This window comes from Leptolyngbya sp. FACHB-321 (genome assembly GCF_014695975.1).
Lineage (GTDB): Bacteria > Cyanobacteriota > Cyanobacteriia > Leptolyngbyales > Leptolyngbyaceae > Stenomitos.
The window spans coordinates 230686-288356 of sequence record NZ_JACJPI010000064.1 but is presented as its reverse complement, the minus strand read 5'-3'; the positions used below and the strand labels follow the sequence as shown (position 1 = coordinate 288356).

The following is a 57671-nucleotide window of genomic DNA, read 5'->3' as shown; positions in this document are numbered from 1 at the left end:
TGGCTGCGGATCAAGATCGGCGATCGCGGCTTGGAGATCAGGTAATAAGTCTGTGTCGCAAAGCGCCACAATTGCGGGGTGGAATTGGCGGATTTGCTGGGCTAGTAAGGCAACGTTGCGTCCTGCCGCTAACCCAACAATGCGGAACTGATCGGGATGCTGGGCAACAATATCGAGTGTTTGAGTACCAATGGAGCCAGTGGAGCCAAGAAGGGAAATTGCTTTCACGATCGCCGAAGTCCAGTCACGCCTCCCTTATCTTACGGTTTAGTATGACCGAACGCTGAAGGAATCTTGTCTGGGTATCATTTGATCAGCACTCGCGGCAGCACAGCCCACATAAACGGTAGGGGCAAAACGGCAAAGGGTACGGCAATGCCGTACCCTTTACTGCTATTTCGTTGTTGCGGTCGAATATTAAACTGTGCCGCCTGCTGCCTGAAGCCTTGCTCGCGCACGTTTGAAGGCTTGTGTCGCCTGGATCCGCGCTGAGCGATCGTCACTTTGTAGCGACTGGTTATACTTTGTTTCAGCGTCCGCATAGGCAGTCCGCGCTTTTTCTTTGTCGATCGTGTCGCCACGTTCCGCTGCATTCACCAGCACAGTGACTTCGTTATTATCAACTTCGGCAAAGCCACCCAATAACGCGATCGGAGTCCAGGTTTTGCCGGAGCGAACGCGCAACACGCCTGTATCTAACGCTGTTAACAAAGGTGCATGACCTGCCAAGATGCCTAGTTGCCCGGTAGTGCTGGGCAAAATTACTTCTTCTGCTTCTGCATCCCAGACGGTTTTATCGGGTGCAACAATACGAACGGTCAATGGCATAAAATTTCTCCTAAAGTCAAACCGATTAATCAAGAGAGTTGTTAGCAGTTAGTAGTTGGTGGTTAGCATTTTTTCTAACAACCAACTACCAACTACTAACGACCTTTTACTTGCTGTCTGACTTCAACTTCTCGCCTTTAGCGATCGCCTCGTCAATGTCACCCACCAGATAAAACGCCTGCTCAGGCAGATCATCCAGTTCGCCTGCCAAAATACGCTTGAAGCCATTGATTGTTTTCTCAAGGCTGACATATTTACCAGGAGAGCCGGTGAACACTTCAGCCACAAAGAACGGCTGTGACAGGAAGCGCTCAACCTTCCGCGCACGAGCAACGGTCAGGCGATCGTCTTCCGACAGCTCATCCAGACCCAGGATCGCGATGATATCCTGAAGTTCCTTGTAGCGCTGTAGGGTAGATTGCACTGCCCGCGCCGTGTCGTAGTGGTCACTACCAACGATCGCAGGCTGCAACATGGTCGAGGTCGAATCCAGTGGATCAACCGCTGGATAAATGCCCTTCGATGCTAGACCCCGTGACAGCACAGTTGTGCCATCCAAGTGAGCAAACGTCGTTGCAGGTGCAGGGTCGGTCAAGTCATCCGCAGGGACGTAAACCGCTTGCACAGAGGTAATGGAACCTTCAGTTGTAGAGGTAATCCGCTCTTGCAGATCGCCCACATCTGTACCGAGGGTGGGCTGGTAGCCTACCGCAGACGGCATCCGACCTAGTAGCGCTGACACTTCCGAACCCGCTTGCACAAACCGGAAGATGTTGTCGATAAACAACAGCACATCCTGCTTGTTCACGTCGCGGAAGTATTCAGCCATGGTGAGAGCAGACAGACCCACCCGCATTCTGGCTCCGGGTGGCTCGTTCATCTGACCGTAGACTAGGGAAATCTTCGACTCACTCAGGTTGTCTTTGTTGATCACACCTGATTCGATCATTTCGTTGTAAAGGTCATTACCTTCACGGGTGCGCTCGCCCACGCCGCCAAAGACCGACACACCACCATGATTGGTTGCAATGTTGTTGATCAATTCCATCATGATGACGGTTTTGCCCACACCAGCACCACCAAACAGACCAATTTTGCCACCCCGACGGTAGGGGGTCAGCAAGTCAATCACCTTAATACCTGTCTCAAAGACAGATGGCGTTGTTTCTAGATCGGTAAACTTTGGTGCAGAGCGATGAATGGGTGATGTTTCGCTGGTATCAACGGGACCCTTGTTATCAACTGGTTCACCAAGGACGTTGAAGATGCGCCCTAAGGTCGCCGGACCAACCGGGACATTAATCGGTGCACCTGTATCTGTTACTTCCATACCGCGTACTAAGCCGTCGGTAGTGCTCATAGCAACTGCCCGCACTTGGCTGTCGCCGAGTAACTGTTGCACTTCGCCAGTAACGGATACTTCTTGTCCGGCTGCGTTGGTGCCTCTAATCGTCAAAGCGTTGTAGATAGCTGGCAGCTTGCCGCTTGGAAATTTAACATCCAGAACGGGACCAATGACCTGCGTGATATAGCCGATGTGAGTTTTTTCTGTGGTGGTGACCATGCTCGCGCCTTATGCTGTGGTGTAGCCTCAGTAACTTAAGATGTTGTGATTCAGCGATCGCACGCCGGGAACGATTTTCTGCCGGAATGCGGTCTTGAACTTAAATTATCACTATTAAATTGCCACGATCAGCTTATCACTGAATGGTTACGGTTAATGAAGGAGAGTCTAAAGTTGGTGAAGAAGTGAAAGAGAAGAAAGGGTGAAGGGGTATCGCTTCTTCTTGGAACGGGTAGGGGGGTGAAGGAGTAAAATGAACTCTGACCTTAATGACCAATGATCATTCTTCTAAAAATTGACCATTGCCGCTGCATCTTACCTTCTTGGGTTGCCGCTCTTAACAAGTGACCACCAGCGACGAGGCTAACTAACTTAAGGGCGGAGAATAATCAGGACTGAACAACTTTAATTAGAAGACTGTAACTATGCAGGTGTTTGTTTTACTGTTTAATGCGGGAAGGGAGAATGAGGGCATCCACACCATTCGCATTGGCGATCGCAACCTCGTGCTGATTTTTGAGCAGGAAGACGATGCCACCCGCTACGCACTGTTGCTAGAGGCACAGGATTTTCCGGTGCCTACCGTTGAAGCGATGGAACAGGCTGATATTGAAGAGTTCTGTGAGAGCACTGGTTACGAAGGTCAGCTTGTACCGGCTGGCTTTGTTCCTCAGACAGATGCCGAGCGCCTACTACTGGCGCCGCCTGAGAGCAATTTGGTTGAAACCGATTGGCAAAAAGACAAACAGCCAGAGACACCACAGCCAGAATTAGAGCCGGAATCCGAAGCCGATGCGATCGCGGCAGCAGAGCTAGAGCGCATTCGTCGTCAACTGGAGGGACTGCTGTAGAAGGTAAAAGGCAGAGGGCAGAAGGCCAAGGGCAGAAGGATAAAGATATCTAAATTTAGATGCCTTTTATCCTTTATCCTTTATCCTTTATCCCTTCTTTTCATTCCCATGCCGAATCTAGACGAGCGCGGACACCTACTGACTGAGCAGGCAAACCCGAAGAGCCAGCACTTAGATCAGTTAACGACGCTGGAGTTGGTAGATCTGTTTAACCAGGAGGATACACGAACGATCGAGGCGATCGCGCAGGCACGCGAGCCACTGGCAACGGCGATCGATCTCACAGCGAAGGCACTACGGCAGGGCGGACGACTGTTTTATATCGGGGCAGGTACGAGCGGGCGCTTAGGCGTGCTGGATGCAGCAGAATGTCCACCTACGTTTTGTTCTCATCCAGAACAGGTGCAAGGCATTCTTGCTGGCGGAACCGAGGCGTTAGTCCGTAGTTCCGAAGGGCTGGAAGACCGGGCAGATGACGGTGCAGCGGCGATCGACAATCGACAGATTACGATGTTGGATGTCGTGGTTGGTATTACCGCAGGCGGCACCACGCCCTACGTCCACGGTGCCTTGCAAGCGGCACGGCAACAAAGAGCCACAACGATTTTTATTGCCTGTGTACCTGCCGATCAGGTGAGTGCTCAAGTTGATGTAGACATTCGCTTGCTAGTGGGTCCCGAAGTGCTGGCAGGATCGACGCGTCTTAAGGCAGGCACCGTAACAAAGCTAGCGCTTAATATCCTCTCTACAGGCGTAATGGTGCAGCTAGGCAAAGTGTACGGCAACCGCATGGTAGATGTTGCGGTTACAAACAAAAAGCTGCACGATCGCGCCCTTCGCATTTTGCAAGATCTGACAGATTTGAGCCGTGAGGAAGCAGGGCATCTGCTAGAACAAAGCGATCGCAGCGTTAAACTAGCACTCTTAATGCACTGGACAGGACTGGGGAAAGAAGCGGGCGATCAACTTTTGGCAGACCACCAAGGAAATTTGAGAAAAGCCGTTTCAGCAGTGAACAAGTAACGTTTCTTGCTATGACCGCTCTGGCATATGGAGATCAACTTTCATAAAGCTAGCCCAACCTACGCAATCAGCGATCGTACGTTTCAGGCTACGGCTTTACATTGCTTCAGACTTCAAAAGTTCTTTATTGCCCTATCTTTTGGTTTCGCTTCAATCACCCCCACTGAGGCTCTTGTCACTGCCTAAACAAGGGCATCCATGCCAGTCGGCTTCATGAATCGTCGCGATATGGAACTATATGACCTAAAGCTTGAAGGGATAAGAGTCACTTCACCTCCTACCCAATCCCAACTCCTTTAGGTGCCAACTCTTCTGAAGGCAACTTCACTTGATCAACAGCCATAAAATCTAGTGCCATTTGCAAGCTAGACAAATCAATCTTGAACGGATCACGAATTGGTGATTTAAGCGTATTACGGGGGCGCGTGTCAAAGTCTAGATACCGCAACACTTCAGGGGTAATCTGACCACGGACACCACACCATTTTCCGTTTAAAATAGTGCCGAATTGTCTATAGGTATGAATTGTAAAACTTGGAGAAAGCAACTCAATAAGGCACAATCCGCTTCCTTTTTCTGCCTGAGGTGCTAATCCTAAACGATTAAAAATAAAGTTTCCTGTTCCAGCACCATGAACCGAAACAACTATTTTAGCGTTGCGAGCAATTGACCACTTTTCACTTGCAGTCAGATCCTCAAAGTAATAGGTTGTAAAGCCTCTCTCCTTAAGAAAATTGACAACTTCATTATTATTGATTAATTGACGGCTACCACGGCGAGGAATAAAGACTCGTTCGGGAGTAGTTGGATTGTAGTCTTTAAGCTCTACATTAAACAGCTCTGCCTGAATGCCATACAGTCGGTAGTTATAGTTATGAACAACTTCGACGACATCTCCATAAACTTCAAAATTAGTGCAAATAATTGGAATACCTAAGGAGTTAAACAACTCACGTGCAAAAGCAGGTACATTTTTCTTCAAAATCACACTGACTTCAACTGCCCGCCCAAGGTGCTCTGAGAGCAGCTTCTTTGCCAGCAACGCATAGGTACAACTATTTTCAAGAAGGTGTGCAACATTTTTATCAGCTTCGTTACGAGCATCGAAGATAAAATGCCCTGTATAATTGAGCGCTTTTTTATGTCCACTAAGCTTGACTGATTTTTCAATAAACTTCCATTTCCAACTAGTTAGTTGTACTGCCCAAGTGTATTTTGTAGTGACTTTAACCTCAACTGGAAGTTCTGGCACATCTTCTTTACCAGGCAAATAGATTTGTTCAACCCTGGGTGTATAGACATCCGCTGCACACGTAGGATAACTAAACATCATTGTAGGTTCCACACTAATTGGTGGAACCACAGTTTTTAGAGAGAGATCCATCTTAAACTCCCTAGCTTTATTTAAGTTTTCTATTTAATTGGTGAATCCTGAATGAGTGCCACTGGCAATTAATCAATCTCTCTGCATATTAAATTAGAGCCTTTATTTCCACGACCCTATTTACTTATACTTTAATCAAATGACTTTTTCTGCAAAGATATAATAAATCGCGAATACTTTTTCTTTGTAAACTATAAGTAGCAGAGGATTAAGTAGCAATAGATACTAATAGTAAAGCTGCTAGAGGTAGTTTGCCTAGGTGCGCGTAGCGAAGCAAGCCAACTGTGCTTGAGCATGGGGAAACCCTATCACCATGCCACCGTTTGCTTAAGATTGATCACAGCACTAGTTAGCATGTGCTATGTACGGTTTTGGTCAGATTGATTTAGCGCAATCGGTTTCATGCGCGTCTAGAAAGACATCTTTCAGCTATTGTCAGATTATCTTTCTAATGGATACTTGAGAACATAGATTCAAGCGTTGGGTGGAGTTGACTCTTCCTTAGATCGCTGGAGCAGTAGTTGGGTGCCCAGGGCAAAAAGCCCAAATGCTGCTAAGGCAAAGATGCCCGTTCCTAGTGAGCTTAACCCAATGATTAGCGTACGAACGGCGGCAGAAATGCGTTGCGTAGTGAAATTATCGGTTTGGAGCGGTTTGGAGGCGAAGGCAATCGCGATCGAGCTAGTCAGCCGATAAAGGACAACCGCAATGGCACCGGCGACGATCGACCCACCAATACAGCGTAATGGGCTTGGTGCAGGTGCACCTTCTTTAGAAACCTGAACAACCGGAGCAGAGTTAGTTGGTTCGCTCATAGCAATAAGAATGTAGTGGGTTTGTGGATTGGTGCAGTGAACAGCTTAAAGGTTGTAAACGCACACACTTTAGGCTGCAATCTAAAAGCCCTTAAGTCTCTACTCTACTATCCGAATGCCAAACGGGTTAAAGGTAGCGATCCAAAATTCTAGGTCTGGGTTGGCGATCGCCGCTTTTACCCGTGCCTGTATGTCTTCCGCCTGTGTCTGCGATTCTGCTAACGCAAAGACGGTGGGACCAGAGCCAGACATCATCGTGCCGAGTGGGTTGGTCTGCTGAAACGCTTCCCGTAACTGCACGACTTGAGGATGCGCTGGTAAGACGACTTTTTCCAAATCATTTCGCAGCAGTTGCCCCATCTTGGTGCCGTCTCGTTGAGCGATCGCAGCCATCATTGCACCTGAATGAATTTGCTGTTGGCGTTGCTCCAGGTCACTACCTCGACGTAAATACGATGCACCAAACTGTTGTCGATAGGTTTGGTATGCCCATGCTGTTGACACTGATAGGCTGCGATACTTTGCCAGCACCACATAGCGATCGGTCAAGGCAGGCAACGCATCAAGCTGTTCGCCGCGCCCGGTTGCAAGGGCAGTGCCTCCCGCAATGCAAAATGGTACATCAGAGCCAAGTACCGCACCGAGATCCTGTAATTCATCTCGTGTTAGCCCCAGTTCCCACAACAGATCTAGCCCCACTAGCACAGCCGCCGCATTGCTCGACCCACCTGCTAACCCTGCCCCTACTGGAATCTGTTTGTGAATCGTGATATCGACCCCACCGTAGCGGGCAAACTTGTCTGGAAACTGCTTGCTCATGAGCGCTGCCGCTCGATACGCCAGATTGCTAGCGTCACTGGGCACTTGAGGATGTGAGCAGTAAACCCGAATCAGATCGGTGCCACTGGCTCGTACATCAACGCGATCGGTCAAACTAATGCTCTGAAGCACCATGACCATTTCGTGAAAGCCAGACGGTCGAGAATCTTCGCCACCCGTTACGTGGTCGCCCAGAATTTCGAGATAGAGATTGATCTTGGCAGGAGCGAGAAGGGAGTAAGAACGCATGGGGTGGGGAGTAGGGAGTAGGGAGTGGGGGGAAGTTTTGAGTTTTGAGTAGCGCTTTGCGCCGCTTCGTTAGAGAGCTTTGAGTACAGCTTTTTGCCTTTTGCCTTCTGCCTTCTGCCTTCTAATAACTAACAACCTTCTTGTAGTTCATTGCTCAACGAAATCCACTGCTCAACGCTCAGGTCTTCAGCGCGCACTTGGGGATTAACGTTTAATTGCTCTAGTAGGTGGGTGAGTCGGTCGCCATCGACTAAGCTTTTTAGATTATTGCGTAGCATTTTGCGCTTACTGGCAAAACCGGCTTTGACGATCGTTTCCAGGTGCCGAGGGTTATGGGCAGGCGTAACCACAGGACGAGGACACAGGCGAATTACGGCAGAGTCAACTTTGGGCGGAGGCTGAAACGCTTTGGCGGAGACATCACAAATAAACTGGCACTCGGCAAGATATTGCACTCGCACAGACAGCGCTCCAAAATGGGTGGAACCAGGCTTGCTGCAAAGACGCAGGGCGACTTCTTTTTGCACCAGAAGAACGATCGCATCAAACGGTTGAGGATTGGGAGCGGCGATCGTGCCCAGTAGTTTCTCGATAATCGGTCCTGTGATGTTGTAAGGGATATTGGCAACAACCTTGTTCGGATTTTGAAACTCTGGCGATAGTGCCAGTAAGCGATCGAGATCGGTAGCGAGAAAGTCGTCTTGTAGCAGCAAAAAATGCTCGACTTTGCCAAACTTTTTGACTAATAGCTCACATAAATCTCGATCGATTTCTACGGCAACGACTGCCTGGGCAAGCGCCAACAATTGTCGGGTGAGGATGCCTGTACCAGGACCAATTTCGAGGACACGATCGCGCTCTGTTAACGCGGCTGCATTCACAATACTATTGAGTGCTTTTTCGCTACGAAGCCAGTGTTGGGCAAATTTTTTACGGGGTTGGGGCACAGGGTTACTCCGGTAGACCCACAACGCCACTGCCAGAAACCACCTCGCCGATCGCGTAAGCGGCTAGATTCTGGTCTGCAAAATACTGCATGGTAGTGGCGACAGCCTCTGCTGGTACTAGCACAACAAACCCAATCCCCATATTAAACGTGTGGAACATTGCCGTTGGGGAGACATCGCCTTCAGCCGCTAACCAATCAAAGATGGGCAGCACCGTCCACGCAGTTGGATCGACCTTGACTGCCTGCCCCACACCGAGACAGCGCGGCAGGTTTTCTGGCAACCCACCACCTGTAATGTGCGCCATGCCGTGAATCGGCAATTCTTGCTTGAGCGCTCCCAGAATGGGCTGCACATAGATTTGCGTGGGTGTCAGCAGTACGTCGCCCAGACTTTTGCCGTCAAAGGCATCTGGACGATCGCTCCAGTTGTAGCCGCGATCGTCCACAATCTTGCGTACCAGACTAAAGCCGTTGCTGTGAACTCCCTGACTGGCAAGACCGATCGCCACATCGCCAAGCTGCACCTGCGACCCATCGAGAATCTTACTCTTCTCTACAATGCCGACGCAGAAGCCCGCCAAGTCGTATTCTCCTACCTGATAAAACCCTGGCATCTCTGCCGTTTCGCCGCCTAGCAGCGCACAGCCTGACTGCCGACAACCTGTCGTGATGCCCGACACGACATTTGCCAGTTGCTCTGAGTTCAGCGTTCCCGTTGCCAAATAGTCGAGAAAAAACAGCGGTTCTGCGCCACAGGTCAGCACATCGTTCACGCACATAGCGACCAGATCAATGCCAACGGTTTCATGGCGATCGAGGTTCTGCGCCAGCTTGAGCTTCGTCCCCACGCCATCGGTGCCAGACACCAACACAGGCTCACGGTAACCAACCGGCAGTTGAAACAGCCCACTAAACCCACCAAAGTTGCCCAAAACCTCTGGTCGTGTTGTGCTGTCTACCATGCTGCGGATACGCTGCACAAACGCCCGCCCCGCCTCAACGTCTACACCCGCCTCTCGATAATCCATGTCAGTTGCCTTTGGGCGATCGTCGCAGGTTGTATTTTACTTGGCTTGGGGGTGAAAAGCGAGAGCGGAGAAGATGGGGAAGCGGGGGAAGTAAGAGTAGCAGAGGAAGCAAGGGAAACTTTGAGCAGCACTTTGCGCCCCCGCGCTAGAGGTGCTGAGCTTTAAATCCTAAATGCTACCCTCTACCTCCTGCCCTCTGCCTTCTGCCGTTCTTCCGCCTTCTCCCTCTACTCCCCGATCGCTGTCTCCAAGACCTCTCGATGAATCAACGCCCGATCGACCTGAAACTGGATTTGATCGGTGGAAAGGGCTTCACCGTTGGCGTAGAGTTCGAGCCAGGTTTGACTAATGGCGTTTGGATCATCGGGAATCTCTGCGAGAGACCAGCCTGGTAGATCGAGTGCCTGCATCAAGTTGCTGACCTTGGGGTCATAGCTGAGGGCAAAGCAACGACAGCCTTCGGCAGCTGCCATGATGAGACCGTGAAAGCGCATGGCGATCGCCATCTCTACGCCACGAAACACCCCTTTTAACTGCTGTGGATCTTCTAATTGCAGAATGTGGCTGACATCGGGCAATTGGGGCTGAATGGTTTCGGCGATCGCCAGGTCTTGAGCGGCTTGAAAGGGCAGCAGCAAAAGGCAAGTCTGAGTTGCTTTCTGAAAGGTGATCAATGCCTGCGTTAACGTCTCTAGCCGCGCTGGAGATAGCTGCGGGTGAGAGCGTAGGTTAACGGCAACACGAGGCGCAGGCAAATCCCACAAACCCTCGACTGGCGTTGATTCGAGTGCCCAAACTGGATCGGGAGCCAGCGTAAAAGGAATGCCCCAGTTAGACAGCATGGCAGCCGAGCCATGATCACGCACGCTAACCGCATCACAGCCTGCAAACGTTTGGTGTGCCATCCATTGTGTGAACGATCGCTGAAGTGGACCAACGCCCTGTGCCCAGGCGATCGTTTTCAAACCCATTTTTTGTGCCAGCGCCATCAAGCCTGCATAGTAGAGAGGGCTAACCGCACTCGTCGCGTCTTGAAGCAGACTGCCACCGCCCCAAATGAAGACCTGGGCACTGCGTAAGGCTTGCTGGATCGCATAGGGATTTTTGCGATCAATCGCCTCCACATGGTAGCGATCGTGGGTTTGCGCAGGATTACCCGATAGCACGATCGGCGTTACCGACGCTGGCAGCATTTGCAGCAGCGATGCCAGCAGCGCCTCATCGCCACCATTGCCCTGCCCATAATATCCACACAAAACTGCTCGGGTGCCCATCTTTGCTTTCAGCGTTTGGCTGGTGCTGTCATATCGCGTTGCTATCCAATCATCCTCGATTTTGACCCTTGGCTTGGTCGATAGTGTAAAAAGATAGGACTGACGCAGCAGAAGTTTCTACTTTCATCAAAAAAGGGACTTTTGGCATTTCCCCTTTTAAGGGAGCAATATTTCAAGCGTCAAGTGTGTAAGCCCTAAGAGAATTGAGCTTTTAGGACATGATCTACCGTAGGAGTGACTCACCAGCACTCCGTTTCTCATTGAATAGAGGTAGAAGCAATTTGCCGTTATTGGAAGCGCTTTTATACAGTTTGCTGTTACTCAGACTTCTGAATGCTGAAGCCTGATGACGCTAAGTATCAACGCTCTACCTGGCAACAGGCTTTGTGGAAATACGTTCTCAATCGCCACCGGGACGATCGCTTTGCCGCGTTTAACTAGAGTGAGAGAGCAGACTTGTATGAACCGCTCGATTTAACACCAGTTGTAGCTACCCAATTTTTTATTACGTGTGGAGATGTGTCCGTGAAATTTAACCGTTCGATCGATCGTCTGTGTCTGTCGTTTAGTCTTGCTGTTTCTGCGATCGCCTGTGGTCAGTTAGCGGTTCAAGCCGAAACAACCAATCCGGTTTCCGAAGCCCCAATGCTACAGATGGCTGATACGATTCGTTTAACCAGCAATCTGATATTGCCAGAGGCAGCGTCTTTCAGCAATGCTGCTGTGGCTCCCCAGGAGACAACAGCTGTTTTGTCTGCGGCGTTAGAGCCAACCGCGTCGGTAGCGAATCAGCCAGCGAATTTGTCAGCTCAATCGGTAAACGTGCCTCAGGTAGAGACGGCTGTTAGCTCGACTGCTGCAACCACGCTAGCCGTTCCTGCCCCCGGCACAGTACCAACGTCGGCAGCAGCACTTGACCTTGAAGCGTCAACATCTGCTTTTGCCGAGCAGCAGGATTTTGCACAGACGACTGCACCCGTGCTTGCCCAAATTGAGCCGATCGAACCAGGTCGGGCAACCCGCTCTGGCTCCAGCTATGTCGGTGTCGGTGCAAACATTGGCGCGATCGGCAGCACGCCTCTCGGCGATTTGAGCGGCGCGATCTTGAGCAAGATTGGCTTGACCAGCAACATCTCAGTACGACCAACAATTTTGATCAATGGTGATGTCAGCTTCCTGTTCCCCGTTACGCTCGACTTTCCAATTCAAAGCGCTGGACGAGTGAGCTTTGCGCCTTATGTGGGCGTTGGTGCGTCGTTTTCTACAGGCGATCGCAAAAACGCCGACCTGATTGTTTCTGGTGGCGTCGACGTTCCACTCTCACCCCAACTCACGCTTACCGCTGCCGCCAACGCAGGCTTGATTGATGGTATTGAACTGGGCGTTTTAATCGGAATTGGCTACAACTTTGCAGGCTTTTAGGTAGTTCTAACGCACTGTCTTCAGCCACGCTCACGAGAAAGAAGAAGTTAGGAGCCAGACGTTAGAAAGTTCGTGCTTTCTAACGTCTGACTTCTAGTTTCACTCCCTACTCCCTACTCCCTACTCCCTACTTGGTTGCAGGACTCACCTTACTAACCGTCTTTAGCGTGCCGTCTGCTGCCACTTGCCACACGTCATAGACACCAGAGACATCACCGTTCTTGTCAATATCGACGTTGCCGCTAGCTCCCTGGTAGTTGATGGTTTCTCCCTGGCTCAATAGCTTCAGCCCTTCACACACGTCGCTTACGTCCTTACCAGGACCATTTGCCACGTCAAGAATCTTGCTCTTAATTGCATCACCGGTATTTGCTTTAGCAGCTTGAGCAGCGAGTACCAGCAAGGCAGCAGCATCCCATGATTGGGGTGCATACGCAGCAGGGGCTTGCTTAAATTTTGCCTGCCAGAGTTTGGTCAATGCATCAAGCGCTTTGCCGTCAGCACCGGGAATGGTCCCCACCGCGTCTTGCAGAATAAATTTGCCATCGCTTGTCTTGCCTACTTGAGTAGCAAATTGATCAGACTTGGAACCATCAGTCAGTAGAATTTGCACCCCTTTACTTAGCCCTTGCTCGTAAGCAGTTTTCAGCAACAGCGCACCTGTTTCGGCATAGGCAACCGCAGCCACTCCTTCCGGCTTATTGCCAAAGGCAGCTTGAGCTTCGGTTGCAAACGTGGTGGCTTTGGGGTCATAGCGAGCAGGCTTTGCTTCATTGGTGATGGTGCCGCCGAGCGTTTTGAACGCCTGCACAAATTCTTTCTCAAACCCTCTGCCGTAATCGTTGTTGATGACCACCGTGGCTGCTCGTCGAATGCCTCTTTCATAGGCAAGCTTTGCCAGTGCCCGCGCCTGGTAAGTATCTGGTGGAGCTGTGCGCGCCCAGTAGCCCTGAAACTCGCCTTTTTGACCTCGTTCTGTAAAGACTGGGCTGGTGCTGCCTGGGGAGACGAGCATTACCTTGTTACGAATAGCGATCGGAATTGCCGCCGCCGAAACGCTGCTAGCGAATGACCCGACCACGCCTGCTACTTTATCCACTTCTGCGAGCTTGGTCATACCGTCTGCACCCGCCGTTGGGTCAGTTTGGTCATCGGTGTTGGCTAAGAGCGTTACTGGAGCGCCATTCACTCCACCGCACTGGTTAACGGTTTCGACCAGTAGTGGGACTGCCGCTAGCATTGGCTGACCGACAGAAGCCAGGTCGCCCGTTGCAGGGAGCAGGGTGCCAATTTTTAGGCTTTTGGCATCACCAGCAGAAGGTGTCCCAGGTGACGGTGAACCAGCAGAAGTACTGGCTGGCGGTGCAGCGGCTTCTTGACAGGCAGCAGAGAGAAAACCGATCGCTAGCACTGCGATCGCTAGGCTCACAGCTTTAGCAGGTTTAACACGATTAGCTGAAGCGAGGGGTTTCATCGGTATTAGACTCATCAACATTTCTAATAGTTTAGGGTATGGGCGATCGACACTAAACCAGGTGCTGAGAATCACAGCAAGGCTTCCAAGTCAGTGGGGTATATTCCCTCTAACGGTTCGCTGTTGGAACGGTATACCTGCGCTCTACAACTAACTTCATAAGCTAAACCTAATCTTGATCAAAGGTAGCCAGGCTTAATCCTCTGGCGGTTGAAGCGGCTCAAAGACGGGACAAAAACCTTCTGGTGCAACCTTAAACTCAAACAAGGGCGAAAGCTGATTCCAGCAGCGTTGTCCACGATAATGGCGACAATTGCCACAGCAGCTACGCAGCGGCGAATTACCGTCTACCCAGTCCAGCAGGCGATCGCTAGGCCGCAGGAGTTCCCGTTGTGGCAGACCCCGCAAGACCAGTTCATCACCCTGCCAGCGAGCCTCTACTAGTCCTGTATCGGCTAATTGCCGCCAGCGCGGATCGGCTGTAATTGCATCCGGTAAAGTAATACTGACAATCGTGTTGAGTTCGGTCAATTCACCTTCATAACTAGCTTCAGGCGCAGCAGTATGTAAAAACGTCTCGCCGATCGGCAGTTCCACCAGGCTATTTGCAGACGGTGTGTGCAGGTGATAGCGGTTGTGCAGTTCTTCTAAGCCTGCGAGATCTGCCAAATAAGTGGGCGAACCATGAATGAAAACTACGTGCTGTGGGCGCAAGTTATGAATGAGCTGCGCTGTACCAGGACCATCGCCATGCTGCGCCAGCAGGTAGGTTTCGGTGAGAGGGGTGAGGGGTGAGGGGTAAGAATCATTTCGCCTCTTTGCTACGCCTGCTTCCCCTGCCTCCCTTTCATCTTTCTCTTCTCCCCTCTCTCCTCGCTCCTCTCCCGCCAAGTGAGGTTGCTGTGGCTGCAAGATTAACCAGGCATCAGGGTTGGTGCCATAGTATTGGCTCAGATCAGCAGCTTCATCAGCCAGCACGATCGCAGGATGCGTCTCCAAATGGAACTGCTGGTCTGGGGTTAGCGCACGCACCCGTGGACGCACGCGCTCATCCCAAAAAAGGGATTGATGCCGAGCAAAGTTTTGCACCGCAGTCGGCAGATGAGGCAAGATCTCCATATAGGCATCACAGCCTGCGGCAACCGTGCTATCTACCCAGATATCTAGATCACGCCCAGTGAAATAATGATGGCTCCGCAATAGCATCAAGAGTTCTTGCCCTAACCCTAGCGCTGGCGTTGGTAGCAAGATCGATTGCTGGTTGACGATCGCTCGGTCAATGCGTTCTGCCAGTTGATTTTCTTGCTGACGACGGTGGGGATGTCGTGCCGTGCCGTAGCTACCCTCCACAATCAAGACATCCGGGGCAATGCCTCGCAGTTCTTCCAGGGGCAGCCCTTCGACCAGTCGCGCATTCGAAAGAAAAAAGTCGCCTGTATAAAAAATGGTGTAGGCACGAGCTGGGTGATCGTCCTCTGGCAACGGTGCATAGGTGAGCAAAAATGCCGCTGCACCAGGCAAATGCCCTGCTGGATACAGCTCAACGCTGAGACCATCACAAAACTCGATCGGCGTGCGCCAGGGTAAGGCATGACAAAGGGGTGATGGCTCGATCACCCTTACATTGCGATCGGCATCATGGTTCACGTTAGACCAGTTCAGCGGCAGCAGTTGTGTCGTCACCTCACTTGCATAAATGGGTAGCTGAGGAAACGCTTGATGCAGTGCCAACAATCCCCTCGCGTGATCGGCATGAGCATGACTGCACAACACTAAATCGGCTGGAGGAACCGTCGTTTCTGCCAGCAGCGTAGAGAGATCTGCCAGCCCACAGTCCAATAAAACACGATAGCGCCCAAGCTTCAGCAGAAGGCAGATGCCCTCATCTGCTCCCACACCATACGCTACACATTCCAGTTCACTCACGTTCGCGTCGTCCTACTCTGGCGTTCACGTCGGTTATCTTGCAGGACGGCGCTTTCGTTAGCGAAATCAAGGATTCAGGCTTAGTTGTCCAGCAGCCTAGTGCAGAGGGCAAACATTCCTGCACTTCTGCACCAGATACACCGATGAAGCAATGTTGCCGACTCATCAACGTAGGGTTAAACCAACCAGCCATGCACTCCAACTCACTGAATCGACATGAATGTATCAACATGAATACAACCATGTCGTATGCGGTTAGAAAGCGTTGAAGTCTCTGCATCTCTTGGTCTTACAGCAGTAGCCATATTAGTTGAAACAAGGTGCAGGGGTTGCATTCTGGTTAGGGGCAAGCCCATACACTCCCTTTCCAAGGTTCTAAGCTCTATGGCGACGGCAATAAGAGGCTACCTTACAAGCGCGTTGCTCCTGCCGGTAAGGTGTTGAGCACTCTCAGCAATCAGATTGCACAGGTCTTACGAGTGCCTCAATGAGCAGAACCATTGCCGTGGTAGTCGTCAGTATCGTAAAAGCCGTTTTTGGTGCCGAAAAACAAGCACGCTACTGTAAAGACAGCCGTGAGTACAACCAGTGCTAATTTAACATCCATCTTTTTATGCCTCTCTAAATGAAGGTTTGACTTTAAGTTAAAAGAGCGGCCTACGATCGCAGTACGCTCTTAAACGTTTGAAGATTGTAAAACGGTCTTTCCGTAATCCTACCAATTCACAGAATCTCGCAACAAGTTTGGTCATTTCACCGTCCTGGCTTTCCCGCCCTTCTACAGCCGTTGCACCTGACCTCATCGGCTGTACCCTTGTGCGACTGTTACCTGATGGCACGACCTGGCGTGGGCAGATTGTCGAGACTGAGGCATATACCCCAGGCGATCCTGCCTGTCATGCCTACCGCCGCCGCACCGATCGCAACAGCGTAATGTTTGGTCCCGCTGGCATGACCTATGTCTATCTCATCTATGGGATGTATTACTGCCTGAATGTTGTCACTGACTTGGATGGAGTGCCCAGCGCTGTATTAATCCGGGCACTCCAGCTTGAAACGATTCCACCCTGGATCGATCGACAAAAAGAGCCAAAACCTCACCGCATTGCTGCCGGACCTGGCAAACTCTGTCGCGCCCTCAAGATTGACCTGAGCTTTACTGCCCAACCGCTGCAACTGGAACAACCGCTGTGGCTCGAACACCGCGATGCCACGTTTCAACAGCAGCTAGATGACGGCACACATTCATTGACCCAAACAACCCGCATTGGCTTAACTCAGGGCACTGACTTCCCCTGGCGCTGGTATCTGGCAAACTGCCCAGCCGTGTCGAAAGTGGAAAGTATAAAGATAAGAACTAAAGGATAAAACCAGCCCTTTTAGCCTTCAGCTTTCAGCCTTTAGCCTTCAGCCTTTCTTACAAAACAATCTCCTGCCCTTTCTCCGTAAACTGTACGGATTGAATCTTCCATTGGGAGTTGTTGAGCAACGTTTTGCGGATGCCGCCAAAGAGGGCAAGTTGTTCGCAACTTGAGAGGGAGTAGAAACTGCGTTTAGCATTAGCAGGAAGGCGGAGATCGACGATCGCCCGCGCCCCTTCTTGGCTGACTCGGTAGCCCGCAATGCTGAAGTCACCGCTATCGGTTTCGGCTAGCACTTGCGCGATCGCTGCCTCCAAGGATTTCGAGGCTGTCACCGTCACCTTTTCTGGTGCCAAATTCGCGCATTGCGTATCGACTTTATAGATATTGATTGTTGTCGTCGGACTGGGTGTGCCCGTCGGTGGTGTCAGGCGAGCGGCAACACTAGGAGAGGGTGATGGCTGTGTCGCGCTCGGTGAAGGCGTAGGCACCGGACTGCGATCGCCAGGAGGAGCATCAGCCACAGGCGGAGCGCTGCAACTGCCCAACGTTAAAGCGATGAGGCTCATCAGGCAAACCGTCAAGCGGGCAACAGTAGTAGTCATAACAGCATCAAAAAGACAGCTTGTACACAAATCATTTCTGGTAAGAGGTGCTGGTAGAGCAAGCATCATAGCCATTCAAGTCCAGCAGCCGTCACTAACACTTGCCCTTAAATGCACTTCAGCGCTTGCATGACTACACTAGTCTTATCAGTTAAATGTTAGCTCTAGCACTCTTAACCTCTCCTTGGTTTGTTCTATGAACTGCAACCGTTTCAGCACAATTTTCAGCACAGTAATGCTGTCGGCGATCGCCACGCTCATGCTACCTCTAGCGGCGAGCGCGGCTTTGCCAAATAACCCACCTCGCACGATCGCACAGACATCAGGCGATCAAGCACAGGCTGAACCAACTGCTAGACAGGTACTTGAAGCCTGTGTACAGAATCGAGCCGAAACATTGCCCAACCCATTTGTCGATGTGCCTGCCAATCATTGGGCGTTTAAGGCAGTCCTCACAATGCATTACTGTGGAGCCTATCGTCAAGCTACTCCTCCTAGCCTCATCGAGCGACTGCTAAACCAACAGCCTGCATCAGTAGACCAGTAGAAAAGCTGGACTTCCGCCACCGGAGCCGATCCGCGAAAGCGTATCGCTTACTAAGAAGATTGCTAGCAAACAAAATACCCGTAGGGTCAGGTTTGATACCAACGTGAGCGGCTATGAGTAAAATTCTGACAAAACCTGCCCCCTACAAGCGGTACATTCTTTCTCAGAAATCTCCTAATGTCCTACCACTGAGGCATAGCCTCAAAAGTTAGCATGGTTCTCATTTGCCGCTTTCAGCCGCTCTAGCACTTCTGCCACCGGAATTGCGCCTAATTCGCCAGCGGCACGGGTACGGATGCTAAGAGAATTGGCTTCCACCTCTTTAGCACCAACCACTGCCATCACGGGAATTTTGTCCTTTTCGGCGTTACGGATCAGCTTGCCGAGACGATCGCCGCTGGTATCCACTTCTGCCCGAATACCGATCGCCAGCAGTTGGCTCACCACCTGTTTGGCAAAGGGTAGCTGATCTTCGCTAACCGCCAGCAGGCGTACCTGAATCGGCGCTAACCAGACCGGAAAATCGCCTGCATACTCTTCAATCAAAATGCCGATCAGTCGTTCTAGAGAACCAAACGGCGCACGGTGAATCATCACAGGTCGCTTGCGAGTGCCGTCTTCGGCAACGTATTCCAAGTCAAAGCGTTCGGGGAGGTTGTAATCTACCTGAACTGTGCCAAGCTGCCATTCGCGATCGAGCACATCTTGAAAAATAAAGTCTAGTTTGGGACCATAAAATGCCGCTTCCCCAATGCCTTCAAAGTGATCCATGCCCAGTGTTTCTACCGCACGACGAATCGCTCCTTGAGCCTTATCCCATGCTTCATCCGAGCCAATGTACTTATCAGAATCAGGATCGCGGAAGCTCAAACGCGCTTTGAAGTTCTTCAATTGCAGGCTCTTGAACACGGACAGAATCAAATCCACCACGCTCAAAAACTCAGCATCCAACTGTTCAGGCGTGACAAATAAATGCGAGTCATCAACCGTAAAGCCGCGCACTCTGGTTAAACCGCCGAGTTCACCCGATTGCTCATAACGGTAGACCGTGCCAAATTCTGCTAGCCGCAGTGGTAGCTCACGGTAAGAACGTAGTTCGTTTTTGTAGATTTGAATGTGAAAGGGGCAGTTCATTGGCTTCATGACAAAGCCCTGCTCCAGTGCCGCTGCTGCCTCATCCTCTGCCATCAGCGGAAACATATCTTCTTTATACTTTTGCCAGTGCCCAGAGGTTTTAAACAAATCCACTCTGGCAATGTGGGGGGTGACGACAGGCAGGTAGCCCCGTTTTAGTTGTTCCTGCTTAAGAAAGTCTTCGAGGATCGATCGCAGTACCGTTCCCTTTGGTGTCCACAGTGGCAAACCAGGACCAACCGAATCCGAAAAAATAAAGAGACCCAGCTCTTTGCCCAGCTTACGGTGGTCGCGCTTCAGAGCTTCTTCTTTACGCCGCTTGTATTCCGCCAACTGTGCCGGAGTTTCCCAAGCAGTGCCATAGATGCGCTGAAGTTGAGCTTTAGTTTCATCGCCACGCCAGTAGGCACCAGCGACGCTTTCCAAATCAAAGGCATCAGGGTTAAGCTCAGACGTACTCTCAACGTGCGGACCCGCGCACAGATCCCACCACTGGTCGCCCAGATGATAGAGCGTAATTGGTTCTTGCAAGCCTTCTAAAATTTCTAGCTTGTAGGGTTCGTTAATTGCCTGAATACGCTGCCGAGCCTCTTCCCGGCTCACCTCTTCCCGGATCACTGGCAGTTTGCGGTTGATGATCTTCGTCATCTCCTTCTTGATTGCCTTCAGATCCTTCTCAGTAAATGGCTCTGGGCTATCAAAGTCGTAATAGAAGCCAGTTTCGATCGAAGGTCCGATCGTGACTTGCACTTTCGGAAACAGCTTTTGCACCGCCATCGCCATCACATGAGACGTGGTGTGGCGAATCCTCTGCAACGGTTCCGATTCGCTGGTGCGAGGCAGATGGATTTTCTCTGGTTGATCGTCTTCGGGGGAGGCGGAAACAGGCATAGGAGATGGCATCGATACAACAGACAATAGAGGGCAAACAGAGGAGAGCGCACGATCGCAGCGAGTTATCATCAAACCCTGACATCAGATCAATCTAAATGCCAGATGATTCCAATCTAAAGTTTGACGCAGCGCATTCCACCTACGGTTAAAGCATTTACCGCAAAGACCGTAGTCTCTATCTTACTGAATCTTCTTGACCCCCTTAGCGCAAACGACTTTGCGTTACTTAAATCTATGTAAAGAAGGTTTACGAACCTGAGAAAGCGCTAAAATGAAAATATGGACATAACCAGTCAGCTTTACTAATGTTTGATTCCCCTTCACCGAATGCAGACCTGCTTCGCTCCATCTTGGAGCCACTCCTTGAAGATTTTCAGTATTGGTTCCAGCGATCGCGGCTTTTGTTAGAAACGGAAGCACTTCCCTTTTTAGGTACTGAGCAACGAGACTCTTTGCTAAAGCGGATTGTAGTGGCGCAGCAGGAGGTCTCTACGGCGCAGATGCTCTTTAGGGCAACAGGTGGTCAGGTGGGGATTGAGCTGTCAGTCATGAAACCCTGGCATGATCTAGTAGCAGAATGCTGGCAAGTCGCAGTGCGCCGACGGATGCAGGAAGCAGGTGCACAACAATCAGACGAAAAAGACTGTAACGGACTGTAGCATTTGAATAAAATTAGGGTAGTCGCGTAGCATGATTGAGGAGTGATAATCATCACTTTCTAATTTTGTTGATGACTCGATTTAGTCCAATCACTTCAAGCGACTTTGAAACACCTATCTTTGTAAGCATTCATAAAAACACACTATTGCGGCTCCAACTGAGACTGCGGCTTTTGAGGAAAAACCTATGCTATTACATTTGCTCTATGTCATTGCCTTTACTACGCTTGCCTTTTTTGCGGTTGGCAATCTGATTCGGAACATGATGACGCTGGGTATGGAATCTCAGCGTCCCCCAGCGCCAAAAGGTTGGACGATGGGTGAACCTCAAGTAGCAGGACGATCGCGTCTACAAGCAGTCCCTCATCCAGAGTTTTTAGACGACGCTGGCAAAGTGATTAACGAGCCACTGCTGGTCATGCGGTCGATGAGCATGGAAGATGCACGTGAGCAGTTGGACGCAATTTATGAATCGTCTCCGGGTGCTAGTTCGTTTGGCTCAAGTGATCTGCGTGATGATGCTTAACTGAGCCTAGAGCGCCAATCCTGATTACTATAGAAGTGCAGTCGCTCAATACTAGGTAGCCCATGTCTGAACTACCTGAAGTGCAGCCTTCAGACGTAACCGAAAAGCCGAACTCTGAATTACCTGAAGTGCAACCTTCAGATGTAACCAAAAAGCCGAAGGATGCCGCTATCGTTTCTACCTCAGTAGTGGAGACATCAGCGGCTCTTTGGTATGACATTCTAAGCTCCCTAAAAGGATGGAAGCGCCTTGTACCTGTACAGTGGGTTACAGACACTTTAATGTCCTGGTTTAGTGTTAGTGAAGCCGAGATTGCCGAGATTTTGGAGCAGGTGCGGGGACAGTTGCCTACCACTGAGGCACTGCTAGTAGGCAAGCCACAGGCAGGCAAAAGCTCGCTTGTGCGAGGGTTAACTGGAGTTTCTGCCGCTATTGTTGGGCAAGGCTTTCGACCGCATACCCAGAACACGCAGCGCTATAGCTACCCTACAAGCGATCTACCATTGCTCATTTTTACCGATACGGTTGGTTTGGGCGATGTTTCTCGGGAGACAGGAGCGATCGCGCAGGAGCTTATCAGCGAACTTCAGCCTAACGAAAACCGTCGTGCCAGAGTCCTGATTCTTACCGTCAAAATCAATGATTTTGCGACTGATACGCTACATCAGATTGCTAGCACGATCCGTAAGCAGCATCCAGATGTGCCTTGCTTACTAGCTGTTACGTCCCTTCACGAACTCTACCCAGCCGATCGCACTGATCATCCCGCTTATCCCCCCGATGTAGAGGCGGTGAACCGAGCATTTGCGGCTGTACAAGAATCGTTCAAGGGGTTGTTTGATAGCGCAGTCATGATTGACTTTACATTGGAGGAAGACGAGTTTACGCCAACGTTTTATGGTGTGGAGGCATTGGTCAATGCTTTAGCCGATTTATTGCCAGAGGCAGAAGCTCGCGCCATCCATCAGCTTCTAGACGATACAGCCGGACAGCAGCTTGGCAACCTTTACAGAGACGCAGGTCGCCGCTACATTCTGCCCTTTGCGATTATGGCGGCAACCCTTGCCGCTGTGCCGTTACCCTTTGCAACGATGCCCGTTTTGACTGCGTTACAGGGTTCGTTAGTAGGGTTGTTAGGACAACTGTATGGGCAAACACTGTCGCCATCGCAGGCAGGCGGAGTCGTCAGCGCGATCGGCGGTGGTTTTTTGGCACAGGCGATCGGGCGCGAACTAATCAAATTCATCCCTGGCTTCGGCAGCGTGATTGCAGCATCGTGGGCAGCCGCTTATACCTGGGCACTGGGTGAAGCTGCCTGCGTTTACTTTGGCGACTTAATGGGCGGCAAAAAACCTGACCCCAAACGAATTCAACAGGTAATGAACGCATCCTTTGCTACGGCAAAAGAGCGCTTCAAGCAGACAAGCTGATAGCGATCGGCTGACAGCCGATCGCTATCAGCTTGTCTGTGGAGTAGCCAGTGCCTGCCCTACGCGTTGCAGTTTATGCCTGAACGCTGTCTTTGCATGGTGAGAAGTCTCCTTATACCAACTAGCAGACCAAAGCTGACCGCTAAATACCTAAACGTTGATAGATAGGATCAAGGTGCTTTAAGTGGTGCTGCGGATCGAAACACGCTTCGACCTCTTCGGCAGAAAGGTGCTTGGCAACACGAGCATCCTGGCTAATCAGATGGCGAAAATCGCCATCGGGTTTATTCCAGGCTTGATGAGCGCAGGCTTGTACTACAACATACGCATCTTCTCGGCTCATGCCTTTCTCGACCAGCGTCAGCAGCACCCGTTGACTAAAGACAACGCCACCATAAAGGTTCAGGTTACGCGTCATGTTTTCGGGGTAGACCAGCAGGTTTTTGACCAAATCGGTCGCCTCAACAAGCATAAAGTGAGTCAAAATGCAGGCATCCGGTAGAATTACCCGCTCCGCTGCACTATGGGAAATATCGCGTTCATGCCAAAGCGCCACGTTTTCTAGGGCAGTCCCTGCGTGGTTGCGAACGACTCGCGCCATCCCTGTTAGGCGTTCAGAGCGGATAGGATTTCGCTTATGGGGCATTGCAGAGGAGCCTTTCTGCCCTTTGGCAAAATACTCTTCAACCTCCAGTACATCGGTGCGCTGAAGGTTACGGATTTCGACAGCAAAGCGCTCGATCGACGCTGCTAAGAGCGCCAGTGTTTGCACAAACTCAGCATGTCGATCGCGTGAAATTACCTGCGTTGAAGCCGTATCAGGCTCTAACCCAAGATGCTGACAGGCGATCGCCTCTACTTGCGGGTCAATGTTAGCATAGGTTCCCACTGCACCAGAAATTTTGCCAACCGCAATGCTGCGCTGTTGACGGCAAAGGCGATCGCGATGACGTAAAACTTCCGCTAACCAGCCAGCAAGCTTAAAGCCAAAGGTGATCGGTTCTGCATGAATGCCGTGCGATCGACCAATCATTACGGTATGGCGGTGCTGCTGAGCCTGATAGCGAATTGCCTGAACGAGCGATTCTAGCTGTGCCATCAAGACATCTAGACTAGCGACAAGCTGGAGCGCTAAAGCTGTATCCAGCACATCAGAACTGGTTAAGCCAAGGTGAATATAACGTCCCGCATCGCCCACGTACTCGTTGACATTCGTGAGGAAAGCGATCATGTCGTGGCGTACTTCCGCCTCAATTTCCAGTACTCGCTTTGGGTCAAAGTTTGCCTTTGCCTTAATATCTGCCACCGCATCCGTTGGAATATAACCAAGTTCTGCCTGCGCTTCGCACACGGCAATTTCGACTTGCAGCCAGGTCTTCAGCTTGTAGGTATCTGTCCACAAGTTGCCCATTTCGGGCAGAGTATAACGCTCAATCAAGGTTCGTGTCGCACAGCACAACGGCTCTATTGTACAACTGTCCTTTGATGGATGAGTGGAGATGAAGAATTGCTGAATTCCAGCACGTTATGGACTCTCGCTCGGGAACTTGATTAAATATTTATGAATGGTCATCTATCTTAGTGTAGAGATTGGCACAGAAAGAGGCATATTGTAGACGTATGCTGCTTCTCATCAGCCCGTTTCCTTTAGATGAACGGTTGCAGCACTTCAATCTGGAGCAATGTACGATGTATCGTCAAGCTAAGTTCAGTGCGTTAACAAAACAAGCTAGACAGATCGCGACGATCGCTTGTTGTACAGGCTTGCTATCAAGTTGGTCGATCGCCGCCTTACCTTTAAGTGCAAGCAGCAACCAGATAGGTATTCATAATCCGATGCTGCACGCAGCCCGCTTAAACGCAAAGGTTACGCACCTCGAAATTCACCTTAATCAACGTCAGGCTGTGCTTTATCAGGGCAACACCCCAATCAAACGCTATCCGATCGGGACAGGACGGGAAGGGTGGAAAACACCGCTAGGCAACTTTCGCGTGATGCAAAAGAAGCGCAACCCTACCTGGATCAATCCCTTCACTGATGAGCGCATCACTGCTAATGACCCTAGAAACCCACTGCGCGGTTATTGGATTGGCTTCTGGACAAATGGCAAGAACTGGATTGGCTTTCACGGCACTTTAGATGCTAGCAGTGTAGGCAAAGCTGCCTCCCACGGCTGTATTCATATGTACGACAGCGACTTGAGAGACCTCTTTTCACACGTTAGTTTAGGCACTCCAGTTAAAGTGCTACCGTAAGCCCCGTTGGCGCAGTATATGTCTGATTTCCTCCAAAAGGCAGTTAACAGGTGCTTCATGGTGTGAAAGCTTGCAATTTTGACTGAACTTCTCTTGAATTCTCGTTACAAATGTCTATAGCTAGAAGGAGGCTATACGCTCCGTTCTTTTCTTCAATAGATGCAAGACCATAGATTCAGTTCATCTGGTTCCTCCAATGCAAGAAACTCCTGTTACTCATCGACCTACAGAACGGCAGATTACCCGAAAAAATCTGTTTTCCAGTCTGATCATTGGGCTGGTGCTGGGTACGATTGCCGGTACACCTATCGGTTGGTTTACCCATCGTATTTATGCTCAGCAACGCACTGCCCAAGTTTTGCTCTGCCGACAGCAAAGCTTTGGGTTACCTGAAGCAGATTTACAGGCACGCTGCGGCGCGCCCTATTAAGCAATCAAAAAGTTTTAGGGCGCAAGCTTGACTTTAAAACTTGCAACTATTTCGAAACATCTTTGCAACCAGCTATTAGCAAAGAAATCTAATGCGTCTAGAGGTAGAAGGCGTAGTACTCAGCAAACCCCTAAGATGCACTTGAGATTTTTTCGATCTCAGCAAAGTAAAACTTAACAAAAGATACGGGAGAGCTTATCATGCAACGCATCATTTCCTTTTTAGGCAAGAATTTATTAGTTATTGGTTTAGTAAGTTTAATCAGTTTGTCAGGCGCATTTTTCGTTGCCGTGCAACCTAGCTATGCAACAGTAGCTCAAGAACGCATGAGCAACAGTAGCAAGAAAGATCAAACGCCAGAACAGGCTTATGAGCAAGTCGTAAAAGAGGCTAAAGATGCCGTTAACAATCCGCAGGCTCTTGATGAAGCGTACGACCAAGATCAAAAAGCTCATAAGCAAGAACAAGGAGGCTTACTAGAAGGTGCTAAGAAAGCACTTGAGAAGGTAACCAATGCTGATTAATAAGCGCTAAAGCAGTCAAAAAAGTTAAAAACTGATGCTTTACCCCGGTTTAACGATCGGGGTTTTGTTTAACTATGTTTATCTGCCTAACTGTATGGGCACGCTAAGCTAAGCCAGCAGCATTCGCCATTGATGAACTCCTGAGTAAGGTTTACAACGCCCGGTCGCTGGCACCGGGCTTTCTCACTTTAAAGAGGCTTCTTGTCATACTGTATCTATAACCCTCAAACACTTAGCGCTGTGGTCTGGTGAGGGCAAACTGAAGCCGCTAGTGGCAAAACTAACTGCAACAGTTTCTTTCGTCTCATTGCCTTCTCTCGTCTCACCACCAGAGTTTGACCCCACTCTTATGACAGATTTAAGACGGACTTAAGTACGATCGCTCATCCAAGACACGCCTCATTCACTCAAGCGTGACGATCGCTCCCTACCCCTAACATCCTTTCAATTACCCAAACAAAAATAAGGGCAGGGGGCGAGCTGTCCTTTCAAGCTAGCGTCTAGTTTTAAACGGTAACTGCACGACTGGCTAAAGCGTTGGTTGAAAGAGAACTTGAACGCGATTGTTACCTGTATCGCCTGCATTCACGTTATCCAAAAGCTCTCTGTCGTCTTTTACAGGGCTTATAACCAAAAATGTATCGTTGTTTAGTCGCTCATAAACAACTTGGTTGTCAGAGGAACCAGAAACGCCGATCGTGCTCTTTTCGTAAGGGTTTAGCAAGGGCGCTTGTGCAGGAGTAGCACTGATCTGAATCGCCTGACTTTGCAGACCGCTAAGTGCAGCAGCACCATTGACGGGACGAGATTGTGCGTTTGCAGCAGAACTTAAGCCACCAACTACAACAACGGCACTGAGGACAGCAATTACTCTATTCATGACTCTAGCCTCTGGTAATGCTCTTCAACTTCAATGATGCCGTATATGCTTCTCTAGACCCTCTATCTTGAGCGAGTACGTCAGTAGTGTAGCCCTTTGCTAGAGCTATACCCTTAGCTAGACTTTCCCTTCTGGTGTCTGATAACGATCGTTTGACGACGAGCGCTGTCCATAGGCTGCAATCTTCTGGCGACATCCAGACTGATTTAAAGACAGCGTGGAACAACTTGATCGTCCTGACACTACGATTTAACATAAACTCTGTGTCAGGTTTATGCCAATAAAATTATTCTTAGAAGCTGAACGCCTCTTACAAACAGAGCCCGTGACGAGGATTGAACTCGTGACCTCACCCTTACCAAGGGTGTGCTCTACCACTGAGCCACACGGGCAAACATTGTTATAAACTTTGAGCTTTAGCTTTAAGTAAAGAATCCAGTTAGATTAACTCGAAGCTTAAAACTCACTGCTTACAACATTATCGTGGATGGGCCGAGCTGGATTTGAACCAGCGTAGGCGTAGCCAGCGGATTTACAGTCCGCCCCCATTAACCACTCGGGCATCGACCCATTTCAGTCCACGAAAATAGATACTAGCACAACGAGATGCACCAAAATCATCGTTAGTAGATTTTGATCCTAAATTAAAAAGTAGTGCTGCAAGTCACGATCGCCCTTTACGTTAAAAGCCATCGTGTGTTTCGATCGCACAACTGCTGCAAGAATCTGTGCGAATGTCTCAACCTTCACTATAATCAACGCCATCTGCACTTCTCTGGGTCACTGCTTGTCTGCAAGCTGAATCGGCTGTCTGCAAGCCAAACCTGTCGTCACTCCTTGTCACCGCATGACTTTTATCTCTATCGCCTACGGACTGTTTCTGTTAAGCGTAATCGGCATTTACTGGTCGGTTCAGCAGCAATGGCTTCGTATGTGGGCGCTGCTGGCAGCTAGCATTGTCTTCTATTCATCTTTTCAAGTGCAGTATCTGCCGTTGCTAGTGGCGGGTACATGGGTGACGTTTCAGCTAGGGCAGGCGATCGACCTTCCCCCTGACTGGCGTAACAATGACTGGCAGTTTGCCCAACAAGATTGGAATCGGAGACGACTGAGGCTCTTGTGGCTGGGGATTGGGGTCAATGTCTTGCTGCTGGTCGGGTTTAAGTACATACCCTTTTTGCTTTCAACGATTGGGGCTGTGCTGGGCAACCCAGACCTACAAAACAGCGCGAACTGGACGCGATCGAACCTGATTGTGCCATTGGGACTAAGCTTTTTTTGTTTCGAGTGCATTGCTTATCTGGTAGATGTTTATCGTGGGGCACCAGCAGCGCAACAATTTCTCAAGTTTTCTGCCTACAAACTTTTTTTTGCCAAGCTGATTAGTGGTCCCATTACTCGCTATCATTCGCTGGCAGCGCAAGTCGAAACGCAGACGTTTCCAACGGTCGATCGCCTGGTTGAAGGCGTATGGCTAATTGCCTGCGGCGCAGTAAAAAAAGGGTTATTAGCAGATAATCTTGGTGTTTTAGTTGATCTCAGTTTTCAAAACCTGCAACGGGCGGGCAGCGGCGATCTGTGGTTAGCAACTGTTACGTATGGACTACAGCTTTATCTAGACTTTAGCGGCTATGTTGATATGGCACGAGGAAGTGCTGTGCTGTTGGGGTTTGACCTGCCACAAAATTTTGACTTTCCCTATTTCAGCACTAGCATTGCAGACTTCTGGCGACGCTGGCACATGACATTGGGCGACTGGTTACGCAATTACCTTTACTTTCCGCTCGGCGGCTCACGGCAAGGCTTGTTGCGTACCTGCTTGAATTTGGTCATTGTTATGGCGATCGCGGGTATCTGGCACGGAGCCACCTGGGGCTTTGTTGTCTGGGGTTTGCTGCATGGGGTCGCGCTTGTCGTTCATCGGCTGACTGAAGCGTTGTCACAGCGGCAGCCCTGGCTTAAAAGCGCTTGGCAAAGCTTACCAGGCGTTGTGCTGGCGTGGTTCCTGACGCAAAGTATGGTGTTTAGCACCTGGATTTTCTTTCGGTTGCCAGACTTGAAAGAGTCCTGGTTGGTGGTGCAGCGTCTGTGGGGACATACTGCTGACGCGCAGTTTGCCCAAAAAGTGTACCTGGAAGCGCTCGGTCTCGCACCGTTTCAAATCGTGCTGCTGCTTTGGGGCTTGGGCATTGCAATGGGGGCTGCGTATCTGTGCGATCGCGCGTTTAAACTACAGCTAAACTGGCATATCAAGCTGATGCTCGTGCCGCTCTGCTTGTTTGCGGTCTGGGTTTTAGCGCCCAAAGATTCCTTACCTTACATTTACTTCGATTTCTAAAATCAGTAGCTCTTGCAATGACAGGAGGAGGATGGGGCAGACCGAAAAACATCCTTAGTTGAGCCATGCTTGACAACTTAGCACGTTTGCTGAATGGGGATTTCAATGATGAAAGAGGCACCCTGTCCGGGCAACGAACGGCATTTCAAACTGCCTTTATGGCGTTCGGTAATAACCTGATAGCTGATAGACATACCCATGCCCGTACCTTTGCCTACAGCTTTGGTAGTAAAGAAGGGATCGAATAGGCGTTTCTGAACCGCTTTGGGAATGCCAGGTCCGTTATCAGTCATTTGAATCACCACAGTTTTGCCAGTTACCTTTGTCTGGATAGTAATGGTGCTGGGATGCTCTGCGAATGCTGCCAGGGAGCGGTGCTGATTCTGCTCATCCAACGCATCGATCGCATTACTCAAAATATTCATAAACACCTGATTGAGTTGTCCTGCATAACACTCAATCTTCGGCAACGTGCCATACTCCTTCACGATCTCAATGGCGGGACAGTCTGACTTAGACTTCAGCCGATTGTGGAGAATCATGAGCGTGCTGTCGATGCCTTCGTGAATATCAACATCTTTCACTTCAGCTTCATCCAACCGCGAGAACGATCGCAATGATGCAACAATCTTTTGAATGCGATCGGCACCCACTTTCATGGAAACTAGGAGTTTGGGAAGATCTGCCATCAAAAACTCCAGGTCGATCGCCTCGACCGCAGCTTTAATTGCGTCTACTGGATTAGGGTAATGCTCCTCGTAGAGTGAGAGCAGTCTAAGCAAATCCTGGGTATAGTCATTCGCATGAGTTAAGTTGCCGTAAATGAAGTTAACGGGGTTATTAATTTCGTGTGCCACCCCAGCGACCAGTTGCCCCAAACTCGACATCTTCTCGTTCTGCACCATTTGCGTCTGCGTTCGGCAGAGTTCTTGCATAGCGTGCTCTAAGTCCGTTGCTTGTTGCTTAAGCTGTGTTTCTGCCTGTTTACGATCAGTAATGTTAAAACTGGTGCCAACAAGACGATGAACATGCCCTTCCTGATTAAATAATGGGTTAAAGGTAGTCATCAGCCAGGTATATTTGCCATCAAACGTCAAATTTTCTTCTGTCGTCAGGGCTGTCTTGGTAGCAACGCAGTGGTCTAGAAATTGACAGATCGCTGCACCTTCTGTTGCACCAAACACCTCGGCTGGCGTTTTGCCCTCCACCTCGGCACTTAAACGACCCATGAGCTTTGCTTCCACATGGTTGTGGCTGGCGTATCGATATTCACCATTTTCCAGTCGATCGACGACAAAAATAGAGCAGTTTACGCCGTCATAAATGCTACGTAGAAATTGCTCTTGTTCTTGCAGTTTTGCCTCAACATGTTTGCGCTCGTTCAAGGCAGCATGACGTTCCGAGATTTCTTGCTGCAATTGCTCAATGGTCTGCTCTAGTTCAGCATTGCGGGCTGTGATTTTAGCCTCTAGTTGGACATTGGCTTCTTGTAACGCTAAAGCGTGTTGCTTTTGCTCTGTAATCAACTCAGCAAAAATGATAATGCCACCGATCGTGCCCATAGAGCCATACCAGGGGCGGACTTCCCACTTGAGCCAGATGGTATTGCCATCAACGTCGGTTACGGCTTCTTCCTCAGAGCGTTCGATCGCACCCGCTAGGCACCGCTGATGAATACCTTTCCAATGCGGTGGCAGGTCGGGAGAAAGGTCGTAGTGAGATTGCCCAATAACGTCGCGATCGCCAAAGCCGTAGTCTTCACACCAACGACGACTTGCTAACAGGTAGTGCATCGTGCGATCGAACATGGCGATCGCGATCGGGCTATGCTCGGCAAACGATCGCAGTAGTGTGGCTTGATCAGTTTCCTCATTGTTTGAATCCAAGCTCAGTTCGGTGGACTGCATGCGCGTCAAACACTCCCTATGAGGACAAAAGCGGCTTTAACTACCGTCTTCATCATGCCCTGAACAAAGGATGTGTTAACGCAGCATGGTAAGCTCGCGCTGTTTGGATGGTTGCGACTCTAGACCAGCAAGCCTGTATTACCTGTAGGTGTCTGCCGAATTGGAATTTCAATGACAAAGGTTGCGCCTTGCCCAGGCTGAGAACTGCACTGAAGCGTACCCTTATGCCGTTCGGTAATCACTTGATGGCTGATGGACATCCCCATGCCCGTGCCTTGACCAACGGCTTTAGTGGTGAAGAAGGGGTCAAAGAGCCGCTTTTGCACTTGCTCGGACATCCCCGGACCATTGTCAGCAATCTGAATGACGACACGATCGCCCCGTTGCTTGGTACGAATCGTAATGGTGCTCGGCTCCGCAACACAATCAGCAGGTGAACGTTGCTGGTTATAGTCATCCATCGCGTCGATCGCGTTGCTCAAGATATTCATAAATACCTGGTTGAGCTGCCCCGCGTAGCATTCGATCTTGGGCAGGTTGCCATACTCTTTCACTATCTGAATAGCAGGATGATCAGCTCTTGACTTCAGCCGACTGTGGAGAATCATCAGCGTACTATCAATGCCATCATGAACGTCCACATCTTTCACTTCGGCTTCGTCTAGCCGTGAGAACGATCGCAGCGATTGCACAATTTCGCGAATGCGGTCTGCCCCTACTTTCATAGAGACGAGCAGCTTGGGCAAATCGCTCCGCAGAAAGTCCAGGTCAATGTCTTCAATGGTTGTTTCAATGGCTGCGGTAGGCGCTGGATCATGCTCTTGATAAAGCTCCAACAAGTCGAGTAAATCTTGTGTGTACTGACTTGCATGATGGATATTGCCGTGAATGAAGTTGACTGGATTGTTAATTTCATGCGCTACACCCGCTACAAGCTGACCCAGGCTAGACATCTTCTCGCTTTGCACCAGTTGCGTTTGGGCTTGACGCAGTTCTTGAAGCGTTTGTTCGAGCGCCTGGGACTTCTGCCGTTCGCCTGCTTCGCTCTCCCGCAATTCTGCTTCAACCTGCTCGCGTTGAGCAATCTCAGACTTGAGCTGGTTATGGGTAGCTAATTCTCGAATTACTGTGTCAAAGGTCATGGCTAGAAACCGGATTTCGCTAGCAAGCGTGATGCGGGGCATTGTAAAAGCGCCCGATTGTTTGCTGTCCCTGACGGCATCGTTCAGTACCCTCAGTGGAAGTAAGACCGTTCGATGAATGAGAACACCAATGAGACACAGAATGCCGATCGTGCCGACTAGCAAAACCAGAGTAGAGGAGTAGAAGAAACGTTTTGAGTCGGCTTGCATCTCTTGCAGGTCAACGATCGCGATCGCCAGCCCACGCTGCCCTGAAGTACCAAAGAGTACGCTGTTAAAAGGCAAGACCTGCACCAGCACAGGTTTGCCATGTAGAGTCATTGCTTGACTAACTTCCGTACCTTTCAGTGCCGCTTGCTCAATAGAGGGAGCTAGCTCTGGGTGCTCGATGGTGTAAAAGCTGTCTGCGACTCCATGAGAGGAGTGCTCTGAGTCCTGAGAACTATGTGCCAAAATCTTGCCACTTGGGTTCACAATGACAATCTCAATGACGGCAGGCAGGGTGGCGTAATTTTGCACGACCTGCCGCAGAATATGGCGATTTTCGATCGCCAGCAACCCCTCAGTGGAAAACTCTAGCGATTGCGTAATTGTTTGAGCGCGTTGTTTTACCTGTTGAGCTAAGTCTTCCTGGATGAGACGGTAGTTTACCCACAGGGTTGCAAAGCCGACTGTTAGGAGGGAAAGCCCAAAGCCAAGCAAGAGTTGCTTTGAAAGACTTTGCTTCCGTAATTGCAAGAGTTGGTTCAAGCTTTCCAAGCCTCAATTGCAGCAGTGATTGGTCTGGAGTTGATTTCAATGTCTTTACGGGGCGCGTGACCAGCGCGTGGATCGTCTTGCAACAGTTGAGCCAGTTGGGCGATCGACTGTTTTAGCCTGCCCTGCGACTGAATGCCAACCTTCAGCGATTGCAATTTTGGCTGCCCGACGGCACAAGCGTTGAGACCAAGACTAATGATCAGGGCGATGAAGCTTAAGCCACTGAACGATCGCCAACCGTATAGGCTGGAGCTGACTCGTCTGGTTAGAGAGCCTAGCCAGCGAGTCTTGACCTGCTTCATAGCCTTTTTCCTGAGACTTCGTGGATGCAATTCCTTCTTCAAAGTGCCCATCCACTGGTCAAAGATCACAGCACGCCACACTGCCCTTGCTGGCGTAGGAGGTGATCACATAGTACGAGCGCCATCATTGCTTCAACCATCGGCACAGCACGGGGCAATACACAGGGATCGTGGCGACCTTTGGCTGCTAATGTCACTTCTTCGCCTGCATTCGTTACGGTGCGTTGCTCTTTGCGAATGGTAGCAGTGGGCTTGAAAGCAACGCGAATGAGAATATTTTCGCCGTTGGAGATGCCCCCTTGTACACCGCCCGATCGATTTGTAACAGTGCGAATGGTGCCGCGATCGTCTGTGTAAAATGCGTCGTTATGCTCACTGCCTGTTAGCAATGTGCCTGCAAAGCCAGAGCCAATTTCAAAGCCTTTAGTCGCTGGGAGAGACATGATGCCCTTTGCTAGATCAGCTTCGAGCTTGTCGAAAACGGGCATTCCCAGACTTTTGGGGACATGACGGGCAACACATTCCACGACACCACCGATCGAATCCCCTTCTTTCCGCATCTGTTCAATCAAATCAATCATGCGATCGGCAGCGTCTTGATCAGGACAACGGACGATGTTGCTCTCCACCTGCTCCAAAGTCACGGTTTCGGCATCAACGGCACCTTCCAGATCTTTGATTCGCTTGACGTAACCGATGATTTCTACCCCTCCCACTTGCTGAAGAATCTTTTTAGCGATCGCGCCAGCTGCGACTCGCCCAATGGTCTCCCGTGCAGATGAGCGACCCCCACCCTGCCAGTTACGAATGCCATACTTCTCGTCATAGGTTGCATCGGCATGAGAGGGACGGTACTTGACCGCCATTTCGTCATAGTCTTGTGATCGCTGGTCTTTGTTACGAACGAGGATGGCGATCGGGGTGCCCGTCGTTTTACCATCAACCATGCCAGAGAGAATTTCGCAGGTATCCGCTTCATTGCGCGGCGTTGTAATCTTGCTTTGCCCCGGTCTACGGCGGTTCAACTCTGCCTGGATTTCCTCAACCGAGATTTCTAGCCTAGGCGGACAACCATCAATGACGACACCAACGCCACCGCCATGCGATTCGCCGAAGGTGGTAATGCGAAAGAGATGACCGAAGGTGTTGCCCATAGTGAATGTTGGAGAGATTGTAAGATCGCGATCGTAGCGGAAAACGCAGCAAATTATTGCTTAAAAAGCAGCGCTCCACCATCACTTCAAGTCTCTTAGATGGTCTTGAAGCAACTCAATCACGCTTAGTAAATTCTTAGTTAGAGTATTCACATTGCTTAAGCTTTTTCTGGAGATTTCATGGGTGAGGCACTTCGTCGGTTGAAAGACTGTAAACAAGCACGAGCTAAGATTAATTCACTGATGGACAGTGCTGAGACAACTTTGGTTATCCATTACTCCTGCGAGAGTTTTTATGAAAGGACTGATGGTCGAACACCCCGAATCACATCTATTGCTGTAAGAAATTTAGCTTCTGGACAAACAGAGTCATTTTCTATTCATAAAATCGCCGAACAAAAGAACGTTCCTTTTAATCAAATTGATGCTAACTATGATGAGCTTGAGAAAGAAACGTTAGATGAGTTTTTTGATTTCGTACGCTCACACCAACAATCCTCATGGGTGCATTGGAATATGCGTGATATCAATTATGGTTTTGCTGCAATTGAGCATCGCTATAGCGTTCTTAACGGCAACCCTTTTTCGATCTTTGAAAGTAAGAAATTTGATTTAGCTCGTGCTCTAGTTGCTATATACGGTCGTGAATATATCGGACATCCAAGATTAGAAGCTTTAGTAGATAAAAATAGCATTAATAAAAGAGATTCTCTAACTGGTAAGGAAGAAGCCGAAGCTTTCAGTAACAGAGCTTATATTAAATTGCATCAATCTACCCTAAGAAAGGTTGATATAATTGCAAATGTCTTTAGTTGCGCCTGCTATCAAACATTGCAAACAGATGCTACTTGGTTCAGCCAATATGGTTCAACACCACGAGTCGCAGTTGAGTTAATAAAGGAAAACTGGTTGTGGTCAGCAGTTGGTATCACTTTGACTGCAAAAACCTTCATAGCACGTCTTTCTGGATGGTTTTCATAAAAGTTTCAATTACTAAAAAAGCGCTCTCCTAATGTTAGGGAAGCGCTTTTTTTGAGCAAGAGACTGGTGTAATTAGCCGTCGATCGCAGGAGCCTGCATTGAAACGAGAATTGCGTCGCCTGCTGCCAGGTCAAGCGGGAAGTTGTGAGCATTGCGTTCGTGCATCACTTCCATACCCAGGTTGGCGCGGTTCAAGATGTCCGCCCAGGTATTAACCACACGACCTTGAGAATCCAACACTGATTGGTTGAAGTTGAATCCATTCAGGTTAAACGCCATTGTGCTAATGCCCAGAGCCGTCAACCAAATACCAACTACGGGCCACGCACCCAAGAAGAAGTGCAGTGAGCGTGAGTTGTTAAAGCTGGCGTATTGAAAGATCAAACGACCGAAGTAGCCATGTGCTGCCACGATGTTGTAGGTTTCTTCTTCTTGACCAAACTTGTAGCCGCTATTTGCTGACTCGTTTTCGCTGGTTTCTCGCACCAAAGAGGACGTAACCAGCGAACCGTGCATAGCGGAGAACAAGCTACCACCGAAAACACCTGCCACACCCAACATATGGAAGGGGTGCATCAGAATGTTGTGCTCTGCCTGGAACACGAACATGAAGTTAAAGGTGCCAGAAATGCCGAGGGGCATCCCGTCAGAGAAGGAGCCTTGACCGATCGGATAGATAAGCAGTACGGACGTAGCTGCCGCTAGAGGTGCAGAGTAAGCGACGCAGATCCAGGGACGCATACCGAGGCGGTAGGAGAGTTCCCACTGGCGACCCATGTAAGCGAAGATGCCGATCAAAAAGTGGAAAACAATGAGCTGATAAGGACCACCGTTGTAGAGCCACTCATCTAGAGAAGCGGCTTCCCAAATGGGGTACATATGAAGACCGATCGCATTGGAGGAAGGCACAACCGCGCCGGAGATAATGTTGTTGCCATACAGCAAAGAGCCAGCCACAGGCTCACGAATGCCGTCAATATCTACAGGGGGAGCAGCAATGAAAGCAATGATAAAGCAGATAGTTGCTGACAGCAGGGTAGGGATCATCAACACTCCAAACCAGCCTACATACAGACGGTTATCAGTGCTAGTGACCCAGTTACAAAACCGATCCCATGCGCTTTCGCTTTCGCGCCTTTGAATGGTTGTTGTCATAGTAGTAATAAGTGCTAGAAACTACAGGAAATCCGTAGCCAAAAAATAAGTGTTTGGCAATCTTTACCAAATGCTGGTATTGCTTACCTACTCTCATAGTATTGAGATCCGTTTTTATTATTCCAGCGTTGCCTGTGAAGATTTATCAACTCGATTGCAATCTCTTCCTATCGCTCAAAGCCCTTTAATAGACTAGTTTAAGAGCTTGATTCGTTGCTATTCAGCGAAGTCTACGAAGATTGATTTTTAAGTTTTACGAAGCGATCGCAGACGCAAGCAATTGACCTTCAAAGTCACAATCACGATGAAATAAGCATCCAAGAAAAAGTGCTACCTTTTGTCACAATTACTTTGGCAACGGGCTTTTTAACGTAATTGCAACTATTAGTGATTTTTCTTCACTTTAAACTGACAAAAGTGTTCAAAGACTCAATAGAGAACGGGGCAACTGTTGGATTCTAGGCAAAGACCATCATCAAAAACCGTCATGCCGTGAGAATTGTTCCCCGACTTGGAGACACCATACGGTTCAGTGGAGTTGGCTTCTTGGACTACAAGAAGATCGTTCAGCTAGTCCAACTCGATTAGTCCAACTTCAACGCATTGGCAGGCACTTCGTCCCACGAATTGACGGTACGTAGGCGGGCAATCCAGCCTGCTGCCACTTGTTCAGCGGTCAAATTGTTTTGAAACGATTGGTGGCAGTCCTGCGCGTGGTCTTCATCGCAACACGCAATGCACGAGTAGAGGATACCGGATGGATCAATCTGTTCGTTTACCCAAATAGACACGATCGCACGCTCCTGAAGTGTTTAGAGGGTTTTGGTTAGAGACGGAGACAAAGCGATTAGTGTCGATCGCTCTTCGTCTCCGTTCTCAATTACTCTTACTTCCCAGTCTACAAGCTTCACCGCTATCGTCTCACGATGTTTTACCCGCCATCAGCGTCAATGCATCTCCTGTAACGCGACAGATGCGCCAATCAGGTAAAACAGTAGCGCCCATCTGCTCGTAAAAGGCGATCGCGGGTGCATTCCAATCGAGCACACTCCATTCCAGCCGCCCACAGCCTTCTGCGATCGCCCGTTGCGCTAAATATATCAGCAATGCCTTGCCGATGCCCCGTTGCCGATACTCTGGCAAAACAAACAAATCCTCCAGATAAAGCCCTGGTTTTGTTAAAAACGTCGAATAGTTGTAAAAAAAGAGCGCCAGTCCAGCAACGTTACCTGCGGTTTCAGCCAAAACCACTTCAGCATAGGGACGTGAACCAAACAAATGCTCCTTTAATGCTTCCGGCGTGCCTGTAACTGCATGAGAAAGTTTTTCATACTCTGCCAATGCCTGAATTAAAGCAAAGATAGTCGGCACATCGCTAGCAGTTGCCGCGCGGAGCTGGATTGGTTCAGGCATAGGGGCTAACGGTAGGTATCAGTAGAACAGAGCTGTAGGGATATTGCAATAACATTCCTACAAAAAACAATAGCTTTGAAAGATACCAACCGTCAGAAAAGCTTGCTAGAACCTTAGCTAGCCAGCGCGAGCGGGATGGATTCAGCTTGGTGTGGCGCGCGATCGGGATTAAGGCGATCGCTCAAGTAGCTATACATACCGTCACACGCATCGAAATAAATGGTGACTCCCTCTCTGCCCTGCTCGGCGAAAATAATCTGTGCACCGTAGTGGGGAGAGGTCAAGAAATTTAGCCATCGAGCGACCTGAACATAGGGCACAGCAAGCTTACCCAGTTTTTCGCCATCAACCATTTCGAGCGAGAATTTAAGCGCTGGTTGCATAGAGAGTTCCTCAACGTTCTGCTGAGAGTATTCTACACGTAGAACAGTATATTTGTACTACTTAATTCCAACTGTTCTGATCTTTTATTGAGGTAAGGGAGGGGAGCAGAGAAGCAGGGGGAGCAGAAGCAGTCTTTTAAGTTCCAACTTCTGACTTCTGACTCCTAGCGCCTGATAGCTAAGCCCCTTGCCTCATCACTCCTTACTCATGCTGAAACTCATCCAAAAGCGCCTGAAGCGAGGCTTTCATCTCGGTTGGCGTTGTGGGTGTGGTGCCAAACTGCCGGACGACAATGCTGGCTGCCAGGTTGCCTAAAACGGTTGCTTCCCATGAGGTTGCTCCTGCGATCAGCCCCAGCGTGAAGGCAGCGACAACGGTATCGCCTGCGCCTGTTACATCAAAAACATCCGTACGATTAAAGGCAGGAATATGGTGCTGAGTGCCGTCGCGATCAAATAAGCTCATTCCCTCTTCGCCACGAGTGATGAGCATTTGCTTTGCCTGAGTCAGCTGCAAGAGGGCGTGTCCACCTTGCTGAAGTTGCGTTAGGTCAGCCGGATTACCTGATGAACTAACGAGCGAATAACCAACAGCTTGCTCGGCTTCAGGCAGATTGGGTGTGAAAACCGTTGCGCCTGTGTAGCGATCGAGTCCGATCTGAGCGTCAACAACACTGAGCGAATGGGTCAGCGCTGCTTGAATGACCGGTGGCGTTAAGGTGCCATCGCCATAATCGGAGCAGACAACCGCATCAACGGTGCCAACGTGCTGCTGGATGTAGTCGGCAAGCTGAAGCTGGAGCAATTCATCGGGCAAATCATCCGACTTACGATCGACCCGCACAATCTGCTGCGTTACTGACTGGCGAGCATGACCCGAAATCCGCGTTTTGGTCACAGTGGGGCGATCGCTGTCCAGCAGAACTCCTTGCGTATCAATACCTGCGCCTTCAAAAATGCTGCGTAGTGCTTTCCCCTGGTCATCAACACCTAGCAGCCCCACAGCTTTTACATGTGCGCCTAGTTTCGCAAAGTTATAGACCGCATTTGCGCCACCACCCGGCACCTGTCGGGTCGTTTCATGGCGAATGATAAGCACAGGCGCTTCGCGAGACAGCCGCTCCACCTGCCCCGTAAGAAACTCATCCAACGTCAAATCGCCGACGACTAAAATCTTCGCTGTCTGAAAGCGATCGATCAAGTAAAACAGCCGTTCAGCAGACGCTGCAAGCTGGGCTGCAAAAGACGCATCAAGAACCATAGACGATCGCACGTGACCCACAAGTCCGCAAAGAGTACGCAAACAACTTTATCTCAGTCAGAGTAGCGCATTCGGGTAATCACACACGCAACTCTAATAAACAATGTGTTTTGTACAAATTGCTGCGAACCAAACGCTTAAGCAGGATCAGCAGACTTAGGACAAACCGTTTTGGGGTCAAAGGTGTAGTCGAAGCGAATGAGCTGGAACTTATCACCATCACTAAATTTTTTATTTTTCGTGGTGGTGGTAATGTCTTCGATCGCAGCCGTATCTAAGCCTTTGTAGCCTGATGTAAGCAGCACAACGGGCGGTTCTGCGAGGGTGCCATCGGGTTTCACAATCGCGCTAAAGGAAGCATTACGCACCCCTCTCACCGACGGACAGGCATCCTTTGGAAAGAGATCAGTCACCCTCTCAGGCGTTTTGTAAAAGCGGCTGTCATCAACATTGCCAGCCGTTACCTTCGCCGCCCTGTCTATGAAAGCAGTCACATTATCGTTAAAGACTCCTGCCGCTTTTTCTTCGGTTTCTGGACCATTGAAGGTGTATGAAGGATCGGACTGACGCGATCGGGCTGCATCTGCCTGAAGTGCAGCAATTTGTTCTGGCGAAAGCTTCTCTGCACGGGTTGGCGCACTTGGAGTAGCAGTCGGCTGGTCAGAATCTTTAGCATCTGCATCCGCTGGCTTGGATTCAGCAGGGGGCTTTGATGCCAGAGGCGGCGCTAAGTCAGGAGGCGGTTTGGGAGCAAGCGGCTGAGGAGTCGAGGGGCTTAGCGGCTTCTTTGCTGACGAAGCAGGAATATCAAAAATAGAAGGCGGCACCGGGAAAGAGAAGGTTGGTGGCGGATAAGGCGGGAGGGTGTAAAGCGATGGCTCGTTATACACCTTAGGATCAGGCAGCTTTGGTGCTGGCTGGTTTGGCTGCAAGGGTTTAGCAGGCAGAAGTGATGGGGGAAGTGGCGTAGCAGCATCGAGCGTCGGCAGCTGCCTTTGCTCAGCAGGGGACAGTTCCAAAACCTGCACTCTTCGCTGTGTATCTAGCTCCTCCGGCTGGCTAGCCAACAGACTTGGTAACGATGCCCCTAGCACGCCATGTGCCACAAGAGAGGCTAAGACAGACAGCGAAGCTGGTTGGCGCAATTTCTCTAGCACCCGCTCCAGGGTTTCCTGGTTAATCTGGGGTCGCCTTTTGGGTGATAAGGAATTAGACATAGCAGATACGCTCGGTCATGGGGCAATGGAAGCACGCGATCGAGAAGAAACGCCCTGCTTCAAATCTTAGCGCTCGCGGTTGGACTAATCGCGTTTTGTTGCCAGTTTGGAAACTGTATAAGGAGATAAGGACTAAGGAGTTATAGCGTTTTTTGTCTGAAAGGAAGTACACCCAATACCCGCCATCCTAACTTTACAAGCCGTACTGGGCTGATCTGGAAAAAGCGATCGCCCTCGTTGCTAATTCCTATTGTCAGCAAAAACGCTTTAAATTTTAGGAAAGCTGCCAATCTTTACTCTTCTTGCCCATGCCTCTACCGATCGTTATTTTGCCAGGCTATCTTGCGGGCGCGTTGGAATACCGTGTTTTAGAAAAGACGCTCCAAACGTTAGGCTTTCCAGCGGTTACAGTGCCCTTGCGCTGGCAAGACTGGGTGCCCACGATCGGCGGTCGGTCAGTATCTCCCATTCTGCGGGTGCTGGATACCACGGTGAAACAGGTGCTTCAGCAGTATGACGTGCCTAAAGTGACGCTGGTGGGGCATTCAGCTGGTGGGTGGTTGTCACGCATCTATTTGGGCGAAAAACCATACTGTGTTCATCCTAATGATGTGGATGATTGTGCCTGGTCTGCCCGTGATCGGGTAGCAACACTCGTTACACTCGGTACGCCGCACACTAGTTTGGAACGCTGGACGCGCAAAAATCTCGATTTTGTTAACCTGAGCTACCCTGGCGCGTTTTACTCAGATGTACGCTACGTCTGCGTTGCGGGAAAAGCGATCTACGGGGATCGCTGGCGAAGCTGGTTGGCTTTTAGCAGCTATAAATTGACGTGCGGACAGGGCAACACATGGGGCGATGGCATCACACCGATCGAGGCTGCCCACTTAAATGGTGCCGAAAATCTGATTCTTGACGGCGCGATGCATTCTCCTAGAGGCAATCGGGTTTGGTATGGATCGCCGGGTTTGTTGGAGCGCTGGACACCGTACTTGGCGTAGAAAAAGGCAGAAGGCAGAAGGCAAAAGCAACTAAAAATACCCTGGCGTTTGCAGAGGGTGTTTAGAGACTCAAGGTCAATCCTCCAACGAACATTGCCGCTTAAGTGCCTGCTTCAGCAAGGTGTTATATTGCCTGCTGCCGATAATATAGGCACCAAACCGTTCCAGATGGGGGTTCATCATTTGGGCATCAAAGAGAACGAACTGTCGCTCGCGCAATCTTTCTACCAGCTTCACCATTGCGACCTTTGAGCCATCAGGAATGCGAAAAAACATCGACTCGCCAATGAAAGCACCGCCGATCGCCAACCCTAGAATGCCGCCTGCCAGTTCATCGCCCTGCCAGGTTTCGAAACTGTGTGCCCATCCTGCTGCGTGCAGCGATCGGTAAATGTCTTTCAGTTCTGCCGAAATCCAGGTCGTTTCGCGATCGGCGCATCCCTCAATCACCGCCTCAAAGTCTCGGTTCACTGCTACGGTGAAACGCTCTTGATTAAGGACTCGCTGGAGCGATCGGGGATAGCGAAACCGCTCATCTAGGGGAATCAACGTCCGTTCTCGACTGGAATACCAGCCCAGCGAATCCCCTGTATTATCCGCCATGAGGAAATAGCCCTGGGCATATCCCTGGATAATGGAGGCAACATCAAAGCGGCTTTCACTCAAGCGTTCAACACCTCACTTCGTCAGACATTGGGCACCAGCATTTCATTATAAAAGCGAGTTAAATTCCTGACTTCTTCAAGCAGTCAAAGTACCGAATGAGCTGAAGAGCAGCCTAGCTACTTAAAAATATCCTTTCGCTTTTGTACCCAGAACGTGACGACCAGATACACCACTGCATGGAGGCAAAGCATCCCCCAATTCAGCATCAAGTTGCGCCAGGAGGGATCATAAACGGCTGTCGGCTCAAAAGGAAGCGGAATTGTACTGCCATCTGGAAGTTTCGTTGGTTCTGGCACCATCGCGTTAATATTCACGACCGTACCGTAGGCACCAACCGACCAACGGCTCAGCATTAGCCAGGATAGTTTGCTGGTCAAGCTATCCATGCGGAAGAGGACACCAGAGAAGATGATTTGAGGCAGCAGCAAGAGGGGAAGGGCACTATTTGCCTGGCTGGCATTACGGACGATCGCCGAAACCATTAGCCCCATGCTCATGCAGGCAAGCAGAGTGAGAAAGGTCGTCACGCCAACACCTAGTTCCCAGGTAAGGATGGTAGGAGCAGGATCAGCAAAACCGAGCAAAATAACCCATACAATCAGCAGCGTTTGCAGCAGCGCTAGACTGGTGAGAATGACGACTTTTGACCCTAGATACGCAAATAAACCAAGATTGACCAGTCGCTCTCGCAGGTAGATGGCTGACTCTTTGATAATCTCTTGAAGGGAACTAGAAAGCCCCACCCAGAGAGCCGCACAGGTAAACACAAAGAGAACGCGCAGTGCCAGTGGAGCCAGTGTAGGATCAGGCGTTTCTGCAAGGACGAGGGGACTTTTGTCTCCGACTGCCAGCCTGATCAGGCTAATGCCGATCGGTGCTGTAAGCAACGACAGCAGCAGGTTCACGGGATCGCGACGAACCAGTTGAAAGTAGCGCTGCGTCAGCAGCCAGAGTTGAGCCAGAAAGGACGTACCTTTGCTAGGTGTTGGGATCGCTCGTGGCTTGTTGCCATTACCAGGGGTAAGGTGTCCGGTAACGTACTGCCAATAATCATCAGAGTGGCGGAAGCGTTCTGCCCATTGGCGCACGATCGTCTCGCCTTTTTCCAGTTCGTTGTAGATGTCGGCAAAGTCATCCGATCCGGTTTGGAAGAACGCTAGCGCCTTAAGCGGTGGACCAAAATAGCAAAGCCGTCCGCCCCGTCCGACAAAAGCAAGGCGATCGCATAGCTTAATGTTTGCTGTCGCATGAGTTACCAGAATAACGGTGCGCCCCTCATCTGCCAGCTTCCGCAAAAGCTGCATCATTTTTTTGTCCAGTCCGGGATCAAGCCCTGATGTCGGTTCATCCAGAAAAAACAGTCTGGGATCGGCAAGTAGCTCCACACCAATACTGACTCGTTTCCGCTGACCACCGCTGAGTTTGCTAACCAACACATCAGATCGATCGCTCATTTCAATCTGATCAAGCGTTTTTTCAACAATGGCGGCGATGTCAGTATCAGCAGGCAGGCGCAGCTTTGCGGCATAGGTTAGCACCTCCCCAACGGTCAATTCGCGATGCACGATGTCATCTTGGGGAACGTAGCCAATTTGGGCGCGGTACATCCCGAAGTTACGACGCAAGTTGGTGCCATTCAGATAAACAACCCCTTTGTCAGTCGAATCAATCCCCAACAGCGTCCGCATTAAGGTTGATTTGCCAGCACCACTGCCGCCCACCAGTGCCACAAACTGTCCAGGCTCGATCGCCAGCGACACGTCATCCAAAAGGCGACGGTGTTCCTTTCGCTTCCCTGGCACCTCCCGCACTAATTCCCACGCATCTAAACGAATCTGGTTGCCGCGATCGACAACTTTCAGCACGTCATCTCGACAAACCAGGGTAAACGGACCAATTTGGATCGTGCAATCCGCAGGCAATACAAGACTACCGTTAACCCGCGTTCCGTCAACAAACACACCATTGGCGCTGTGATCTCGCAGAATGTAGCGCTGCCCGTCTGGTTCGATCGTGGCATGACGGCGAGAGACAATCGGCGCATCCAGTTCCAATGTTGCCTGGGGATCGCGCCCTAGAGAAACCGTTCGGTTCTTTAGCGAGAGCGATCGCGTCTCTGGCATCTCCGCTACTTCCGCACCCAAGGGATTGCGGTAAATCAGCGTCACCTGATTGTGAGGATTCTGCCCAATCCGCAGTTCTGCCCCATGCTTGAGTAAATAACCTTTTGAGGGCGTAATCCGAGTCCGGTTCAGAAAAATGCCGTTTGTGCTCGGTTTTTGACCATCGCCATCATAAAGGCAGTAATCTTCGCCCGATCGCCGCAACAGTGCATGACAGCCAGAAATCATCTGCCAGTCGCCAGGAAGAACCAGATCGGCGCGTTGGGCATCTCGTCCTAGAAGGTGCTGTTCCTGCGTCAGAAAACGTTGAACCGTTGTGCCCTGGTTAGTTAGCTCCAGGTAAGGTTGCGTTAGAACCGTCTTTTCGCTGGTTCGCATGAGGCATGAGTTGAAAGGTCAAGCAGTCTCCCGATGTTCAGGATACCCATACAACCTCAGCAGAGATAGTGTCCCCACTATTTAAACGTGGTCACAATAGGCACGCTTCGCTTAACGTCCTAATTCTTGCGATCGCCGATCGGCAGCTAAGACAGCTTCAATGATTGCCGAACGAAAGCCAGCGCGTTCAAGTGCTGCAATGCCTGCGATAGTCGTGCCACCAGGACTCGTTACCTGGTCTTTCAGAGCACCTGGATGCTGCCCCGATGACTGAAGCAACTGTGCAGTGCCTTTAACCGTTTGGAGCGCAAGTTGAAGCGCGATCGCCCGTGGCAAGCCTGCCGCAACACCGCCATCCGCAAGAGCTTCTACCATCAGTGCAACATAACCTGGTCCTGAACCAGATAGCCCTGTAACGGCATCCATAGCCGCTTCGGGGACTTCTACCACTTCACCTACTGCCTCAAAAATTTGTCGTGCCTGTGCCAGATGATGCGGTTGTGTGTGAACACCAGGAGCGATCGCCGTCATACCTGCGCCGACTGTAGCGGGTGTATTCGGCATCGCCCGCACTACAGGCTGGTTAGGAAACGCGGCTTCCAGCTTACTCAGCGGTGTTCCCGCTAAAATCGAAAGTACTAGCAGCGATCGCGTCCCGATTTGTTCTGCCAGCGGTGACGTCACTGCACCAAAAAGCTGAGGTTTAATCGCCAATAACAGCACATCGGCTTCGACAGCGGCTTGATTCTCGGTTGTCACCTGAACGCCATAGGTATGCGCCAAAAAAGCTCGTCGTTCTGCCTGTGGTTCACTTACCAAAATAGCTGGTGGTGCGTAAACACCACGATCGACAAGACGGGATAATAGAGCTTCCCCCATTACCCCGCCGCCAATCAGACCAAGTTTAATAGACAATTTGACCGTCTCCGTTGAGCTGTCAGCAATGAGCGGTCAGCCGTCAGCAAAACGCAATTAAATGCTGATAGCTGAACACTGACAGCTTTTACTGTGCCATTCTCATTGGCTCGTTTGACCAAGCTGGCGCGGGTGCTGCCTGACGCGGAGCGCGTGCTTGAGGCTGCTGAGTTTGTGGCGCTTCATAACCTGGAACCCCTTGAGTGCTGACTTGAACACAGCTTGGGGTGAAGAGGAAAATGCTTTCGCCAATACGCTCTTGATGACCATCGATCGCGTAGGTGCCACCAGCTACGAAGTCAACCGCGCGCTGCGCCTGATCGGGATCCATGATGGTAAGGTTAAGCACTACAGACTTGCGTTCGCGCAATGCCTGGATTGCTTGAGGCATTTCTTCAAAGGAACGTGGTTCCATCACCACAACTTCCGAAACACCATTTACGCCTACGCCGGGCATACCAATAACGTTGCCCATAGGTGCTGCGTTCATGGTGCCAATTTCAGTACCGAGTGGGGGACGATCGCGCAAGCGACTGGGGCGACGAGTGCGTGCATCTTCTTGCGGTGCAGCAGCAGGTTGCGCGTGCTCTTGCTGATAGAGATTTTGATACTCGTCTCCATCCATTTCGTCGTACTCGTATTCGTAGTCCATAGGTTCGTTAAATCCAACAAAGTCTCGTAGCTTGGTGAAGATGTTGCTCACTGTTCACGCTCCATCACGATCAGAGTTAATTGAGAAACGCATAACGACCGGAAAAGCAGGGATCATGCTAAATCTAGTCCGTAATATTAGAGGTAGCAAAAAGGAAATTGCCTCCCGAACCTCTTAACTAAAAGCCCAACTGATGAAGGCTTATATCTACAAACAAATAGCTTAAACGCCCTGCCTGCTTTGACCGAATTGAATGAATAGTATACATCCAGATACCGAAATCCAAACATACTACCAAAAGTTTTTTCGATCAGGATGTTTAAGTCATTAATGGCAGAGGGAAACGATCGGTCTAGGTCGCTTCCTTTAACAAGCCATCAGACCCTAGGGAACAAGATACTCGATCTTTTGAAAATCGCTTCATTTTTTCTCAAACTTTTTGCAATCAATCCCAGCAGATCTGAAGCAACTTTTTGGCTCGATTTAGCAATGGTTATGCAGGACGATCGCCAAAGAGAATGCGCCCTAAGCGAACCATCGTCGCCCCTGCCTGCACTGCAAAGCGATAGTCATTCGACATTCCCATTGACAGCACTTGCATTTGAATATGGGGTAAATTTTGCTGCCGAATTGTATTAGCTAGGGTTTGCATCTGTTGAAAGGCAGTCGTTGCTTCTGTAGACGTTAACCCATAGGGAAGAATTGTCATCAATCCTTGAATCCTGAGATCTTCACATTGATTTAAGACTGACAGATCGGTCATCAGCTCTGCCACTGACCATCCATATTTTGTTGGATCTGGCAGCAGCTTTACTTGTAGCAATGACTGTGGTTTTTGCGGTAGTGGTGCTGCTAATCGATTCAGTCGCTGCGCCAGCTTTAAATCGTCGATCGAGTGAATCCATTGAAAGCACTCCAATGCCTTTTGCGCTTTGTTGCTTTGCAGATGCCCAATCAAATGCCAGGTTACATCTGTAAGGTCATGCAGTTGAGCCTGTTTTGCCTCTGCTTCCTGCACTCGATTTTCGGCAAAATCTCGCACCCCCGCATCATACGCAGCTCGCATTAATTCGATCGAAACTTGCTTGGTGACTGCAAGCAACCGCACCGAATCTGGCAGCGTTTGACGAATCTGGTGAATGCGTTCTGCGATCGTACCGCCAAGTTGAGAAAACGCTGTCATTGAAATGTTTGTTTATAAATCACCTGAAGCTGATTGTAATCCTGCTGCTGCCCTTGACGACGCAACATTCGCATCCGGTTTTCGACCAGAATGCGGGCATCAGTGCGAGTAATAGACTCAAACTCTAACCCTTCATCGCCATTGGCAACTAAGAAAAACAAGCGCTGTGCATAAAGCGTTGTAAACAACTCACGCGCTGTGTCGATCAGACAGACTCTAAAAAGCAAGCCAAAATTCGGATGATTTAAGTAATCTTCGTTGCTCATTCAGGTCTAGGCGGACGACGGAGAGGATAGTACACCTTAATGTAGGTATGACATCACTTTACGTGATAACGATGCCTCTATCTCAGGCATAAAAATGATCTGTGATAAGGGGCAGAGGAGTAAGGAAGATACAGAGAAATGAGGAAAATACAGAGGAGCGAGGAGGATACAGAGGAGGCAAGGGGAGCAAAAAAGGCAAGGGAGAGTTCTGAGTTAGTTTTGAGGACTAAATAATGACCAAACTCTTGACTATTAGCGTTTAGCCTCCAGCCTCTCTAAAGTTCCCAACCCCAGACCAAACGCGCACCCCATAGTCCTGCAAGCGTGACGATCGCCAGCCAATCGACCCATTTCAGGCGAAACTGATGCCATTGCACCTGATGTTCATTGGGGCTAGTGAAGCCTCGGACTTTCATAGCACTAGCAATTTGCTCTGCCCGCAACAGCAGGTTTTCGAGCAAGCGTTCGGCAACGGTCAACCAAACTTGCAGTGCCTGCCGCCAGCCCAACTTACGCCAGTTGATTGCACGGGTGCTGACGGATCGCATCAAGTTCTGCACTTCTTCAAGCACAAGGGGGATAAAGCGGAGCGAGAGCGTCAGCGTGAGGGCTACTTCTGTTACAGGTAAATTGAAGCGGCGTAAAGGAGACATCCAATCTTCGATCGCGGCTGTAATCTCCTCTGGCGAAGTAACCAGCAAAAAAAGATTGGTGCTGTAGATGAGCGTAAACAGGAGTGTGCTGTAGCGAATGGCTAAAGCAATCGATCGCTTGGTGATGGTGAACCAGCGGCTCTTGAAGACGACGTAGCGGTAGTCTGTGGGCTGAGGTAAGACGGTAGGCGACGTGCCCGCAGGCGGTGATACAGACGGCTTGCCAACAGCCAGCGGATTGTACCAGGGAAGTGGCGCTGCGACAGGTGGCAGCTTGTTTGGTTGTTGGGCAAAAGCAAGCTCATCTACAGGTAAGCGAGGCTGATGCCGTGTTTTTAGCCCATCGGGTAGCACGGTGGTTAAGGCAAACACCATAAAACTGAGCGTCAACAGCCAGCCCATCTGCTGTCGCCATACCCGCAAAGGAATTAGGGCTAGAACAGTAAGGAGAACAAGCAATGCCGATAACAGGACCCGCCAAAAGGCATTTGCTAGCAGCGGCGCTGCCAGGAAGGTCATCAACCATGCTAACTTCAGCCGGGGATCGAGCCGATGCAGCCAGGTAATGGGTTGTTCAAGGTATAGCCCCAGGGGCAGAGAGCGGAGCAAATCCATGAATCGTTTTTAGCTTTTAGTTTCTAACGGCTGGCTAGAAAAGTCTAACAACTAGCAACTAGCAACTAACAACTGCTTATCTTGTTGCTCGGTTTGCTGTCACGCGATCGCGATCAACGTCTCTTGTTTTCTTACCACGCCACAGGAGGCGAATCGGTGTGCCAACAAAGCCGAGGGATTTGCGAAACTGACCTTCGACGTAGCGGCGATAGTTGTCGTTAAACAAAGCGGGATCATTGACAAAAAGCGCGATTGCCGGTGGGCGACTGCTGACCTGCGTGCCGTAGTAAATTTTGCCTTGGCGACCCTGACGTGTCGTAGGCGGAGAGTGCCAACCAACCGCTTCTTCTAGCACTTCATTAATAACAGAGGTAGAAACACGCCGTTTCTGTTGTTCGGCAGCAATGTTCACCATATCGAGGATCTTTTCCACGCGCTGTCCAGTTTTGGCGCTAATAAAGATCACGTCTGCCCATTCGGTAAAGTGGAGACGCTCTCGCACTAATTTTTCATGGTCGTAAATAGTATAGGCATCTTTTTCGACTGCATCCCATTTATTCACCACAATGACGCAGCCACGCCCTTCGTCGGCAATCCGTCCCGCTAGTTTTTGGTCTTGCTCAGTCACGCCATCCAGCGCATCAATCACTAACAGCACCACATCAGCACGATTAATCGCCTTGAAAGCACGGTTAATGCCAAAAAATTCAGGTCCATACTCGACATTCTTTTTCTTGCGAATGCCTGCTGTGTCAATAAGGCGATAGGTTTGTTCGCCGTGCTGCACCACCATATCGATCGCATCTCGCGTCGTGCCAGAAATCGGGCTAACGATCGAGCGTGTCTCGCCAACAAACGCATTCAGCAGGCTCGATTTGCCTACATTGGGTCGTCCTGCGATCGCTACTTTAATTTCGTTAGATTCTTCAATCTCATTGGCAGGCGGCAGGTGTGTAATCAACGCATCCAACAGTTCGCCCGTCCCGTTGCCATGAATACCCGAAATGGGAAATGGTTCGCCCAAGCCCAGCGACCAAAATTCTGCCGCCTGCGCTGCCCCCTGATCCACCGACTCGCATTTGTTTACTGCTAGCAAAACGGGCACAGCCTGTTGCCGCAACCAGCTAGCAATCTCTTCATCCGACGGCATTAGACCCGTAAGACCATCCACTACAAAGATGGCGGCACTTGCTTCTGCCAGCGCAGCCAGTGCCTGTTCGCGAATGAGTGGCAAAAACTCGGTGTCGTCGTCAAACACCAGACCACCTGTATCCACAACTTGAAATTCTCGATCGCGCCAAAAGGCTGGTTTGTAAGTGCGATCGCGGGTGACACCTGGTTCATTAAACACGATGGCATCCTGCAACGCCGACAGCCGATTGACGACGGTAGACTTGCCCACGTTAGGACGACCAATAATAGCAACAGTAGGCAAGGGCATGGCAGGAAGGGATGAAGGATGAAGGCTAACGAATGAATGGGGTTCATTGCGATGAGCCATTCATTATCAACAGTCTTCTATTCTAGCGGCAGTGCTAGCAGATCCTCAGAAATCCACTACAGATCATTTATTGTCAAGAAACTCGTCAACTGTTAACCCTAATTGCGGAAAAAACCTCTCCGCAGTCCTAGTGCAAGTTCTCGGTGTTAAAGCACTGAAAGCGTAGACTGGGTTTCATGTCAAAGAATCGAAGGACATAAAGGACTGCGTTTCGTCACGCCGATCGTCGTTTTTTCAGCCGCCAATGTTGAAATTAGTACGAATCCCATCAATCATGTTTACGTTCTGAGCAAAGAGAATCTGCTTAATCAGTTACGATCGCTAGACATGAAGTAACGTACTGGCTCCATGACTGATACCAATGCAAAAGATGACGCGATGCTACGGCAAACAATGTATTGCTATATGACGCAAGAACTGGCAGAGCAGTTATTGGCAAATGCTGAAGCCAGCAAAATGGAAAGCCAGGTCAAAGAAGTCTCCATCTTGTATGCCAATATTTGTAACTATGAAACGCTTTCAGAGAGCATGGAACCAGAAGCAACAGTGAGCTTGCTCAATCAATACTTTGAAACGATGGTAGATGCCGTGTTTGAGCACAAAGGTACGCTCGACAAGTACATTGGCGCAGCGCTTATGGCAGTTTTTGGTTCGCCTGTATTGCTTGACGATCATGCCTGGAAAGCGGTGGAAACAGCGGTTGCTATGCGCGATCGCCTCGTACACCTGAATACCCAATTCGCATCTACCAACCTGCCAGCCCTGCAAATTGGCATAGGCGTTAACACTGCTAGAGTGGGGGTTGGTAATATTAGCTCTAGCAAACGGATGGAATATACAGTAGTTGGTGATGGCGTTAATCTGACTGTTGCCCTAGAAAGGGCGGCTCAGGAGCATCAGTGTGACATCATTCTTGGGGAAGCAACTTATCAATACTGCGCTGATCGAATTCAGGTAGAAACTTTGGGTTCAAAGCTCTTAAGCGGCAGAAAGCAACCGATCACCCTCTACAAGTTGGTTGGACTGTCATGACTACGCCTTCGATTCAGTGGTATCCCGGTCACATTGCCAAAGCCGAAAAAGCGCTGATGGAGCAGCTTAAGCGTGTTGATGTCGTACTGGAAGTGCGAGATGCGCGGATTCCACAATCAACAGAGCATCCCCAAGTGCAGCAGTGGTTGGGCACTAAAGGGCGCGTGCTGGTGCTGAACCGTATTGACATGATCTCCACGCAAGCGCGGCAGCAGTGGACAGAATGGTTTCGCTCGCAGGGAGACGAACCCTATTTTACTGATGCCCAACATGGAAAAGGCATTGAAACGGTGTTGCACGCAGCCCAGAGAGCAGGGGAGCAGATGAATCAGCGTCGGCGCGATCGTGGTATGTTGCCCCGTCCCGTCCGTGCCGTTGTCATCGGTTTCCCCAATGTTGGTAAATCAGCACTGATCAACCGTTTGCTGAATCGGCGTGTCGTAGACAGCGCTCGTCGTGCAGGCATTACCAAACAACTGCGCTGGGTTAGAATTTCGGATCAAATTGAGCTACTGGATGCGCCCGGAGTGCTGCCATCGCGCTTGACCGATCAGGATGCCGCACTCAAACTGGCAATTTGCGACGACATTGGTGAAGCCGCTTACGACAATCAGCGGATTGCCGCTGCGCTGATCGAGTTGCTCAAGGAACGGGCGATCGAGTCTGTCTTGCAAGCACGCTACAACCTGGATGCTCAACCGTTTACTGGCGAAAGCTATCTACACGAACTGGCAACCCATCGGCACAAAGGCGATGTGGAACGCACCGCACGTCAAGTATTGAACGATTTTCGTACCGGAGTACTGGGGGCGATCGCGCTGGAATACCCTATGGAGCGGTCAGTAGTTAGCAGTTAAGAGCTAGTTGATCTTCAGAGCTAAAGGTTGAGCGCCTTTGCTCAAAAACCCAATAGATTAATGATGCTAAAGACCCCACCGATCGGCGACAGTACAGAGCCCAACGTATCCGATACAGTCGCAAGACCTGATCGTCGAACAACGATCGTGTCATTGTTTCGCATTGGTGGGTTGTTTGCCTCGCTGATGCCTTGAGCAAAATCAACGTTAATATTGCGTCGCGCTACGGTGCCGTTTTGATTGAGACGAATGAACGTCACCTCACCCTTTTTGGCACGGTTATTAAAGCCACCCGCTGCCAGCAATGCCTGATTTAGCGGCGTGTTGGGCGGAACTTGAACCGGACCTGATCGCACCACCTCACCCACAACATTGACCGTAATGCGGTCGGGCGCAAAACTAGCAGCAGCAATCTTAGTTGCTTCGGTATTGTCCAAAGCAGGGGCAGTAGGGATGACGATCGTATCGCCTTCCTGAAGCGGCAAATCCTGACGCAGATCCCCAGCCTGGAGCAAACTCCAGAAGTCAACTTTGATGGTTTGCACGGGACCTGCCTGAGTCGTGCGTCGCACTTCCACATTGCGGATGTCGGCGGTTTGCGTAATGCCGCCTGCTGTCTGAATGGCACGCGTGACCGTAGGAACTTTTAAGTTTGCATTAGTGGGCAAGGGTGTAGACGACGCACCATTGGTTTGGTTCGTTGGGTTCGTTTGGTCAGGAGTCAGAATGTAGGGACCAGGACGATTCACTTCACCAACGACTGCAATCCGCATGGGGCGATCGCTGGGAGCCGCAATCGTTGCCGCTGCTAAACGCTGCGCTTCATTTAGATCAACGCTGGTAGCAGATGGAATAAAAATGCTGTCACCATCTTGTAATCGCAAATCCTGTCGCAAGTTACCGGCTTTGAGCAACTCCCATAAATCAACCTTGATAACCTCATCTGCACCTGCATTGTAAGGACGCGGACGACGCACTTCGACTTGGCGCACATCTGCCGCCTGAGTCACACCACCAGCCAATTGAATCAAGCGGGTGACGCTGGGAACACCTGTATCAGCATTCGCTGAGATCGCTTGTACGTTGTAAGTGCCGGGACGATTAATCTCTCCCGCGATCGCGATCGCCAACGGTCGTGCTGAGAGCAAGCCAATAGTAACTAGGGGACGAGTCAGGTAAGGTTCGTATCGTGCGGCAATGGCAGCAGCTGCTTGCTTGAGCGTTCGACCCTGTACAGGCACTGCACCCACCTGCGGCAAATTGACTGCCCCATTGGGTAACACCAAATATTCGCCGCTGTATTCGGGCACATTGAAAAAGTCGATGCGGACACGATCACCAGAGCCTAATAAGTAGCCATCTTCAGCCTGAGTTAGCGAGGCATTCGTAGGCAGTACGGAGGGGTTAAGGGTGCGATTGGGAACCTGAGCTGTGCCCACAGAGGCTAAAAACAAGGAACCGACGATGATGGTTGGAGGGAGCCAATCGATCGCGCAGGTTGTCTGCTTTGCAAGCCGGAATGGTTGAGCCAGAGGCATAACGCGGTAATACTGTGGGGCAAGTATGCGAATGAAGACGAAGAAATACCAAAAAGGTTCCTCAAAGTTCTCAAGTCACAGGCACAATCGAGTTAACCACTTACGTTTTTAGGCGATCATAGGCTGCCTCAGTTAAGCAAACGAGCAAGCTTTCTCAGTGGTAATTTTAGTCACTTGCTTCAAAGCAGAACATATCAAACCAAAGCAAGACTCAAAGCTAGAGTTGAAGAAGGTCTAGAACATTGTTTAGCTGCTTCTAGAGCCTTGCCTAACACCAGCAAAGGCTACAAACTTATGCACTCAAGATGTATTAAAAGCAACTCTAGAAGTTTGCTTGCACGCAGTTTTCCACAACTTAAATCGATCGATCGCCTCCTTTCAAGCACCAAATTAAACTGATTCGTTTCACCATTTTTAGTAACTGACAAATAAAATTATCTGGCGAGAATTAAAAATTACGCCTTTAGAGAGATGTTTCGCTGAATTTTGATCTCTACGCTTTGTTAAGTTTGTTGTTCGATTAAGGTGATATGGTGAGTGAAATTTCACCAGACCCTTACTGACATAAGACCGCATAGATTGATACCCGTATTAGTTACGGTGTAGCACTGCTGGTCATTTTCCTGCATAGTTGTTCCCTGTGAGTTAATGAGCCTTAAAGATGTTGGTGCTTGATCAAATGTGATTAAGTACATAAGTTGAATCCATCGATGTACAACTTGTTTAGGCGACATCGCAGGATTTCTGAACATTAGGGACTCAAGCGGCTTATCTGATCACGAGCAATCGTTTTACTAAAGCCATCGCTTGGATAATTAAGTTCAAAACCACAGTGGTTGCTTTTTAGTTATGAAAATTGCCTTGGTGCATGACTACCTAACTCAACGGGGGGGAGCAGAGCGGGTTTTTGAATTGCTTTGCAAGCGCTATCCGGATGCGGATATTTTCACTTCGGTGTACGACCCCAAACGGACGATCGACCTTCACGATCGGGTCGTTCATACAACAGCTTTGCAGAATGTTCCAGGCGCTAGCAAGTATTTTAGGCTGCTAGCGCCTTTGTACTTTCCAGCCTTTCGATCGCTCGATTTACAAGACTACGACCTCATTATCAGCAGCAGCAGCAGCTTTGCCAAAGCGGTTCGCAAAAACCCAACAGCGCGACACATTTGCTTTTGCCACAACGTTACTCGTTTTCTATGGGATACACGCAATTATCTGCGAGAGTATACTACGTTTAGAAAGCTCTATCCGCTGTTAGAAAAGGTCTTTCAGCAGATGCGACGAGTGGATTTAAACTACTCTCAAGAGCCAGATCTCTACATTGCTAATTCAAGTATTGTTGCAGAACGCATTCAAACTGTTTATAAGAAGCCTGCGATCGTCATTAACTATCCGATCGATAGCAAAAAATTTGTTTTTTCATCTGAAAAAGACGATTTTTATCTCACCTCGGCGCGGCTGATTAGCTATAAACGGACCGACATTATCATCGAAGCCTTTAATTGGTTAGGTCTAACACTGTTAGTGACAGGTGAAGGTCCTGAACGAAAACGGTTAGAAGCGCAAGCAATGAAAAACATTCACTTTCTTGGGCACGTTAGCGATGTCGATCGCACTCAGCTAATGTCTAAAACCCGCGCTGTGATCGTGGCGGCACTGGAAGATTATGGACTTGTACCCGTTGAAGCCAATGCCAGTGGTACGCCTGTAATTGCATATGGGGCAGGTGGCGTTTTAGACACTCAAATTCCTGGCAAAACCGGCGTTCTGTTCAATCGGCAATCGCCAGAAGCATTGCAGTCTGCGTTGTTAGCAGCCAACTCAATTAAGTGGAACTATCGCAAGATTCGAGACCACGCCCTAGAGCATTTTTCTGAAGAAGCGTTCTTTGGCAAGGTGGAACAAGCGATTGGTATCACTTGAGCCTATGGTGGCTAAGAACTTAGGCTAGATTCTTTATGGTTAAGGGTGGTAGTTGTGACTGTAGGTAACGTTAGCGGCATTGCTGAAACCGATCCAGGCTATGGGCAGTTGATTGCTGCTCTCTTTCGGCGACGGCTTTGGCTAGTGGGTATCTTCTTTGGCGTTCTGTCAGTTGTAACCGTTTACACATTGTTAAAAAAGCCGATTTATCAAAGCTCTATGCAGCTTTTGGTAGAACCAAACTACCAGAGCAAAAAAGATGCAGGTACGGGAGCAGAAAATCAGTTTGCTGACAGCACGGTAGAAATTGATTACTCCACTCAGTTGACTCAAATGCGGGGTTCGCAACTGTTACAAAAGGCAGTTGCCCTTTTGCAGACAGATTATCCTGACTTGAAGGCAGCAGAACTGCAAAAAGCACTGGTCTTGACGCAAGTTGAAGAAGACAAGGTAAAAACTAAAATTTTTCAAGTCGTTTACACCAGCGATGACCCAGAAAAAACGCAGAAAGTGTTGAAAGCAGTTCAGCGGGTCTACCAGGACTACAACCGCGAACAGCAAAAGCTGCGGCTCACTCGCGGTCTCTCTTTTGTAGATGAGCAACTGCCACGAGTTGAACGGCAAGTCGATCGCGCCGAAAATGACATGGAGCAGTTTCGCAAGAGCCAAAATCTGGTTGACCCAGAGTTGCAGTCACGCGCTTTGATCGACGCTCTCAGCAACGTCCAAAAAGAGCGGCAAAGCAATCAGGCTCAAATGCGGGAGGTACAGGGTCGCTATCAAACACTCCAGAAAGAATTGGCACTTTCACCACAGCAGGCGTTGATTGCCGCACGGCTCAGCCAATCGTCTCGTTACCAAAGCTTGCTGAATGAAATTCAAAAGAGTGAACTGGCAATCGTGCAGCAACGTCTGCGCTTCAAACCTGCTAGCCCCTTTGTGCAGCAGGCGATCGACCAACGGCAGCGGCAGCGCAATTTGCTGGCAGACGAGGTGCGTCGCATTTTGGGCAGCAATGCAGCACAGGTTGATGTAAAAGGCGATTCTGGTCTGAGCGTTGGGCAGTTGAGTGCAACCGATCTCACCTTGGCAAGTGCGCTTGTAGAGTCGCAGGTAAATTTAGCCGCCTTGCAAGGTCGGGCGCAAAGTCTTGCTGAGGCAGAACGATCACTCCAGCAGCAGTTGCAGCGCTTTCCCAGCTTGCTGGCAGAATATGGTCGTCTTCAGCCCAAAGTGCAGATTGGTCGTGACACGCTGCAACAATTGCTTAAAGCCCGCCAGGATATTGCCCTCGAAATTGCGCGCGGTGGCTTCGACTGGCAAGTGGTTGAAGAACCCAAGCTGGGTAGACAAATTGGACCCAACTTGAAGCAAAACATTCTTCTGGGAGCCGTTGCAGGGCTGATGCTTGGCAGCGTCGCCGCCTTTATTCGAGACACGATGGATGATTCGGTACACACTCCAGACGACTTGAAGCAAGCGACTGTCCCGCTATTGG

Annotated in this window: 55 protein-coding genes and 2 tRNA genes (2 of these 57 only partly in view); 18 read left to right on the top strand and 39 right to left on the bottom strand. The window is 50.0% G+C overall.

Features of this window, described 5'->3' with window-relative positions; genetic code table 11:
- The 3 genes from dxr to atpD all read right to left on the bottom strand — a co-directional run.
- Positions 1-228 carry the beginning of a 1-deoxy-D-xylulose-5-phosphate reductoisomerase gene (gene dxr / locus H6F76_RS16875; RefSeq protein ID WP_190509999.1) on the bottom strand. 960 nt of this gene lie to the left of the window's left edge, so only the first 228 of its 1188 coding nucleotides appear in the window; the start codon lies at positions 226-228; its stop codon lies off the left edge, out of view.
- Positions 229-417: 189 nt separating this feature from the next.
- The gene (atpC, locus tag H6F76_RS16870; RefSeq protein WP_190449548.1) at positions 418-828 is read right to left on the bottom strand and encodes an ATP synthase F1 subunit epsilon; all 411 of its coding nucleotides are present in this window, start codon (positions 826-828) and stop codon (positions 418-420) included.
- A gap of 106 nt (positions 829-934) precedes the next feature.
- The gene (gene atpD, locus H6F76_RS16865; RefSeq protein ID WP_190509997.1) at positions 935-2392 is read right to left on the bottom strand and encodes a F0F1 ATP synthase subunit beta; all 1458 of its coding nucleotides are present in this window, start codon (positions 2390-2392) and stop codon (positions 935-937) included.
- Positions 2393-2817: 425 nt separating this feature from the next.
- Between atpD and H6F76_RS16860 the strand changes: the two genes are divergently transcribed.
- Together H6F76_RS16860 and murQ are read left to right on the top strand one after the other, a co-directional pair.
- Entirely contained in the window at positions 2818-3243 is a 426-nt protein-coding gene (locus H6F76_RS16860) for a DUF3110 domain-containing protein (RefSeq protein ID WP_190509995.1), read from the top strand.
- A gap of 108 nt (positions 3244-3351) precedes the next feature.
- Positions 3352-4266, top strand: a complete 915-nt coding sequence (gene murQ / locus H6F76_RS16855) for an N-acetylmuramic acid 6-phosphate etherase (protein WP_190509993.1) — start codon at positions 3352-3354, stop codon at positions 4264-4266.
- A 277-nt stretch (positions 4267-4543) separates the two neighbouring features.
- Here murQ and H6F76_RS16850 read toward each other — a convergent pair whose 3' ends face one another.
- From H6F76_RS16850 to csaB, 6 genes are all read right to left on the bottom strand, one after another.
- Positions 4544-5650, bottom strand: coding sequence for a glycosyltransferase family 61 protein (locus tag H6F76_RS16850; RefSeq protein ID WP_190509991.1), 1107 nt, complete (start codon positions 5648-5650; stop codon positions 4544-4546).
- A 473-nt stretch (positions 5651-6123) separates the two neighbouring features.
- Complete coding sequence (locus H6F76_RS16845; RefSeq protein WP_190509989.1) at positions 6124-6465, bottom strand: DUF3082 domain-containing protein; 342 nt, start codon at positions 6463-6465, stop codon at positions 6124-6126.
- Between the two features lie 99 nt (positions 6466-6564).
- Positions 6565-7533, bottom strand: a complete 969-nt coding sequence (gene ispE / locus H6F76_RS16840; RefSeq protein ID WP_190509987.1) for a 4-(cytidine 5'-diphospho)-2-C-methyl-D-erythritol kinase — start codon at positions 7531-7533, stop codon at positions 6565-6567.
- A gap of 128 nt (positions 7534-7661) precedes the next feature.
- The gene (rsmA, locus tag H6F76_RS16835) at positions 7662-8480 is read right to left on the bottom strand and encodes a 16S rRNA (adenine(1518)-N(6)/adenine(1519)-N(6))-dimethyltransferase RsmA (protein ID WP_190509985.1); all 819 of its coding nucleotides are present in this window, start codon (positions 8478-8480) and stop codon (positions 7662-7664) included.
- A gap of 4 nt (positions 8481-8484) precedes the next feature.
- Positions 8485-9510, bottom strand: a complete 1026-nt coding sequence (gene purM / locus H6F76_RS16830; protein ID WP_190509983.1) for a phosphoribosylformylglycinamidine cyclo-ligase — start codon at positions 9508-9510, stop codon at positions 8485-8487.
- Positions 9511-9737: 227 nt separating this feature from the next.
- Positions 9738-10784, bottom strand: coding sequence for a polysaccharide pyruvyl transferase CsaB (gene csaB / locus H6F76_RS16825; RefSeq protein WP_190509981.1), 1047 nt, complete (start codon positions 10782-10784; stop codon positions 9738-9740).
- Between the two features lie 525 nt (positions 10785-11309).
- Here csaB and H6F76_RS16820 point away from each other — a divergent pair.
- Entirely contained in the window at positions 11310-12206 is an 897-nt protein-coding gene (locus tag H6F76_RS16820; protein ID WP_190509979.1) for a hypothetical protein, read from the top strand.
- A gap of 127 nt (positions 12207-12333) precedes the next feature.
- Here the strand turns inward: H6F76_RS16820 and H6F76_RS16815 are convergent, their stop codons facing one another.
- The 4 genes from H6F76_RS16815 to H6F76_RS31085 form a co-directional block, all read right to left on the bottom strand.
- Positions 12334-13680, bottom strand: coding sequence for an ABC transporter substrate-binding protein (locus tag H6F76_RS16815; RefSeq protein ID WP_190509977.1), 1347 nt, complete (start codon positions 13678-13680; stop codon positions 12334-12336).
- Positions 13681-13875: 195 nt separating this feature from the next.
- Positions 13876-15606, bottom strand: coding sequence for an MBL fold metallo-hydrolase (locus H6F76_RS16810; RefSeq protein ID WP_190509975.1), 1731 nt, complete (start codon positions 15604-15606; stop codon positions 13876-13878).
- Positions 15599-15799 (bottom strand): hypothetical protein, encoded by a 201-nt coding sequence (locus tag H6F76_RS16805; protein ID WP_190509974.1) that lies wholly within the window; start codon positions 15797-15799, stop codon positions 15599-15601. Before H6F76_RS16805 ends, H6F76_RS16810 begins: the two co-directional genes overlap by 8 nt.
- A gap of 291 nt (positions 15800-16090) precedes the next feature.
- Entirely contained in the window at positions 16091-16213 is a 123-nt protein-coding gene (locus tag H6F76_RS31085) for a hypothetical protein (RefSeq protein WP_277881239.1), read from the bottom strand.
- An 83-nt stretch (positions 16214-16296) separates the two neighbouring features.
- On the opposite strand from H6F76_RS31085, the gene H6F76_RS16800 reads away from it, so the two are divergent.
- Complete coding sequence (locus tag H6F76_RS16800; protein ID WP_347276050.1) at positions 16297-16974, top strand: DNA-3-methyladenine glycosylase; 678 nt, start codon at positions 16297-16299, stop codon at positions 16972-16974.
- A gap of 49 nt (positions 16975-17023) precedes the next feature.
- Here H6F76_RS16800 and H6F76_RS16795 read toward each other — a convergent pair whose 3' ends face one another.
- Complete coding sequence (locus H6F76_RS16795) at positions 17024-17572, bottom strand: sporulation/spore germination protein (RefSeq protein ID WP_190509972.1); 549 nt, start codon at positions 17570-17572, stop codon at positions 17024-17026.
- 196 nt (positions 17573-17768) lie between these two features.
- Here H6F76_RS16795 and H6F76_RS16790 point away from each other — a divergent pair, with 196 nt between their 5' ends.
- Positions 17769-18119, top strand: coding sequence for an S-layer protein (locus tag H6F76_RS16790; protein WP_190449535.1), 351 nt, complete (start codon positions 17769-17771; stop codon positions 18117-18119).
- A 201-nt stretch (positions 18120-18320) separates the two neighbouring features.
- Here the strand turns inward: H6F76_RS16790 and thrS are convergent, their stop codons facing one another.
- The gene (thrS, locus tag H6F76_RS16785; RefSeq protein ID WP_199322152.1) at positions 18321-20144 is read right to left on the bottom strand and encodes a threonine--tRNA ligase; all 1824 of its coding nucleotides are present in this window, start codon (positions 20142-20144) and stop codon (positions 18321-18323) included.
- A gap of 308 nt (positions 20145-20452) precedes the next feature.
- Between thrS and H6F76_RS16780 the strand changes: the two genes are divergently transcribed.
- The 3 genes from H6F76_RS16780 (at position 20453) to H6F76_RS16770 (ending at position 22762) form a co-directional block, all read left to right on the top strand.
- Positions 20453-20806 carry a DUF2605 domain-containing protein gene (locus H6F76_RS16780; RefSeq protein ID WP_190509970.1) on the top strand — a complete coding sequence of 118 codons (354 nt, stop codon included), beginning with the start codon at positions 20453-20455 and terminating at the stop codon, positions 20804-20806.
- Between the two features lie 187 nt (positions 20807-20993).
- The gene (locus H6F76_RS16775; RefSeq protein WP_190449532.1) at positions 20994-21332 is read left to right on the top strand and encodes a DUF2973 domain-containing protein; all 339 of its coding nucleotides are present in this window, start codon (positions 20994-20996) and stop codon (positions 21330-21332) included.
- A 62-nt stretch (positions 21333-21394) separates the two neighbouring features.
- Positions 21395-22762 carry a 50S ribosome-binding GTPase gene (locus H6F76_RS16770; protein ID WP_190509969.1) on the top strand — a complete coding sequence of 456 codons (1368 nt, stop codon included), beginning with the start codon at positions 21395-21397 and terminating at the stop codon, positions 22760-22762.
- Between the two features lie 142 nt (positions 22763-22904).
- Here H6F76_RS16770 and purB read toward each other — a convergent pair whose 3' ends face one another.
- A complete protein-coding gene (gene purB, locus H6F76_RS16765; protein WP_190509947.1) occupies positions 22905-24200 on the bottom strand; it encodes an adenylosuccinate lyase in 1296 nt (431 codons plus the stop codon).
- 182 nt (positions 24201-24382) lie between these two features.
- Here purB and H6F76_RS16760 point away from each other — a divergent pair, with 182 nt between their 5' ends.
- The 3 genes from H6F76_RS16760 to H6F76_RS16750 all read left to right on the top strand — a co-directional run bounded on the left by H6F76_RS16760 (position 24383) and on the right by H6F76_RS16750 (position 25972).
- Complete coding sequence (locus tag H6F76_RS16760) at positions 24383-25018, top strand: L,D-transpeptidase (protein WP_199322151.1); 636 nt, start codon at positions 24383-24385, stop codon at positions 25016-25018.
- Between the two features lie 196 nt (positions 25019-25214).
- Positions 25215-25448, top strand: a complete 234-nt coding sequence (locus H6F76_RS16755; protein WP_190449529.1) for a hypothetical protein — start codon at positions 25215-25217, stop codon at positions 25446-25448.
- 200 nt (positions 25449-25648) lie between these two features.
- Positions 25649-25972 carry a hypothetical protein gene (locus tag H6F76_RS16750; protein ID WP_190509945.1) on the top strand — a complete coding sequence of 108 codons (324 nt, stop codon included), beginning with the start codon at positions 25649-25651 and terminating at the stop codon, positions 25970-25972.
- 529 nt (positions 25973-26501) lie between these two features.
- Here H6F76_RS16750 and H6F76_RS16745 read toward each other — a convergent pair.
- The 4 genes from H6F76_RS16745 to H6F76_RS31080 all read right to left on the bottom strand — a co-directional run bounded on the left by H6F76_RS16745 (position 26502) and on the right by H6F76_RS31080 (position 27617).
- The gene (locus H6F76_RS16745) at positions 26502-26852 is read right to left on the bottom strand and encodes a hypothetical protein (RefSeq protein WP_190509943.1); all 351 of its coding nucleotides are present in this window, start codon (positions 26850-26852) and stop codon (positions 26502-26504) included.
- Positions 26853-27172: 320 nt separating this feature from the next.
- Positions 27173-27244 (bottom strand) — tRNA-Thr (locus tag H6F76_RS16740).
- A gap of 96 nt (positions 27245-27340) precedes the next feature.
- Positions 27341-27422, bottom strand: a tRNA-Tyr gene (locus H6F76_RS16735).
- Positions 27423-27491: 69 nt separating this feature from the next.
- Positions 27492-27617: a hypothetical protein gene (locus H6F76_RS31080; protein WP_277881238.1), complete on the bottom strand. Its 126-nt coding sequence runs from the start codon at positions 27615-27617 to the stop codon at positions 27492-27494.
- Between the two features lie 82 nt (positions 27618-27699).
- Between H6F76_RS31080 and H6F76_RS16730 the strand changes: the two genes are divergently transcribed.
- The gene (locus tag H6F76_RS16730; RefSeq protein ID WP_190509941.1) at positions 27700-29190 is read left to right on the top strand and encodes an MBOAT family protein; all 1491 of its coding nucleotides are present in this window, start codon (positions 27700-27702) and stop codon (positions 29188-29190) included.
- Between the two features lie 77 nt (positions 29191-29267).
- On the opposite strand, the gene H6F76_RS16725 is transcribed toward H6F76_RS16730, so the two are convergent.
- From H6F76_RS16725 to aroC, 4 genes are all read right to left on the bottom strand, one after another.
- Complete coding sequence (locus H6F76_RS16725) at positions 29268-31097, bottom strand: PAS domain-containing protein (protein WP_190509939.1); 1830 nt, start codon at positions 31095-31097, stop codon at positions 29268-29270.
- 119 nt (positions 31098-31216) lie between these two features.
- Positions 31217-32989 carry an ATP-binding protein gene (locus H6F76_RS16720; RefSeq protein WP_242036699.1) on the bottom strand — a complete coding sequence of 591 codons (1773 nt, stop codon included), beginning with the start codon at positions 32987-32989 and terminating at the stop codon, positions 31217-31219.
- Positions 32986-33300, bottom strand: a complete 315-nt coding sequence (locus H6F76_RS16715; protein WP_190509937.1) for a hypothetical protein — start codon at positions 33298-33300, stop codon at positions 32986-32988. Before H6F76_RS16715 ends, H6F76_RS16720 begins: the two co-directional genes overlap by 4 nt.
- Before the next feature lie 65 nt (positions 33301-33365).
- The gene (gene aroC, locus H6F76_RS16710) at positions 33366-34454 is read right to left on the bottom strand and encodes a chorismate synthase (protein ID WP_190509935.1); all 1089 of its coding nucleotides are present in this window, start codon (positions 34452-34454) and stop codon (positions 33366-33368) included.
- A 180-nt stretch (positions 34455-34634) separates the two neighbouring features.
- Between aroC and H6F76_RS16705 the strand changes: the two genes are divergently transcribed.
- Complete coding sequence (locus tag H6F76_RS16705; RefSeq protein WP_190509933.1) at positions 34635-35435, top strand: hypothetical protein; 801 nt, start codon at positions 34635-34637, stop codon at positions 35433-35435.
- A 72-nt stretch (positions 35436-35507) separates the two neighbouring features.
- Here H6F76_RS16705 and psbA read toward each other — a convergent pair whose 3' ends face one another.
- The 6 genes from psbA to H6F76_RS16675 form a co-directional block, all read right to left on the bottom strand.
- Positions 35508-36590, bottom strand: coding sequence for a photosystem II q(b) protein (gene psbA / locus H6F76_RS16700; RefSeq protein WP_190449522.1), 1083 nt, complete (start codon positions 36588-36590; stop codon positions 35508-35510).
- A gap of 584 nt (positions 36591-37174) precedes the next feature.
- Positions 37175-37381 (bottom strand): glycogen debranching protein, encoded by a 207-nt coding sequence (locus tag H6F76_RS16695; RefSeq protein WP_190449521.1) that lies wholly within the window; start codon positions 37379-37381, stop codon positions 37175-37177.
- Between the two features lie 130 nt (positions 37382-37511).
- Entirely contained in the window at positions 37512-38003 is a 492-nt protein-coding gene (locus tag H6F76_RS16690; RefSeq protein WP_190509931.1) for a GNAT family N-acetyltransferase, read from the bottom strand.
- A 113-nt stretch (positions 38004-38116) separates the two neighbouring features.
- Positions 38117-38386: a hypothetical protein gene (locus tag H6F76_RS16685; RefSeq protein WP_190509929.1), complete on the bottom strand. Its 270-nt coding sequence runs from the start codon at positions 38384-38386 to the stop codon at positions 38117-38119.
- A gap of 202 nt (positions 38387-38588) precedes the next feature.
- Complete coding sequence (locus H6F76_RS16680; protein WP_190509927.1) at positions 38589-39647, bottom strand: PfkB family carbohydrate kinase; 1059 nt, start codon at positions 39645-39647, stop codon at positions 38589-38591.
- Positions 39648-39784: 137 nt separating this feature from the next.
- Positions 39785-40864 (bottom strand): hypothetical protein, encoded by a 1080-nt coding sequence (locus tag H6F76_RS16675; RefSeq protein WP_190509925.1) that lies wholly within the window; start codon positions 40862-40864, stop codon positions 39785-39787.
- Positions 40865-41172: 308 nt separating this feature from the next.
- Here H6F76_RS16675 and H6F76_RS16670 point away from each other — a divergent pair, with 308 nt between their 5' ends.
- On the top strand, positions 41173-41868 hold the full coding sequence (locus H6F76_RS16670) for an alpha/beta fold hydrolase (RefSeq protein ID WP_190509923.1): 696 nt from the start codon (positions 41173-41175) through the stop codon (positions 41866-41868).
- 75 nt (positions 41869-41943) lie between these two features.
- Here H6F76_RS16670 and aat read toward each other — a convergent pair whose 3' ends face one another.
- The 8 genes from aat to der form a co-directional block, all read right to left on the bottom strand.
- A complete protein-coding gene (gene aat, locus H6F76_RS16665) occupies positions 41944-42534 on the bottom strand; it encodes a leucyl/phenylalanyl-tRNA--protein transferase (RefSeq protein WP_190509921.1) in 591 nt (196 codons plus the stop codon).
- A 116-nt stretch (positions 42535-42650) separates the two neighbouring features.
- Positions 42651-45035 (bottom strand): FHA domain-containing protein, encoded by a 2385-nt coding sequence (locus tag H6F76_RS16660; RefSeq protein ID WP_190509919.1) that lies wholly within the window; start codon positions 45033-45035, stop codon positions 42651-42653.
- A 111-nt stretch (positions 45036-45146) separates the two neighbouring features.
- Positions 45147-45950, bottom strand: a complete 804-nt coding sequence (gene proC / locus H6F76_RS16655) for a pyrroline-5-carboxylate reductase (RefSeq protein ID WP_190509917.1) — start codon at positions 45948-45950, stop codon at positions 45147-45149.
- Between the two features lie 88 nt (positions 45951-46038).
- On the bottom strand, positions 46039-46653 hold the full coding sequence (locus H6F76_RS16650; RefSeq protein ID WP_190509915.1) for a cell division protein SepF: 615 nt from the start codon (positions 46651-46653) through the stop codon (positions 46039-46041).
- A 442-nt stretch (positions 46654-47095) separates the two neighbouring features.
- Positions 47096-47785, bottom strand: a complete 690-nt coding sequence (locus H6F76_RS16645) for a YggS family pyridoxal phosphate-dependent enzyme (protein WP_190509913.1) — start codon at positions 47783-47785, stop codon at positions 47096-47098.
- The gene (pipX, locus tag H6F76_RS16640; RefSeq protein ID WP_190449511.1) at positions 47782-48051 is read right to left on the bottom strand and encodes a transcriptional coactivator PipX; all 270 of its coding nucleotides are present in this window, start codon (positions 48049-48051) and stop codon (positions 47782-47784) included. The genes H6F76_RS16645 and pipX overlap by 4 nt, the downstream gene beginning before the upstream one ends.
- 275 nt (positions 48052-48326) lie before the next feature.
- Positions 48327-49319 (bottom strand): energy-coupling factor transporter transmembrane protein EcfT, encoded by a 993-nt coding sequence (locus H6F76_RS16635; protein ID WP_190509911.1) that lies wholly within the window; start codon positions 49317-49319, stop codon positions 48327-48329.
- A 76-nt stretch (positions 49320-49395) separates the two neighbouring features.
- Positions 49396-50760, bottom strand: coding sequence for a ribosome biogenesis GTPase Der (gene der / locus H6F76_RS16630; RefSeq protein ID WP_190509909.1), 1365 nt, complete (start codon positions 50758-50760; stop codon positions 49396-49398).
- A gap of 408 nt (positions 50761-51168) precedes the next feature.
- Between der and H6F76_RS16625 the strand changes: the two genes are divergently transcribed.
- On the top strand, positions 51169-51852 hold the full coding sequence (locus H6F76_RS16625) for an adenylate/guanylate cyclase domain-containing protein (protein WP_190509907.1): 684 nt from the start codon (positions 51169-51171) through the stop codon (positions 51850-51852).
- Positions 51849-52709, top strand: coding sequence for a ribosome biogenesis GTPase YlqF (ylqF, locus tag H6F76_RS16620; protein ID WP_190509906.1), 861 nt, complete (start codon positions 51849-51851; stop codon positions 52707-52709). The genes H6F76_RS16625 and ylqF overlap by 4 nt, the downstream gene beginning before the upstream one ends.
- Positions 52710-52750: 41 nt before the next feature.
- On the opposite strand, the gene H6F76_RS16615 is transcribed toward ylqF, so the two are convergent.
- Positions 52751-54247, bottom strand: a complete 1497-nt coding sequence (locus tag H6F76_RS16615; RefSeq protein ID WP_190509904.1) for a polysaccharide biosynthesis/export family protein — start codon at positions 54245-54247, stop codon at positions 52751-52753.
- 849 nt (positions 54248-55096) lie between these two features.
- On the opposite strand from H6F76_RS16615, the gene H6F76_RS16610 reads away from it, so the two are divergent.
- Positions 55097-56173 (top strand): glycosyltransferase, encoded by a 1077-nt coding sequence (locus H6F76_RS16610; protein WP_190509902.1) that lies wholly within the window; start codon positions 55097-55099, stop codon positions 56171-56173.
- Positions 56174-56227: 54 nt separating this feature from the next.
- A protein-coding gene (locus H6F76_RS16605; protein WP_347276045.1) for a polysaccharide biosynthesis tyrosine autokinase crosses the window boundary here: on the top strand, positions 56228-57671 show its 5' portion. It continues 770 nt past the right edge of the window; 1444 of the gene's 2214 nt are visible here — the first part of the coding sequence; the start codon lies at positions 56228-56230; its stop codon lies beyond the right edge, outside the window.

Excerpts from the sequence above, each read along its gene's own strand:
- der (WP_190509909.1), bottom strand. The coding sequence starts at position 50,760 with ATGCCCTTGCCTACTGTTGCTATTATTGGTCGTCCTAACGTGGGCAAG.
- murQ (WP_190509993.1), top strand. The coding sequence starts at position 3,352 with ATGCCGAATCTAGACGAGCGCGGACACCTACTGACTGAGCAGGCAAAC.
- H6F76_RS16790 (WP_190449535.1), top strand. The coding sequence starts at position 17,769 with ATGAACTGCAACCGTTTCAGCACAATTTTCAGCACAGTAATGCTGTCG.
- purM (WP_190509983.1), bottom strand. The coding sequence starts at position 9,510 with ATGGATTATCGAGAGGCGGGTGTAGACGTTGAGGCGGGGCGGGCGTTT.
- csaB (WP_190509981.1), bottom strand. The coding sequence starts at position 10,784 with ATGGGCACCCGAGCAGTTTTGTGTGGATATTATGGGCAGGGCAATGGT.
- H6F76_RS31085 (WP_277881239.1), bottom strand. The coding sequence starts at position 16,213 with ATGGATGTTAAATTAGCACTGGTTGTACTCACGGCTGTCTTTACAGTA.
- H6F76_RS31080 (WP_277881238.1), bottom strand. The coding sequence starts at position 27,617 with ATGGCGTTGATTATAGTGAAGGTTGAGACATTCGCACAGATTCTTGCA.
- H6F76_RS16770 (WP_190509969.1), top strand. The coding sequence starts at position 21,395 with ATGTCTGAACTACCTGAAGTGCAGCCTTCAGACGTAACCGAAAAGCCG.
- H6F76_RS16815 (WP_190509977.1), bottom strand. The coding sequence starts at position 13,680 with ATGAAACCCCTCGCTTCAGCTAATCGTGTTAAACCTGCTAAAGCTGTG.
- H6F76_RS16645 (WP_190509913.1), bottom strand. The coding sequence starts at position 47,785 with ATGACAGCGTTTTCTCAACTTGGCGGTACGATCGCAGAACGCATTCAC.
- H6F76_RS16660 (WP_190509919.1), bottom strand. The coding sequence starts at position 45,035 with ATGCGAACCAGCGAAAAGACGGTTCTAACGCAACCTTACCTGGAGCTA.
- H6F76_RS16745 (WP_190509943.1), bottom strand. The coding sequence starts at position 26,852 with ATGAATAGAGTAATTGCTGTCCTCAGTGCCGTTGTTGTAGTTGGTGGC.
- H6F76_RS16730 (WP_190509941.1), top strand. The coding sequence starts at position 27,700 with ATGACTTTTATCTCTATCGCCTACGGACTGTTTCTGTTAAGCGTAATC.
- H6F76_RS16615 (WP_190509904.1), bottom strand. The coding sequence starts at position 54,247 with ATGCCTCTGGCTCAACCATTCCGGCTTGCAAAGCAGACAACCTGCGCG.
- H6F76_RS16675 (WP_190509925.1), bottom strand. The coding sequence starts at position 40,864 with ATGTCTAATTCCTTATCACCCAAAAGGCGACCCCAGATTAACCAGGAA.
- H6F76_RS16845 (WP_190509989.1), bottom strand. The coding sequence starts at position 6,465 with ATGAGCGAACCAACTAACTCTGCTCCGGTTGTTCAGGTTTCTAAAGAA.
- ispE (WP_190509987.1), bottom strand. The coding sequence starts at position 7,533 with ATGCGTTCTTACTCCCTTCTCGCTCCTGCCAAGATCAATCTCTATCTC.
- ylqF (WP_190509906.1), top strand. The coding sequence starts at position 51,849 with ATGACTACGCCTTCGATTCAGTGGTATCCCGGTCACATTGCCAAAGCC.
- H6F76_RS16625 (WP_190509907.1), top strand. The coding sequence starts at position 51,169 with ATGACTGATACCAATGCAAAAGATGACGCGATGCTACGGCAAACAATG.
- H6F76_RS16705 (WP_190509933.1), top strand. The coding sequence starts at position 34,635 with ATGGGTGAGGCACTTCGTCGGTTGAAAGACTGTAAACAAGCACGAGCT.
- H6F76_RS16680 (WP_190509927.1), bottom strand. The coding sequence starts at position 39,647 with ATGGTTCTTGATGCGTCTTTTGCAGCCCAGCTTGCAGCGTCTGCTGAA.
- H6F76_RS16850 (WP_190509991.1), bottom strand. The coding sequence starts at position 5,650 with ATGGATCTCTCTCTAAAAACTGTGGTTCCACCAATTAGTGTGGAACCT.
- H6F76_RS16685 (WP_190509929.1), bottom strand. The coding sequence starts at position 38,386 with ATGCAACCAGCGCTTAAATTCTCGCTCGAAATGGTTGATGGCGAAAAA.
- H6F76_RS16610 (WP_190509902.1), top strand. The coding sequence starts at position 55,097 with ATGAAAATTGCCTTGGTGCATGACTACCTAACTCAACGGGGGGGAGCA.
- aroC (WP_190509935.1), bottom strand. The coding sequence starts at position 34,454 with ATGGGCAACACCTTCGGTCATCTCTTTCGCATTACCACCTTCGGCGAA.
- H6F76_RS16775 (WP_190449532.1), top strand. The coding sequence starts at position 20,994 with ATGCTATTACATTTGCTCTATGTCATTGCCTTTACTACGCTTGCCTTT.
- H6F76_RS16760 (WP_199322151.1), top strand. The coding sequence starts at position 24,383 with ATGCTGCTTCTCATCAGCCCGTTTCCTTTAGATGAACGGTTGCAGCAC.
- thrS (WP_199322152.1), bottom strand. The coding sequence starts at position 20,144 with ATGCCTGTTTCCGCCTCCCCCGAAGACGATCAACCAGAGAAAATCCAT.
- H6F76_RS16750 (WP_190509945.1), top strand. The coding sequence starts at position 25,649 with ATGCAACGCATCATTTCCTTTTTAGGCAAGAATTTATTAGTTATTGGT.
- atpD (WP_190509997.1), bottom strand. The coding sequence starts at position 2,392 with ATGGTCACCACCACAGAAAAAACTCACATCGGCTATATCACGCAGGTC.
- H6F76_RS16670 (WP_190509923.1), top strand. The coding sequence starts at position 41,173 with ATGCCTCTACCGATCGTTATTTTGCCAGGCTATCTTGCGGGCGCGTTG.
- H6F76_RS16805 (WP_190509974.1), bottom strand. The coding sequence starts at position 15,799 with ATGGCTGGTTGGTTTAACCCTACGTTGATGAGTCGGCAACATTGCTTC.
- H6F76_RS16795 (WP_190509972.1), bottom strand. The coding sequence starts at position 17,572 with ATGACTACTACTGTTGCCCGCTTGACGGTTTGCCTGATGAGCCTCATC.
- H6F76_RS16780 (WP_190509970.1), top strand. The coding sequence starts at position 20,453 with ATGTTTGATTCCCCTTCACCGAATGCAGACCTGCTTCGCTCCATCTTG.
- H6F76_RS16860 (WP_190509995.1), top strand. The coding sequence starts at position 2,818 with ATGCAGGTGTTTGTTTTACTGTTTAATGCGGGAAGGGAGAATGAGGGC.
- H6F76_RS16715 (WP_190509937.1), bottom strand. The coding sequence starts at position 33,300 with ATGAAGCAGGTCAAGACTCGCTGGCTAGGCTCTCTAACCAGACGAGTC.
- psbA (WP_190449522.1), bottom strand. The coding sequence starts at position 36,590 with ATGACAACAACCATTCAAAGGCGCGAAAGCGAAAGCGCATGGGATCGG.
- atpC (WP_190449548.1), bottom strand. The coding sequence starts at position 828 with ATGCCATTGACCGTTCGTATTGTTGCACCCGATAAAACCGTCTGGGAT.
- H6F76_RS16725 (WP_190509939.1), bottom strand. The coding sequence starts at position 31,097 with ATGCAGTCCACCGAACTGAGCTTGGATTCAAACAATGAGGAAACTGAT.
- H6F76_RS16635 (WP_190509911.1), bottom strand. The coding sequence starts at position 49,319 with ATGGATTTGCTCCGCTCTCTGCCCCTGGGGCTATACCTTGAACAACCC.
- H6F76_RS16755 (WP_190449529.1), top strand. The coding sequence starts at position 25,215 with ATGCAAGAAACTCCTGTTACTCATCGACCTACAGAACGGCAGATTACC.
- H6F76_RS16690 (WP_190509931.1), bottom strand. The coding sequence starts at position 38,003 with ATGCCTGAACCAATCCAGCTCCGCGCGGCAACTGCTAGCGATGTGCCG.
- pipX (WP_190449511.1), bottom strand. The coding sequence starts at position 48,051 with ATGAGCAACGAAGATTACTTAAATCATCCGAATTTTGGCTTGCTTTTT.